At 72.4% G+C, this 43,729-nt stretch carries 43 protein-coding genes; 14 read left to right on the forward strand and 29 right to left on the reverse strand.

Going from position 1 to position 43,729, the window contains the following annotated elements; genetic code table 11:
- The 8 genes from AC1DQF_RS08445 to AC1DQF_RS08480 form a co-directional block, all read right to left on the reverse strand.
- The coding region (locus tag AC1DQF_RS08445; protein ID WP_477524771.1) for an NADH-quinone oxidoreductase subunit G at positions 1–1,579 on the reverse strand (1,579 nt) is incomplete at its 3' end.
- On the reverse strand, positions 1,576–2,886 hold the full coding sequence (gene nuoF, locus AC1DQF_RS08450; protein ID WP_477524772.1) for an NADH-quinone oxidoreductase subunit NuoF: 1,311 nt from the start codon (positions 2,884–2,886) through the stop codon (positions 1,576–1,578). The genes AC1DQF_RS08445 and nuoF, both read right to left, overlap by 4 nt.
- Positions 2,883–3,785, reverse strand: coding sequence for an NADH-quinone oxidoreductase subunit NuoE (nuoE, locus tag AC1DQF_RS08455; RefSeq protein ID WP_477524773.1), 903 nt, complete (start codon positions 3,783–3,785; stop codon positions 2,883–2,885). Before nuoE ends, nuoF begins: the two co-directional genes overlap by 4 nt.
- Before the next feature lie 67 nt (positions 3,786–3,852).
- Entirely contained in the window at positions 3,853–5,193 is a 1,341-nt protein-coding gene (locus AC1DQF_RS08460; protein ID WP_477524774.1) for an NADH-quinone oxidoreductase subunit D, read from the reverse strand.
- Positions 5,193–5,960 (reverse strand): NADH-quinone oxidoreductase subunit C, encoded by a 768-nt coding sequence (locus AC1DQF_RS08465; RefSeq protein ID WP_477524775.1) that lies wholly within the window; start codon positions 5,958–5,960, stop codon positions 5,193–5,195. The genes AC1DQF_RS08460 and AC1DQF_RS08465 overlap by 1 nt, the downstream gene beginning before the upstream one ends.
- A complete protein-coding gene (locus AC1DQF_RS08470) occupies positions 5,957–6,511 on the reverse strand; it encodes a NuoB/complex I 20 kDa subunit family protein (RefSeq protein WP_477524776.1) in 555 nt (184 codons plus the stop codon). The genes AC1DQF_RS08465 and AC1DQF_RS08470 overlap by 4 nt, the downstream gene beginning before the upstream one ends.
- Positions 6,512–6,515: 4 nt before the next feature.
- Positions 6,516–6,875, reverse strand: a complete 360-nt coding sequence (locus tag AC1DQF_RS08475; RefSeq protein WP_477524777.1) for an NADH-quinone oxidoreductase subunit A — start codon at positions 6,873–6,875, stop codon at positions 6,516–6,518.
- A 189-nt stretch (positions 6,876–7,064) separates the two neighbouring features.
- On the reverse strand, positions 7,065–7,754 hold the full coding sequence (locus AC1DQF_RS08480; protein WP_477524778.1) for a demethylmenaquinone methyltransferase: 690 nt from the start codon (positions 7,752–7,754) through the stop codon (positions 7,065–7,067).
- Positions 7,755–7,836: 82 nt separating this feature from the next.
- Here AC1DQF_RS08480 and AC1DQF_RS08485 point away from each other — a divergent pair, with 82 nt between their 5' ends.
- Positions 7,837–8,880: a L,D-transpeptidase family protein gene (locus tag AC1DQF_RS08485; RefSeq protein WP_477524779.1), complete on the forward strand. Its 1,044-nt coding sequence runs from the start codon at positions 7,837–7,839 to the stop codon at positions 8,878–8,880.
- Between the two features lie 91 nt (positions 8,881–8,971).
- Positions 8,972–10,255, forward strand: coding sequence for an isochorismate synthase (locus tag AC1DQF_RS08490; RefSeq protein ID WP_477524780.1), 1,284 nt, complete (start codon positions 8,972–8,974; stop codon positions 10,253–10,255).
- Positions 10,256–10,280: 25 nt separating this feature from the next.
- Here AC1DQF_RS08490 and AC1DQF_RS08495 read toward each other — a convergent pair whose 3' ends face one another.
- Positions 10,281–10,916 carry an MBL fold metallo-hydrolase gene (locus AC1DQF_RS08495; RefSeq protein WP_477524781.1) on the reverse strand — a complete coding sequence of 212 codons (636 nt, stop codon included), beginning with the start codon at positions 10,914–10,916 and terminating at the stop codon, positions 10,281–10,283.
- 150 nt (positions 10,917–11,066) lie between these two features.
- Here AC1DQF_RS08495 and AC1DQF_RS08500 point away from each other — a divergent pair, with 150 nt between their 5' ends.
- Entirely contained in the window at positions 11,067–12,287 is a 1,221-nt protein-coding gene (locus AC1DQF_RS08500) for a glycoside hydrolase family 16 protein (RefSeq protein ID WP_477524782.1), read from the forward strand.
- A gap of 230 nt (positions 12,288–12,517) precedes the next feature.
- Here the strand turns inward: AC1DQF_RS08500 and AC1DQF_RS08505 are convergent, their stop codons facing one another.
- The gene (locus tag AC1DQF_RS08505) at positions 12,518–14,392 is read right to left on the reverse strand and encodes a Na+/H+ antiporter (RefSeq protein WP_477524783.1); all 1,875 of its coding nucleotides are present in this window, start codon (positions 14,390–14,392) and stop codon (positions 12,518–12,520) included.
- A gap of 42 nt (positions 14,393–14,434) precedes the next feature.
- On the opposite strand from AC1DQF_RS08505, the gene AC1DQF_RS08510 reads away from it, so the two are divergent.
- Positions 14,435–16,018 (forward strand): hypothetical protein, encoded by a 1,584-nt coding sequence (locus AC1DQF_RS08510; protein WP_477524784.1) that lies wholly within the window; start codon positions 14,435–14,437, stop codon positions 16,016–16,018.
- Here AC1DQF_RS08510 and menD read toward each other — a convergent pair.
- The 3 genes from menD to AC1DQF_RS08525 are packed head-to-tail and all read right to left on the reverse strand — an operon-like array spanning position 15,990 to position 19,590.
- Positions 15,990–17,543, reverse strand: coding sequence for a 2-succinyl-5-enolpyruvyl-6-hydroxy-3-cyclohexene-1-carboxylic-acid synthase (gene menD, locus AC1DQF_RS08515; protein WP_477524813.1), 1,554 nt, complete (start codon positions 17,541–17,543; stop codon positions 15,990–15,992). The two genes, AC1DQF_RS08510 and menD, sit on opposite strands and share 29 nt — an antisense overlap.
- A gap of 53 nt (positions 17,544–17,596) precedes the next feature.
- Positions 17,597–18,538 carry an o-succinylbenzoate synthase gene (locus AC1DQF_RS08520; protein WP_477524785.1) on the reverse strand — a complete coding sequence of 314 codons (942 nt, stop codon included), beginning with the start codon at positions 18,536–18,538 and terminating at the stop codon, positions 17,597–17,599.
- A complete protein-coding gene (locus AC1DQF_RS08525; RefSeq protein WP_477524786.1) occupies positions 18,538–19,590 on the reverse strand; it encodes an AMP-binding protein in 1,053 nt (350 codons plus the stop codon). The genes AC1DQF_RS08520 and AC1DQF_RS08525 overlap by 1 nt, the downstream gene beginning before the upstream one ends.
- Positions 19,591–19,761: 171 nt before the next feature.
- Here AC1DQF_RS08525 and AC1DQF_RS08530 point away from each other — a divergent pair, with 171 nt between their 5' ends.
- The 5 genes from AC1DQF_RS08530 to AC1DQF_RS08550 all read left to right on the forward strand — a co-directional run bounded on the left by AC1DQF_RS08530 (position 19,762) and on the right by AC1DQF_RS08550 (position 24,357).
- The gene (locus AC1DQF_RS08530) at positions 19,762–21,156 is read left to right on the forward strand and encodes an MFS transporter (RefSeq protein WP_477524787.1); all 1,395 of its coding nucleotides are present in this window, start codon (positions 19,762–19,764) and stop codon (positions 21,154–21,156) included.
- A gap of 8 nt (positions 21,157–21,164) precedes the next feature.
- A complete protein-coding gene (locus tag AC1DQF_RS08535; protein ID WP_477524788.1) occupies positions 21,165–22,037 on the forward strand; it encodes a 1,4-dihydroxy-2-naphthoate polyprenyltransferase in 873 nt (290 codons plus the stop codon).
- Between the two features lie 62 nt (positions 22,038–22,099).
- Entirely contained in the window at positions 22,100–22,474 is a 375-nt protein-coding gene (locus AC1DQF_RS08540; RefSeq protein WP_477524789.1) for an ArsR/SmtB family transcription factor, read from the forward strand.
- 1 nt (position 22,475) lies between these two features.
- Complete coding sequence (locus AC1DQF_RS08545; RefSeq protein ID WP_477524790.1) at positions 22,476–22,961, forward strand: SRPBCC family protein; 486 nt, start codon at positions 22,476–22,478, stop codon at positions 22,959–22,961.
- A 136-nt stretch (positions 22,962–23,097) separates the two neighbouring features.
- Positions 23,098–24,357, forward strand: coding sequence for a GNAT family N-acetyltransferase (locus tag AC1DQF_RS08550; protein WP_477524791.1), 1,260 nt, complete (start codon positions 23,098–23,100; stop codon positions 24,355–24,357).
- A 1-nt stretch (position 24,358) separates the two neighbouring features.
- On the opposite strand, the gene AC1DQF_RS08555 is transcribed toward AC1DQF_RS08550, so the two are convergent.
- Positions 24,359–24,625, reverse strand: a complete 267-nt coding sequence (locus tag AC1DQF_RS08555; RefSeq protein ID WP_477524792.1) for a DUF4229 domain-containing protein — start codon at positions 24,623–24,625, stop codon at positions 24,359–24,361.
- A gap of 71 nt (positions 24,626–24,696) precedes the next feature.
- Here AC1DQF_RS08555 and AC1DQF_RS08560 point away from each other — a divergent pair, with 71 nt between their 5' ends.
- Positions 24,697–24,924: a hypothetical protein gene (locus tag AC1DQF_RS08560; RefSeq protein WP_477524793.1), complete on the forward strand. Its 228-nt coding sequence runs from the start codon at positions 24,697–24,699 to the stop codon at positions 24,922–24,924.
- Here the strand turns inward: AC1DQF_RS08560 and ccsB are convergent.
- Genes ccsB through hemL form a run of 6 tightly spaced genes read right to left on the reverse strand, consistent with a single transcriptional unit; the run spans position 24,870 to position 30,833 of the window.
- Complete coding sequence (gene ccsB, locus AC1DQF_RS08565; protein WP_477524794.1) at positions 24,870–25,856, reverse strand: c-type cytochrome biogenesis protein CcsB; 987 nt, start codon at positions 25,854–25,856, stop codon at positions 24,870–24,872. The two genes, AC1DQF_RS08560 and ccsB, sit on opposite strands and share 55 nt — an antisense overlap.
- Positions 25,853–27,445, reverse strand: a complete 1,593-nt coding sequence (gene resB / locus AC1DQF_RS08570) for a cytochrome c biogenesis protein ResB (RefSeq protein ID WP_477524795.1) — start codon at positions 27,443–27,445, stop codon at positions 25,853–25,855. The genes ccsB and resB overlap by 4 nt, the downstream gene beginning before the upstream one ends.
- 1 nt (position 27,446) lies before the next feature.
- Entirely contained in the window at positions 27,447–28,196 is a 750-nt protein-coding gene (locus AC1DQF_RS08575) for a cytochrome c biogenesis CcdA family protein (protein WP_477524796.1), read from the reverse strand.
- Positions 28,193–28,792, reverse strand: a complete 600-nt coding sequence (locus AC1DQF_RS08580) for a TlpA disulfide reductase family protein (protein ID WP_477524797.1) — start codon at positions 28,790–28,792, stop codon at positions 28,193–28,195. The genes AC1DQF_RS08575 and AC1DQF_RS08580 overlap by 4 nt, the downstream gene beginning before the upstream one ends.
- 2 nt (positions 28,793–28,794) lie before the next feature.
- Positions 28,795–29,466 (reverse strand): histidine phosphatase family protein, encoded by a 672-nt coding sequence (locus AC1DQF_RS08585; RefSeq protein ID WP_477524798.1) that lies wholly within the window; start codon positions 29,464–29,466, stop codon positions 28,795–28,797.
- Positions 29,466–30,833, reverse strand: a complete 1,368-nt coding sequence (gene hemL / locus AC1DQF_RS08590; RefSeq protein ID WP_477524799.1) for a glutamate-1-semialdehyde 2,1-aminomutase — start codon at positions 30,831–30,833, stop codon at positions 29,466–29,468. Before hemL ends, AC1DQF_RS08585 begins: the two co-directional genes overlap by 1 nt.
- Before the next feature lie 203 nt (positions 30,834–31,036).
- Between hemL and AC1DQF_RS08595 the strand changes: the two genes are divergently transcribed.
- A complete protein-coding gene (locus AC1DQF_RS08595; protein WP_477524800.1) occupies positions 31,037–32,242 on the forward strand; it encodes a lytic transglycosylase domain-containing protein in 1,206 nt (401 codons plus the stop codon).
- A 4-nt stretch (positions 32,243–32,246) separates the two neighbouring features.
- On the opposite strand, the gene AC1DQF_RS08600 is transcribed toward AC1DQF_RS08595, so the two are convergent.
- Entirely contained in the window at positions 32,247–33,065 is an 819-nt protein-coding gene (locus AC1DQF_RS08600; RefSeq protein ID WP_477524801.1) for an aminoglycoside phosphotransferase family protein, read from the reverse strand.
- A 48-nt stretch (positions 33,066–33,113) separates the two neighbouring features.
- Between AC1DQF_RS08600 and AC1DQF_RS08605 the strand changes: the two genes are divergently transcribed.
- Both AC1DQF_RS08605 and AC1DQF_RS08610 read left to right on the forward strand, forming a co-directional pair.
- A complete protein-coding gene (locus AC1DQF_RS08605; RefSeq protein ID WP_477524802.1) occupies positions 33,114–33,704 on the forward strand; it encodes a GNAT family N-acetyltransferase in 591 nt (196 codons plus the stop codon).
- Between the two features lie 76 nt (positions 33,705–33,780).
- Positions 33,781–34,176 (forward strand): hypothetical protein, encoded by a 396-nt coding sequence (locus AC1DQF_RS08610; protein ID WP_477524803.1) that lies wholly within the window; start codon positions 33,781–33,783, stop codon positions 34,174–34,176.
- A 26-nt stretch (positions 34,177–34,202) separates the two neighbouring features.
- Here the strand turns inward: AC1DQF_RS08610 and AC1DQF_RS08615 are convergent, their stop codons facing one another.
- The 8 genes from AC1DQF_RS08615 to AC1DQF_RS08650 form a co-directional block, all read right to left on the reverse strand.
- A complete protein-coding gene (locus tag AC1DQF_RS08615) occupies positions 34,203–35,042 on the reverse strand; it encodes an alpha/beta fold hydrolase (RefSeq protein ID WP_477524804.1) in 840 nt (279 codons plus the stop codon).
- A gap of 52 nt (positions 35,043–35,094) precedes the next feature.
- Positions 35,095–36,102 (reverse strand): porphobilinogen synthase, encoded by a 1,008-nt coding sequence (gene hemB / locus AC1DQF_RS08620; RefSeq protein ID WP_477524805.1) that lies wholly within the window; start codon positions 36,100–36,102, stop codon positions 35,095–35,097.
- Complete coding sequence (locus AC1DQF_RS08625; RefSeq protein WP_477524806.1) at positions 36,099–37,757, reverse strand: bifunctional uroporphyrinogen-III C-methyltransferase/uroporphyrinogen-III synthase; 1,659 nt, start codon at positions 37,755–37,757, stop codon at positions 36,099–36,101. The genes hemB and AC1DQF_RS08625 overlap by 4 nt, the downstream gene beginning before the upstream one ends.
- Entirely contained in the window at positions 37,754–38,779 is a 1,026-nt protein-coding gene (gene hemC / locus AC1DQF_RS08630; protein ID WP_477524807.1) for a hydroxymethylbilane synthase, read from the reverse strand. The genes AC1DQF_RS08625 and hemC overlap by 4 nt, the downstream gene beginning before the upstream one ends.
- Positions 38,776–40,077: a glutamyl-tRNA reductase gene (locus AC1DQF_RS08635; RefSeq protein ID WP_477524808.1), complete on the reverse strand. Its 1,302-nt coding sequence runs from the start codon at positions 40,075–40,077 to the stop codon at positions 38,776–38,778. The genes hemC and AC1DQF_RS08635 overlap by 4 nt, the downstream gene beginning before the upstream one ends.
- Positions 40,074–40,790, reverse strand: coding sequence for a redox-sensing transcriptional repressor Rex (locus tag AC1DQF_RS08640; RefSeq protein ID WP_477524809.1), 717 nt, complete (start codon positions 40,788–40,790; stop codon positions 40,074–40,076). Before AC1DQF_RS08640 ends, AC1DQF_RS08635 begins: the two co-directional genes overlap by 4 nt.
- 160 nt (positions 40,791–40,950) lie before the next feature.
- A complete protein-coding gene (locus tag AC1DQF_RS08645) occupies positions 40,951–41,220 on the reverse strand; it encodes a glutaredoxin family protein (RefSeq protein ID WP_477524810.1) in 270 nt (89 codons plus the stop codon).
- Positions 41,217–42,815: a class I adenylate-forming enzyme family protein gene (locus AC1DQF_RS08650; protein ID WP_477524811.1), complete on the reverse strand. Its 1,599-nt coding sequence runs from the start codon at positions 42,813–42,815 to the stop codon at positions 41,217–41,219. Before AC1DQF_RS08650 ends, AC1DQF_RS08645 begins: the two co-directional genes overlap by 4 nt.
- Positions 42,816–42,895: 80 nt before the next feature.
- On the opposite strand from AC1DQF_RS08650, the gene AC1DQF_RS08655 reads away from it, so the two are divergent.
- A partial coding sequence (locus tag AC1DQF_RS08655; RefSeq protein WP_477524812.1) for an HAD family hydrolase occupies positions 42,896–43,729 on the forward strand: 834 nt, incomplete at its 3' end.

Genomic DNA, 43,729 nt, shown 5'->3' on the forward strand with positions numbered 1-43,729 from the left:
CGACACGGGCCGAGGGGTCACCGGCGGGGCGACCGCCGGGGAGCAGGGTGGGCAGGCAGCCGGCCTCGACCGCACCGCGGTCCCCGGCACGACGCGGCACCCAGGCGAGACGCGCCCCGGTCGTGCGGGCCAGCTCGACGGCGGCGGTCAGGGCTCCGTGGTGCTGGGCGAGCCGCTCGCCGACCAGGATGACGCCGCCGGAGTCGAGGGCGGTGGTGCCGTCCTCGGCCAGCGCGCGCAGCGCCTCGGCCTCCCCACCCGGGGCGGTCGGGATCAGCCGGCCCTTCATCTTGCCGAGGCCGCGGGTCGCGAACGGCGCGAGGGCGACGACCTTGGTCGACCCCTTCGACGCCTTGCGCAGCCGCAGGAAGATCGTGGCGGCCTCGTCCTCGGGCTCCAGGCCCGCCAGCACGACGACCGAGGCGCGCTCGAGGTCGTCGTACGTGACGTCCATGGAGAGGGCGACACGGGAGGCCAGGAAGTCGGCCTCCTCGGCGGTGTGCGGCCGGGCCCGGAAGTCGATGTCGTTGGTGCCGAGGGAGACGCGGGCGAACTTGGCGTAGGCGTATGCGTCCTCGGCGGTCAGGCGACCGCCGGGGAGGACGGCCGCGCTGCCGGCGGCGTGCAGGCCGCGGGCCGCGACCGCGAAGGCCTCGGGCCAGGACGCGGGGCGCAGCTCCCCGTCCTCGCGCACCATCGGGTGGGTGAGGCGGTCGTCCTGCCGGGCGTAGTGGAAGGCGAAGCGGTCCTTGTCGCTGATCCACTCCTCGTTGACCTCGGGGTCGTTGCCGGCCAGCCGGCGCATGACCTTGCCACGACGGTGGTCGACCCGGATGGCCGCACCGCAGGCGTCGTGCTCGGCCACACCGGGAGTCGAGACGAGGTCGAAGGGGCGCGAGCGGAAGCGGTACTCCGCACTGGTGAGCGCCCCCACCGGGCAGATCTGGATGGTGTTGCCGGAGAAGTAGGACAGGAAGGGCGCGTCGTCGGCGATGCCGATCTGCTGCTGCGCGCCACGCTCGACCAGGGCGATGAACGGGTCGCCGGCGATCTCGTCGGAGAACCGGGTGCAGCGCTGGCACACGATGCAGCGCTCCCGGTCGAGCAGCACCTGCGCCGAGAGGTTGATCGGCTTGGGGAAGGTCCGCTTGACCCCCTCGAAGCGGGTCTCGCCGCGGCCGTTGGACATCGCCTGGTTCTGGAGGGGGCACTCGCCGCCCTTGTCGCAGACGGGGCAGTCCAGCGGGTGGTTGACGAGCAGGAACTCCATGATCCCCTGCTGCGCCTTGTCGGCCACCGGGCTGGTGGCCTGGGTGCTGACGACCATGCCCTCGGCGACCGTGATCGTGCACGATGCCTGCGGCTTGGGGATCGGCTTGCCGTTGCCGGCGTCCGGGATGTCGACGAGGCACTGGCGGCAGGCACCCACGGGCGCGAGCAGCGGGTGGTCGCAGAACCGCGGGATCTGCACGCCGACCTGCTCGGCGGCGCGGATGACCAGCGTTCCCTTGGGGACGCTGACCTCGACGCCGTCGATGGTCAGCGTGACCTGGTCAACCTTGGCCGGGGTGGTCGTCATGCGGTGGCTCCGGTGTGGGCGAACGCCGTCGATGCGTTCGGGTCGAACGGGCACCCACCGTGGGAGAGGTGGGCGAGGTACTCGTCTCGGAAGTACTTGATCGAGCTGGAGATCGGGCTGGTCGCGCCGTCACCGAGGGCGCAGAACGAGCGGCCCAGGATGTTCTCGCACTGGTCGAGCAGCAGGTCGAGGTCGGACTCCGCCCCCTCCCCCTTCTCGAGGCGGGCCAGGGTCTGCACCAGCCACCACGTGCCCTCGCGGCACGGGGTGCACTTGCCGCACGACTCGTGCTTGTAGAACTCGGTCCAGCGCAGCACGGCGCGCACGACGCAGGTGGTCTCGTCGAAGAGCTGGAGCGCGCGGGTGCCCAGCATCGAGCCGGCCGCGCCCACCCCCTCGAAGTCGAGGGGCACGTCGAGGTGGTCGGTGGTGAGCAGCGGTGTGCTGGAGCCGCCGGGGGTCCAGAACTTGAGCTCGTGACCCTCGCGGATGCCGCCGGCGAGGTCGATCAGCTCGCGCAGCGTGATGCCCAGCGGGGCCTCGTACTGGCCGGGGCGGGTGACGTGGCCCGAGAGGCTGAAGATGCCGAAGCCCTTGGACTTCTCGGTGCCCATCGAGGCGAACCACTCGGCGCCGCGGCCGATGATGCTCGGCACGGACGCGATGGACTCGACGTTGTTGATGACGGTCGGGCTGGCGTAGAGGCCGGCGACCGCGGGGAACGGCGGGCGCAGGCGCGGCTGGCCGCGGCGACCCTCGAGCCCCTCGAGGAGCGCCGTCTCCTCGCCACAGATGTAGGCACCGGCACCGGCGTGCACGACGACGTCGAGGTCGTAGCCCGAGCCGTGGATGTCCTTGCCGAGGTGGCCGGCCAGGTAGGCCTCCTGCACGGCACGCTGGAGGCGGCGTACGACGTGCAGCACCTCGCCCCGCACGTAGATGAAGGCGTGGTTGGCGCGGATGGCGAACGAGCTGATGATGACGCCCTCGACCAGGGTGTGCGGGCTGGCCATCATGAGCGGGATGTCCTTGCAGGTCCCCGGCTCGGACTCGTCGGCGTTGACCACGAGGTACTTCGGCTTGGGGTTGTCCTGCGGGATGAAGCCCCACTTCATCCCGGTGGGGAAGCCTGCGCCGCCGCGGCCGCGCAGGCCGGAGTCCTTGACCGCGGTGATGATCGCGTCGGGGTCCATCGCCAGCGCCGTGCGCATGGCCTCGTAGCCGCCGCGCTGCTCGTACGACGCCAGCGTCCAGGAGCGCTCGGCGTCCCAGTTGTCGGTGAGGACGGGGGTCAGGGTGCTCGTCACGTGGCCTCCTCGGTTCCCTGGGCGTCGTCCTCGTGCTTGAGGTCGGCGTCGGAGCGCTGGACGGCGCCCTCGGAGTCCTGGCGGTCGGCCTCGTGGCTGCCGTCAGCACCCGTGGCGGACTCGGCCGGCTCGGCGGCGGTCCGGCCGGCGGCCTCGCCGCCCGGGGCGGTCCAGCCGTTGTCGCGCGCGATGCCCAGGCCCACCAGGGACGCGGGGCCGGCGGACGGCCCCTCGTCGGCGAGGTCGTCGGGGAAGCCGGCGAGCACCCGCTCGGCCTGCTTCCAGGAGCACAGCCGCGGGCCGCGGGTGGAGCGGACCTCGGCGCCGGCGCGCAGGTCGTCGACGACCCGGACGGCGGAGTCCGGGGTCTGGTTGTCCATGAACTCCCAGTTGACCATCATCACCGGGGCGTAGTCGCAGGCCGCGTTGCACTCGATGTGCTCGAGGGTGACCTTGCCGTCGGCGCTCGTCTCGTCGTTGCCGACGTCGAGGTGCTCCTTGAGCCGCTCGAAGATCAGGTCGCCGCCCATCACCGCGCACAGCGTGTTGGTGCAGACGCCGACGAGGTAGTCGCCCACCGGCTTGCGCTTGTACATCGTGTAGAACGTCGCGACCCCGCTCACCTCGGCCGCGGAGATGCCGAGGATCTCGGCGCACGCCTCGATGCCCTCGGGCGTCACCCGACCCTCCACCGACTGCACGAGGTGCAGCATCGGCAGCAGGCCGGACCGGGCCTCGGGGTAGCGGCCCGCGATCTGGCGCAGCTCGACCAGTGTCTCGGCCCCCAGCACGCCGTCGTCGGCGCCGAAGCGCTCGGGGCTGGGCGCCGCGTAGGAGGCGGTGCTGACCGCCAGGCCGGGATCCACGGCCGGGGCGGTCGTGGGGTCGTTCGAGGTCATCGGGGTCCCCTCGGAGTAGTCGAGCGGAGGAGCGAAGCGGAGGAGATCGAGAACTCCGTGGGGTGATTCATCGGTCGACCCCTCCCATCACGGGGTCGATCGAGGCGATGGCGACGATGACGTCGGCGACCATCCCGCCCTCGCTCATCACGCTGGTGGCCTGCAGGTTGGTGAAGGACGGGTCCCGGAAGTGGGTCCGGAAGGGCCGGGTGCCGCCGTCGGAGACGACGTGGGCCCCGAGCTCGCCGCGCGGCGACTCGATCGGGACGTAGGCCTGCCCGGCCGGCACGCGGAAGCCCTCGGTCACCAGCTTGAAGTGATGGATCAGCGCCTCCATCGACTCGCCCATGATGTGGCGGATGTGGTCGAGGGAGTTGCCCATGCCGTCGGAGCCGATCGAGAGCTGGCTGGGCCAGGCGATCTTCTTGTCGGCGATCATCACCGGTGCGCCCTCGAGGTCGGCGAGGCGGCGGGCCGCCTGCTCGACGAGCTTCAGGGACTCGTCCATCTCGGCGAGGCGCACCCGGAAGCGGCCGTAGGCGTCGGCGGTGTCCCAGGTCTGGACGTCGAAGTCGTAGTCCTCGTAGCCGGAGTAGGGCTGCGTCTTGCGCAGGTCCCAGGCGTAGCCGGCGGAGCGGAGCGGGGGGCCGGAGAGACCCAGCGCCAGGCAGCCGGCGAGGTCGAGGTGGCCGACGCCCTCGAGGCGGGCCTTGAAGATGGGGTTGGCGTTGCACAGGGCGGCGTACTCGGGAAGGCGCTTCTTCATCAGGGAGACGAAGTCGCGGATCTCGTCGAGGGCACCGGGCGGGAGGTCCTGGGCCACGCCGCCGGGGCGGATGAACGCGTGGTTCATGCGCAGGCCGGTGATCAGCTCGAAGAGGTCGAGCACCAGCTCGCGCTCACGGAAGCCGATCGTCATGACGGTGAGGGCACCGATCTCCATGCCGCCGGTCGCGATGCAGACCAGGTGGGAGGAGATGCGGTTGAGCTCCATGAGGAGGACCCGCATGACCTGCGCCTTCTCGGGGATGTCGTCCTCGATGTCGAGCAGGCGCTCCACGCCCAGGACGTACGTCGCCTCGTTGAAGAACGGCGAGAGGTAGTCCATCCGCGTGACGAACGTCGTGCCCTGCACCCAGGAGCGGTACTCCATGTTCTTCTCGATGCCGGTGTGGAGGTAGCCGATGCCGCAGCGGGCCTCGGTGACCGTCTCGCCCTCGAGCTCGAGGATCAGGCGGAGCACGCCGTGGGTCGACGGGTGCTGGGGTCCCATGTTGACGACGACCCGCTCGTCGGCGGCGTCGCCGAGGCCCTGGGTGATCGAGTCCCAGTCCTGGCCGGTGACGGTGAAGACCTTGCCCTGGCTGGTGTCGCTGGGGTCGGCGTACAGATCCTGGTCGGTGGACATCAGTTGTAGCTCCTCCGCTGGTCGGGCGGCGGGATGGACCCACCCTTGTACTCCACGGGGATGCCGCCCAAGGGGTAGTCCTTGCGCTGCGGGTGGCCCGGCCAGTCGTCGGGCATCAGGATCCGGGTCATGGCGGGGTGGCCGTCGAAGACGATCCCGAACATGTCCCAGGTCTCACGCTCGTGCCAGTCGTTGGTGGGGTAGATGCTCACCAGGCTGGGCACGTGGGGGTCCGCGTCGGGGCACGAGACCTCGAGGCGGATGCGACGGTTGTGGGTCATCGAGAGCAGGTGGTAGACCGCGTGCAGCTCGCGTCCGGTGTCGTCGGGGTAGTGCACGCCACTGACGCCCGAGCAGAACTCGAAGCGCAGCGCGTCGTCGTCGCGCAGCATCTGCGCCACGAAGGGCAGGTCCTCACGGCGCACGTGGAAGGTGATCTCGCCGCGGTGGACGACGACCGACTCGATCGCCGCGGTCAGGTCGGTGGCGCCGAGCCTGGCCTCGAGCGCGTCGGCGACCTCGTCGAACCACCCGCCGTACGGACGCTGCGAGGGGGCGGGGAAGACGATGGGCGCGACCATGCCGCCGTAGCCGGACGTGTCGCCGGTGCCGGAGACACCGAACATGCCGCGGCGCTCGCCGCTCGAGCGCACCTCGGTGCCCTCGCCGCGGGGGGCGGGGAGGTTCTCCGGGGACTGCTCGACGGCCGGCTGGTCGACGTGCGCCGACTCCGGCTTGTCCGAGGGGTTGTCCAGCGGGTTGCTCATCGCAGCAGGCCTCGCATCTGGCTGGTCGGCAGCGCCCGGAGGGCCTGCGTCTCGAGCTCCTCGATCTCGGCGAGCCGGTTGGCGCCGAGCTTGGTGGCCTGCACCTGGTCGTGGAGCTTGAGGATCGCGTCGATGAGCATCTCGGGGCGCGGCGGGCAGCCGGGGAGGTACATGTCGACGGGGACGACGTGGTCGACGCCCTGCACGATCGCGTAGTTGTTGAACATGCCGCCCGAGCTGGCGCAGACGCCCATCGCGAGGACGTACTTGGGCTCGGCCATCTGGTCGTAGATCTGGCGCAGGACGGGCGCCATCTTCTGGCTGACCCGGCCGGCGACGATCATCAGGTCGGCCTGGCGCGGGCTGGCGCGGAAGACCTCCATGCCGAAGCGGGCCAGGTCGTACTTCGGGCCGCCCGACGTCATCATCTCGATGGCGCAGCAGGCCAGGCCGAAGGTCGCCGGCCAGAAGGACGCCTTGCGCATGTAGCCGGCGACGCCCTCGACGGTGGTCAGCAGCACGCCGCTCGGAAGCTTCTCTTCGATACCCATCAGGTCAGTCCCACTCCAGTCCGCCGCGACGCCAGACGTACGCGTAGGCCACGAACACCGTGGCGATGAAGATGACCATCTCGATGAGCCCGAAGAGCTTCATGGCGTCGAAGTGCACGGCCCACGGGTAGAGGAAGATGATCTCGATGTCGAAGACGATGAAGAGCATCGCGGTGATGTAGTACTTCACCGGGAACCGCCCACCGCCGACCGGCTGCGGCGTGGGCTCGATGCCGCACTCGTAGGAGTCGAGCTTGGCGCGGTTGTAGCGCTTGGGTCCGACGAGAGAGCTCATCACGACCGAGCCCACCGCGAAGGCCGCGGCGAGTGCCGCGAGCACGAGTACCGGCGTGTAGAGCTCCATCGAACCTGCCCCTCCCATGTCCCCTAAGCAAGCAACAGTCGCCTGAGCAGTCACGCCCGAGCCACCACGACGAGGTCGCATGTGACTTTGTGAACTAGTTCACTAGTGGCGCAGACCACAGTGTAGGACGCGGTGTGCGCCGCGTCACGCAGGGGTCGTGCAGGGGTGGCGCGGGGGTCGCGACGGGCGTCAGGCGGTCGCGCGGTGCAGGGCGACGATGCCGCCCGAGAGGTTGCGCCACTGCGGGGTCTGCCACCCGGCGGCGCCGATCATCGCAGCCAGCCCCTGCTGGTCGGGCCACGCCCGGATGGACTCGGCGAGGTAGACGTAGGCGTCCGGGGAGGACGAGACGGCCCGCGAGATCGCCGGCAGCGCCTTCATCAGGTACTCCATGTAGACGGTGCGGAACGGCCGCAGGGTCGGGCTGCTGAACTCGCACACCACCAGGCGCCCGCCCGGGCGCGTCACCCGGCGCATCTCGCGCAGCCCGGCCTCGGGGTCGACGATGTTGCGCAGCCCGAAGGAGATGGTGACCGCATCGAAGGTGCCGTCCGCGAACGGCAGGCGGGTGCCGTCGCCGGCCGTGAAGGGCAGGTGCGGCCGCGCCCGCTTGCCGACCCGGAGCATCCCGAGCGAGAAGTCGCAGGGCACGACGTGGGCGCCGGCGTCCGCGAACGGCTGGCTGGACGTGCCGGTGCCGGCCGCGAGGTCGAGCACCCGGTCGCCGTACGACGGGGCGACGGCGTCGATGACCTCGCGCCGCCAGCGCCGGTCCTGGCCCAGCGAGAGCACGTCGTTGGTGACGTCGTAGCGCTGGGCGACCGCGTCGAACATGCGTCGGACGTCGGTCGGCTGCTTGTCGAGCTCTGCACGGGCCACGCCGCGAGCGTAGTGCGGACGCAACCGCACGCCGTCGGTGGGCGTCTCTACGATGACGACACTCGCCTACCTCGGAGACCCCATGCCTCTCACCCCGACGCCCGTTCGCCGGACGCCCCTCACCACCGCCGCCGGCCTCCTGCTGGCGATGGTGCTCGCCGTCGGCCTCGCGGTGGTCGGCGCGACCTCTCTCACCGCTCCGGCCGGTGCCACGGACGCAGGCACGCCGGCCGCCAGGGCGGCCTTCACCCCCCTGCGCCTCGGCGACACGGGCTGGCGGGTGYGCGAGCTGCAGAGCCGCCTCCACCAGCTCGGCCTGCACTCCGAGGTCGTGACGAGCCGCTTCGACGCCCAGACCCGGGACGGGGTGCGCACCTTCCAGGCCCGTCGGCACCGCGAGACCACCGGCCGCGTCGACGAGCGGACCTGGTCGACCCTGGTCGCCGTCACCACCGACCCCACCCGCGAGGCCCTGCACAACATCTACACGCCGGGCCCCGCCCTGCTCGCCGCCGGCGACCGCGGCCTGGCCGTGCGCCGCCTCCAGGCCCGGCTCGAGCAGCTGCGCTGGTGGACCGGCGACGTCACCGGCGTCTACGACGCCCGCACCACCGAGGCCGTGCGCGGGTTCCAGGACAAGCGACGGATCCCGGTGACCGGCGAGGTCGACCGACGGACCCTCGACCGGCTGGCTTCGATGACGCGGCAGCCCACCAAGGCCGAGCTCTTCAACATCGTGCCCCAGGGCCCGACGCTCGACCCGCGCTGCATGACCGGGCGCGCCATGTGTGTCGACAAGACGTCGCGGTCGTTGCGCTGGGTCGTCGACGGCGTGGTCAAGACCCGCTTCGACGTGCGCTTCGGCTCCGACGAGCTGCCGACGCGCGAGGGGGCGTTCTCGGTGTTCCGCAAGAGCCGCGACCACGTCTCCAGCCTCTACAACACCTCGATGCCGTTCGCCATGTTCTTCTCCGGCGGGCAGGCGGTGCACTACTCCCCCGACTTCGCGGCCACCGGCTACAACGGCGCCTCGCACGGGTGCGTCAACGTGCGCGACTACGACGGGGTCCGCTGGCTCTTCGACCAGGTGCGCCTCGGCGACAAGGTGATCGTCTACCGCTCCTGACCGACCTACGGGCGTGACCCCCGCCACGACCCCCGTCACCGCCCGGATCCTGCATCCTGGCGGCGAGGGGTTCCCGCGTAGGCTCCGGGTCGTGACGAGTGCGGCGACCACCCCCACGGCGACCCCGTCCAGCCCCCTGGTGGTGCGGACGACCGCGGTCGACCTCGGGGACCCCGACTCGACCCGGCTCCTCGACCTGCTGCCCGCCGACGCACCGGTCACCTGGCTGCGCAACGGCGAGGGCCTGGTCGGATGGGGCGTGGCCGCCCAGGTGCGCACCCGCGGCACGGCGCGCTTCCGCGACGCGGACAAGTGGTGGGCCGAGACGACGGCGCGCGCCGTCGTCACCGACGAGGTGGTCGAGCCGGGCACCGGACTGGTCGCCTTCGGCTCCTTCGGCTTCGCCGACGACCCGGGCGACTCGGTGCTCGTCGTGCCCCGGGTAGTGCTCGGCCGCCGCGGCGACCGTGCCTGGGTGACCACGATCGGGGACGAGCCGCTCGCCGCCGCGCCCGTCCTGGCGCGGGCCGAGGTGCCGTGCGCCCCCGTGGGCCTGAGCTTCGCCGACGGGGCACTCAACGGCGAGGAGTGGATGTCCGTCGTGGCCGACGCCGTCGCCCGGATCAACGCCGGGGACCTCGAGAAGGTCGTCCTCGCCCGGGACCTCATCGCCACCTGCGACGAGCCCCTCGACGTCCGGTGGGCGCTGCACCGGCTGGCCACCGACTACGCGATGTGCTGGACCTTCCACGTCGACGGCCTCTTCGGCGCGACCCCCGAGATGCTGGTGCGTCGCGAGCGCGGCCTGGTCACCTCGCGGGTGCTCGCCGGCACCATCCGGCGTACCGGAGACGACGAGCGCGACCTGGCGCTCGCCGCGACGCTGGCCCGGTCCTCCAAGGACCTCGAGGAGCACGAGTACGCCGTCCGCTCCGTTGCCGACGCCCTCGAGCCGCACTGCTCGTCGATGAACGTGCCCGAGGCGCCGTTCGTCCTGCACCTGCCCAACGTGATGCACCTGGCCACCGACGTGGCCGGGGTCGTGCACGACGCCGCCACCGTCTCCTCCCTCCAGCTGGCCGAGGCGTTGCACCCCTCGGCCGCGGTCGGCGGGACCCCCACCCAGGAGGCCGTCGCCCTGATCGACGAGATCGAGGGAATGGCCCGTGACCGCTACGCGGGTCCGGTGGGCTGGATCGACGCCACCGGCGACGGCGAGTGGGGCATCGCCCTGCGTTCGGCGCTGGTCCAGGGGGCGACGGTGCGGCTGTTCGCCGGGTGCGGCGTGGTCGGCAGCTCCGACCCGGAGGCGGAGCTCGCCGAGGCCCAGGCCAAGTTCGTCCCGGTCCGCGACGCGCTCTCGGGCCGGATCTGACCCGGACTGTCGGGCCGGATCTGGATCAGAGGTCCTCGCCGGGCTGACGGCGCAGGTACTCCTGGCCCTCGGGCAGCAGGTTGGCCATGTGCGAGGCGACCATGTCGAGCCCGATGTCGCTGTAGACGCGGTCGTGGATGCCCAGGGAGCGTGGCGCCCCGACCTCGCGGACGAAGTCGATCGCCTCCCCGACCTTGAGCCACGGCGCGCTCACCGGGGCGAGCAGCAGGTCGACCGGGCGTCCGGGGGCGGTCAGCGCGTCGCCGGGATGGTAGACCGACTCCCCACCCACGGTCAGCAGGTAGCCGGAGTTGTCGAACCGGTCGTAGTCGGGGTGGATGACCGCGTGCTTCTCCCCCACCACCTCGACGGCGAGCCCGGACACCTCGAGGTGCTCCCCGGGTCGTACGACGCGCACCCGCTCGGCGACGTCGGGTGCCTGCTCCCGCAGCAGCCGGGCCACCGCCTCGATCGTCCAGATCGGCGCGTCGGAGCGGCGCAGCAGGTCGGGGTGCACGTGGTCGGCGTGCTCGTGCGTGATGAGCACGCCGGTGGCGCCGTCGAGCGCCTCGGGCTCGCTGAACACTCCCGGATCGAGGACCACGACGGCCCCGTCGTGCTCGATGCGGACGCAGGCGTGACCGAACTTCGTGAGGCGCATCCCCCCACAGTAGGCACGGATCCCGCATTCCGACCGTCTGTGTCCGGTCGCGGCGTTCGATGCAGGTCTTCAGGGGATCAAAGTTAGGGTGTGGTCGCCCTCGAGTGCTGTGGGGGAATGACAAACGCACCCGACCGATTGAGAGAACCCATGTCTGGACGCCGCGCCCTGGCAGGATCCCTGCTCGCGCTGCTGATGCCCGCCTCGATGATCCTGGTCACGCAGACCAGCTCGTCGAGTGCCGACACCAACGACTCCATCTCGACCTCCGTCAGCGAGCGTCGGGCCAAGGGCAAGACCCGCGTGAGCCTGGTGGCGCTGCCCCAGATCGTCGCGCAGGGCAAGTCCCCCGCCTCCGCCAACTCGGCCAAGGCCGGCCTGACCGCCACCGTCCGTCCCGCCAAGGTGGGCCGCCCCGTCGCCCTGGAGGTGAAGAAGGGCAGCAAGTGGAAGACGGTCAAGAAGTCCAAGCTCACGAAGAAGGGCGTCGCCAACTTCGGTGCCCCCATCTCCAAGGGCGGCCTCGCGCTGACCTACCGCGCCACCGCGCTGCCCTTCAAGGGCTCCAAGGGCGGCACCAGCAAGTCGGTCAGCACCGGCCGCTGGCTCACCCCGACCTGGACCGACGAGTTCTCGGGCAGCAGCCTGAACCCGGTCTGGAACCAGCGCGGCAGCGGCTACGAGCCCGAGAGCCTGCGCGCCTGCTCCAAGGGTGACGCGCGCGCCGTCTCCGTCGGTGGCGGCACCGCCCGCCTGAGCGTCATCAAGGACCCGGCCCGTTCCGACAAGTGCGTCGCCAAGAAGGACGGCAAGTCGACCGGCAAGTTCGCCTACCGCCTCAACGGCCACATCGGCACCCAGGGCGGCTTCTCCTTCAAGTACGGCTTCGCCGCTGCGCGCATCAAGTTCCAGAAGATGCGTGGCCAGCACGGCGCGTTCTGGATGCAGCCCGCCGCCAGCGTCAACGGTGCCAACGACCCGCGCCTGACCGGCGCCGAGATCGACGTCATCGAGTACTTCGGCGACAAGCACCCCGAGGGTGGCCTGACGTCGTTCGTCTACTCGAAGAACAGCAAGGGCCAGGGCGTCAAGACCGGCTCCTGGCTCAAGGACCCCACGTCCTTCCTGGCCAACAAGCGTGACGGCTGGTCGAAGAACTACCACGTGTTCTCGGTCGAGTGGACGCCCAGCGTCTACATCTTCCGCATCGACGGCCAGGAGACCTACCGCACCAAGGTGGGCGTCTCGGGTCAGCCGCAGTACCCGATCCTGAGCATGCTCGCGTCGGACTACGAGATCTCCAAGATCGGTAAGGACAGCAAGCTCCCCCAGTCGATGAACGTCGACTGGGTCCGGGTCTGGCAGGCCTGAGCCCCAGGCCTTCGGGCCACTGCTCCTCCGCACCACGTACGACGCGTCGTCCCGCTCCGGCGGGGCGGCGCGTCGTCGCATTTCGGGCGGCGGGACCCGGTGTCGAAGTCCCCGCCTGAGCGGGGAGTCTGTTGCTTTGTGACGGTTGCAACCGTCACAAAGCGCGAGAGTCCCCGCCTGAGCGGGGACTTCGACACAGCCTCACGGCCACGATCCGTACGCCGTGCCGCTCAGCCGGTGAGGTGGTGCACGTAGCACCAGCGCCAGTCCTCGCCGGGCTGGGCCGACTGCATGACCGGGTGCGTGGTCTCGTGGAAGTGCTCGGTGGCGTGCCGGAAGGGCGAGGAGTCGCAGCAGGCCACGAGACCGCAGGTCAGGCAGCGGCGCAGGGACACCCAGTGGACCCCGGCCTCGACGCACTGCGCGCAGACCAGGTCGTCGCCGACCGACGTCGGCGGCTGGGCCGGGGTCTCGTCGAGGTGGGGGCAGGTGTCGCCCCGCACGAGCCGGGCGTTGCGGCCCTCCTCGCGCTCCTCCTCGTCGGCAGTGGCCACGTCGAGCATCGACTCCTCGACGTCGAGCACCGCGAGCACCTCGCGGATGACGTCGCTGGCCACCGCGCCGGTGCTGCGGATCTCCAGCACCCGGCCCCGCTCGGCGTTGATCATGGCCAGCCGGACGCGGGCGTAGAGGTCGCTGGGCGATTCCTGGCCCGCCGTGGTCGACAGCCGCTCCCAGGCCGCGAAGTTGCGCTGCTCCACCCGCTGGCGGATCTGGTCGAGCACGCCGTGCGGGTCCTCGGTCTCCAGCTTGTCCAGCTCCTTGAAGCCGGCCTTGGAGGCCTGCTGCAGCACCGAGGCGCGGGCCAGGGCGTCGTCGAGCGGATCGGGTGAGGGGACCTGGAGGGTGCGGGCCACCCACGGCAGGGAGAGGCCCTGGATGAACAGGGTCCCGGCCACCACGGTGAAGGCGATGAGCAGCAGCACCTCGCGGTGCTCGGTGTCCTCGGGGATCACGAAGGCGGCCGCCAGGGTGACCACCCCGCGCATCCCGGCCCAGCCCAGGACGAAGGTGTACTGCCACGGCGGCAGCTGGCCGCTGTCGGGGTCCGGGCCCGGTCGGACGAGCAGGTAGCGGGTGGCGAAGACCCACACCATGCGCAGCACCACCGTGGTGAGGAGCGCCGCCCCGCACACGAGCGCGATCAGCTCGCCCGAGAGCTCGCTCTCGGCGACGCCCTCGAGGATCCAGCGGGCCTGGAGGCCGATGAGCAGGAAGACGGTGTTCTCCAGCAGGAAGGCGATGGTGCGCCAGTTGATGCGCTCCGCGATCCGGGACTGGGCGGTCTGGATGACGGGCGCCTTGTGCCCGAGAAGCAGGCCGGTGACCACGACCGCGATGACCCCCGAGGAGTGCAGCTCCTCGGCGAGGAGGTACGCCGCGAACGGCGTGACCAGCGAGATGGCGGTGTCCATGAGCGGGTCGGTGACAAGGCGCCGCATCTTGGCGACCACGAAGAAGACCCCGAAGCCGAGCAGTGCGCCGCCCAGCGAGGCCCACAGGAAGTCGAGGCCGACGTCGAGCGCCGCCACGCCCACGGAGCTGGCGGCCAGGGCGGTGCGCAGCGAGACCAGGGCGGTCGCGTCGTTGAGCAGCGACTCGCCCTCCAGGATGGTCACGATCCTCCGCGGCAGCCCGATCCGCCGCCCGATGGCGGTGGCGGCGACCGCGTCGGGCGGGGCCACGACCGCGCCGATGGCGATGCACAGTGGCCAGGAGATCGCCGGGACCAACCAGTGGACCACGGCACCGACGCCGAACGCGGTGAAGAGCACCAGCCCGACCGACAGCAGCAGGATCGACCGTCGGTTGGCGTTGAAGTCGACCAGCGACGTCTGCAGCGCGGCGGCGTACAGCAGGGGCGGCAGGAAGCCGAGGAGCACCACCTCGGCGTCGAGGCGCACCTCGGGCACGAACGACAGGTAGGTGCCGATGACACCGACGACGATCAGGAGCAGGGGGGCCGGCAGGTCGAACCGTTCGGCGAGCGCCGTCCCCGCGAGGACCACGATCACGAGGGCGACGAGGAACAGGGCGATCTCCACCCGCAGAGTCTGCCAGCACCACGTGTCAGGGATGATTCCGGCGTGCGTCGACTCGGGAGGATCGTGGTGGCCCTGATCGGGCTCGCTCTCCTGCTCGCCGGGGCGGGAGCCGCGGCGTACGTCGGCTCCGACGACACCGTCTTCACCCGGCCTGCTGCCCTCGGTGCGGACGGCCGCCCCGTCCTCACGGCGCCGGACCTGCTGGCCTGGGACGGCGTCACGGTGACCCTGCGGGCCCAGGCCCCGGACGGGGTCTTCATCGGGACCGCGCACCCGGTCGACGTGGCGGACTTCGTCGGCCACTCCCCCCGCGTGCGCCTCGAGGGCGTCACCCGCGAGGGCGTCGTGTCGGACGAGGTCGGCTCCGGCCGACGCGAGCACCCCGAGGACGCCGACTTCTGGACCCGGTCGATGCGCGGCGCCGGTGCCCAGGAGCTCGCCCTCGACCGGACCGCCTCCGCCGCGCAGTGGGTCATCGCCCCGCTCGGCGGCGTGGGCCCCACGTCGGTCTCCTTCGGGATCACCGTCGAGGGGGCGTACGTCGCCGCGCTGGGTGTCGCGGGCGTCGGGCTGCTGCTCCTGGTGGTGGCCGTGGAGCTGCTGCGTCCCCGTCGGTCCCGCCGGTCCCGACCGTCGGGCACCCCCCGTCCCGCGGCCGCACCCGCCCGCCACGCCGGGGCGCGCAGGGCCGGACGCCGCAGCCGCGCCACCGCCCTCTCGGTCGTCGTCGTCCTCCTGGCCGGGGGCTGCCAGCTCCCCGAGCGGTCCACCGAGGCGACCGCCACCCTGTCCCGCACCAAGGTGTCGCTCACCGCGGCCGAGCTGCCGGCGCTCTACGCGTCGTACGACGGGCGGCGGGCGCGGGCGCTGCGGGCCGCCGGTCCGCCCGGCTACCGCTACGGCCCGTGGCGCGCCGCCGACCGGGGGCTGGCGCTGGCGGTCGACCGCTACGAGACGGCGGCACGCCGGGTGATGCGGCTGGGGCCGGGGCGCCCGGCGGACCACACCGGCCTGCGGGTCTACGCCGCCCGGTTCGACGCCTACCCGATGTGGGCCATGGTCGCGGCCCGGACGCCCGGCGGTGACCCGGAGGTGCACGTGCTGGTCCGTGAGTCGGTGACCTCCCCGTGGCTGGTGGAGGCACGGGCCGACGTCACCGGCGACCTCCCGGAGCCCGGCCGTCCCACCACGCTGCCGACCGGGCGCGCACGCGACGCCGCGACCGACGCGCGCGACGCCTGGCGCGCCTTCCTCACCGACGGCGACGAGGACGGGCTGGTGGTCGACGAGGCCTCTCGCGCCTGGCGGCGGGCCATGGCCGACCTGGGCTCGCGGGCGATCTTCCGGGACTGGGAGGTCCGGGCGAGCGCCGTGGACGCGCCGGTCCGGGTGGTCTCGGCCGCGGACGGCAGCCTGGCGGTGGTGGCGCTGCGCGTCGTCACCCGGCTGCGCGGACGCCCCGACCTCGCGGTGCGGTGGAACCCGCCGTACGGCCGGCTGCGTGCCGGACGGGGCGGCGTCCTGGTCGTCGACGAGCTCGCCGTCGGGCTCGTGCACCTGCCCGACCGGGGCCGGCCCACCCTGGTGGGGACGACCTTCAGCGAGGTTCCGGCCGGAGCGTCCTGATCCTGGCGTCGAGGGCGCGTCGGTTGTCGCGCCGGACGACGGCCTCGACCACCTCGACGCCCCCGTTGGGCGAGGCGAGTGCCTGCTCGAGCTCCGGGAGGCTGGCGACCCGCAGGTGCGGGGTGCGGGACGCGGCGCACAGGCTGGCCAGGTCGACGCCGTGCGGCGTGCCGAAGAGCGTCTCGAACGCCTCGGAGTGCTCGTCGGCCCCCTGCTCGAGCATGCTGAAGATGGAGCCGCCGTTGTCGTTGACGACCACGATCGTGAGGTCGGGCCGCTCCTCGCGGGGCCCGAGGACCAGGCCGGTGGCGTCGTGCAGGAAGGTCACGTCGCCCATCAGGGCCAGCGCGCGGGTGCTGCGCGGACGGCCCAGGGCGGCGCCGATCGCCGTCGACACGGTCCCGTCGATGCCGGCCAGGCCGCGGTTGGCGATGACCTTGCGGCGATCGCCCACCGCGTAGCGCGCGACCATCAGGTCCAGGTCCCGGATCGGGCTCGAGGCGCCCACGTGGAGCAGCCCGCCGGCCGGCAGTGCCCGGCTGACGGCCCCGGCCACCTCGTACGGCGTGAGRTCGGGCTCGGTGGCCAGCAGCCGGTCCAGCTGGCGTCCCACCGACCGGTCCGCCTCGCGCCACTCCTCCAGCCAGGACGGGTCGCCCGGGTCCGCCCGGAACCGGTCGGCCTCCAGGCGGACCGGGAACGGGCGCTGCGACCAGAGGCCGCGTGAGCGCAGGGACACGACCTCGACGTCCTCGCGACCGAGCAGCCGGGTGACCGGCCGGGACAGCGTGGGGTGGCCCGCGACCACCACCCGCTCGATGCGGTCGCCCAGCTCGCTGCCCAGCAGCAGGCGGTAGGTCCGGATGGCGTGGTCACCCGTGCGCGCGCCGCTGGTCGGCTCGGCCAGCAGCGGCCACCCCGCGGCCTCGGCCAGCACCCGGGCCGGTGGGCCCGCGTCGTCGCCGGCCACCACGACGGTGCGGGGGCCCGCAGGGAGCTCGACTGCCTCCACGTGCTCGTCGCGCCACGTCCTCTCCCACGCATCGGCGGCGGCGTCGGCCCAGGGCTCCTCGGGCAGGAGCGGCTCGTCGAGGTGGACGTTGAGGTGCACCGGCCCTCCGGGGGCCGGGACCTCGACGGCTGCGACGGCGGCGCCCTCGCCCGGCTGGAGGACGGTCGTGGGGGCGAAGGTGCCGAAGACCCCGACCTGGTCGGTGGACTGGTTGGCGCTGGTGCCGCGCATCCGCGCAGGCCGGTCGGCGGTCACCACGACGAGGTCGATCCCGGCGTGCGCGGCCTCCATCACGGCGGGCACCAGGTTGCCGACCGCCGTACCGCTCGTGCACACGACCGCGGCCCGGGAGCCGACCTTGCTCAGCCCCAGGGCCAGGAAGGCGGCGGCCCGCTCGTCGATGCGGGTGTGCAGCCGCAGCAGCCCGGCGCGGGCGGCGTCGTGGACGGCGAAGGACAGCGGCGCGTTGCGCGACCCCGGGCAGAGCACGACCTCCCGCACACCGGCCGTCATCAGCGCGGAGACGACCTCTCGAGCCAGGCGGGTCGACGGGCCGGTGGAGGGGTTCACGAGGACCGATCCTGCCGCACCGTCGCCAGCCGCCGCTCCCACCAGGCGGTCCGATCGGGGTCCGCGGCCAGCCTGTCCAGGGCGTCCGGGTCCACCACCGGGGTGCGCACGGGCAGCATCCCGCCGACAGGCAGCAACGGCTCGGTCGCCACGTCGTCGGTGAGCAGCTGCACGGTGGCGAGCCCGCAGGCGTGCGGCAGCTCCGGCAGGGAGGCCGCCAGCGCCACCCCGGCGGCGATGCCGACGCTCGACTCGACCGCGCTGGAGACCACGACGGGCAGCCCGATGTCCTCGGCGATGCGCAGGCAGGCGTGCACCCCGCCCAGCGGCTGCACCTTGAGCACCGCGATGTCGGCGGCCTCCAGGTCCCGCACCCGGTAGGGGTCCTCGGCCCGGCGGATGGACTCGTCGGCGGCGATGGCCACGTCGACCGCTCGGCGTACGGCGGCCAGCTCCTCGACGCTCGCGCAGGGCTGCTCGACGTACTCCAGGCCGCCGGCGGCGCGCTCCAGGAGCCGGATGGCGCCCACGGCCCCGTCGACGTCCCAGCCGCCGTTGGCATCGATGCGGATGATCCCGCCGGGGCCGAGCGCGTCGCGCACCGCCTCCAGCCGGGCCTCGTCGTCGCCGAGGGTCTGCCCGACCTCGGCGACCTTGACCTTGGCGGTGGTGCACCCACCGGCGGTCACGATCCGGTGCGCCCGCTCGGGGCTGCAGGCGGGCACCGTGACGTTGACGGGCACGGCGTCGCGCAACGGGGCGGGCCAGTCGCCGGCCGCGGCCTCCTCGGCGGCACGCAGCCACGGCCGCGAGGTCGGGGCGTCGTACTCCGTGAACGGGCTCCACTCCCCCCACCCGGCCGGACCCTCGAGCAGCACGCCCTCGCGGACCGTGATCCCGCGGAAGCGCGTCCGCAGCGGGATGCTGAAGACCCTCATCACTGACCCTCGCCCGCCCGGGTGACGAGCGCCCGGCGGTCGACCTTGCCGTTGTCGAGCAGCGGCAGCGCCTCGAGCGCGACCACCTGCCGCGGCGCCCAGGAGCGCGGGTGGGCCTCGCCGACCCAGTCGCGGACCTCCTCGAGCTCGACGGCGCCGACGTCGTCACCGACCAGGAAGGCGACCACCCGGTGTCCCCACTCCGCGTCCTCGACGCCCAGCACCTCGGCGACCTCGACCGCGGGGTGCTCGCGCAGCCGCCGGGCGACGGCGGGCAGGGGCACGTTGACCCCGCCGCTGACGACGACGTCGTCGAGGCGCCCGAGCACCTGAAGCCGGCCGTCCTCACCGAGGCGCCCGGCGTCGGCGGTGAGGTACCACCCGTCGACGAGGGTGCTCGCGGTGAGCTCCGGGTCGCCCACGTAGCCCTCGAAGAGCGTCGGGCCCCCGATCCGGATCCGCCCGTCGGTGCCGATCGCGACCGCGACCCCGTCGAGCGGGTGGCCGTCGTAGACGCAGCCGCCGGCGGTCTCGCTGGCGCCGTACGTCGCGACGAGGTGCAGACCGGCCTCCTCGGCCCGCCGGCGCAGGGACGGGTCGATGGGGCCGCCGCCGAGCAGGATCGTGTGCAGGGCGCGCAGCGCTTCGACCTCGCGCTCGTCGTCGAGCAGCCGGTGGAGCTGGGTGGGGACGAGCGAGGTGAAGACAGGCACGTCGCGGTGGTGCGGCATCGCGACCAGGGCGTCCGCGAAGGAGCCATCGACGAGGACGGGCTCGTGGCCGGCGACCAGGGACCGGCAGATGACCTGCACGCCGGCGACGTACGCCGCCGGCAGCGCCAGCAGCCACTGGCCGCTCGCGCCCAGCCGTCGGGCGGACGCATGCACCGAGGCGAGGACCGCGTGGCGGGCGATCTCCACCCGCTTGGGGGCGCCGGTGGAGCCCGAGGTCTCCACCACGAGCGGCGTCGGCTCGGCCATCACGGCCAGCCAGTCGCGCAGCGCGGCGACCACCTCTGAGGGCTCTCCCCGCACCGGCCTCAAGAAATTCACGAGACGCACGCTAGTCCCGGGGTGAGAATGAACGCCAAGGGCCACCCAGCGCGCCGAGTACCACCCAGCCACCGGTATCGGTCACACTGCCGGGTCGCCGCTCGCGACCACCACCACGTGCAGCACGTCCCCCTCCGATCGAGGGGTCTCGGAGAGGACCACAGCCACCCGATGAACATCCTGACGACGGTCAAGCACCAGGCGACGCCTCCGTCGCCGCTGGCCGGTCGGCTGGCGACCCAGTCGCTGCTCTTCGCCCTCGGCGAGGGCACGTTCATGGCTGGGTCGGCCGTCTTCTTCACCCAGATCGTCGGCCTGACGGCCGCCCAGGTCGGCCTCGGCCTCACCATCGCCGGCGTCGCCGGCTTCATCGCCGCCTACCCGATGGGCCTGCTCGTCGACCGCATCGGTCCGAAGCGCTGCTGGGCGATCAGCTCGGTGGGACAGGCCTCGATGTTCGCCGTGTGGCCCTTCATCGACAACTTCGCGCAGTACATCGCCATGGCCGTCGTGATGGACGTCATCGGCGCCCTCGGCGGCACCGCGCACGGGGCCTACACGATCGACGTCCTGCCCCCGGGCGAGCGGGTCAAGTCACGCGCCTACATGTACTCGGCGCTCAACGCCGGCTTCACCCTGGGCTCGCTCGTGGGCGGCATCGCGCTGGCCTTCGAGTCGATCACCCTGCTGACCGCGGTCCCGTGGTTCACCGCCGCCGTCTTCATGTTCAACGCCTACAACATCGCCACGCGCCTGCCGAAGGCCCCGCACGACCTCAAGACCGCCGACGAGCGCAAGGTCAAGATCCCCGGCCCCGGACCGATGCGCAACGTGGGCTGGCTGGCCGTCACGGTCTTCACGGGGGTCCTGTGGACCAACCAGGTGATCCTCAACCTCGTCATCCCGCTGTGGCTCGTGGAGAAGACCGACGCCCCGTGGGTGGTGCTGGCGTTCCTGTTCGGCACCAACACGGTGATGTGCATCTTCTTGCCGATGGCCGCGGCCCGCGGGATCAAGGACACCCGTACGGCGCTGCGGGCCATCCGCATCTCGACCGTCTTCTTCGTGATCTCGTGCGTCATCACGCTGTCGACCCACGAGTCGATCGGCTGGGTGACCATCACCTTGTTCTTCATGGGGCACATCACCCTGACCGGTGCCGAGCTCTTCCTCTCGGCGGCGAGCTGGACCTTCGAGGCCGAGCTGATGGACCCCCGCCGCCGCGGTGAGTACCAGGGCGCCGCCGAGCTCGGCGGCACGCTGGGCCGGGTCTGGGCACCCGCCCTCTTCACGTTCCTCGCGATGAACTGGGGCGCCACCGGCTGGATGATCATCGGCGGCATCATCACGGCCGCTGCCGCAGCGCTGCACCCGTCCACGACCATGGCCCGGCGGTTCCTGGAGAAGAACGTCCCGGCCGACGTGCTGGCCGACGCCGCCGCGAGCGAGGACGAGCACGACCAGGACGGCGACGGCGCGCCGCCCGTGGGCCCCCCGACGCTCGAGCAGCCCGCCAGCCCCGGGCTGCCGGGCTCGCCCTCCGGGGCCGTCAGCCCGGGTGCTTGAATCCTCCGGTGGCATCACCGTCTGACTGGCTCGCCGGAGCCCGCCCCCGCACCCTGCCCGCTGCCGTCGCCCCCGTGCTCTCAGGCACCGGGGTCGCGGCGTACGTCGACGGCGCGGTCTGGTGGAAGGCCCTGCTGGCCCTCGTGGTCTCACTTGCGCTGCAGGTGGGCGTCAACTACGCCAACGACTACTCCGACGGCATCCGCGGCACCGACGCCGACCGGGTCGGCCCGATGCGCCTCGTCGGCTCCGGCGTGGCCTCCCCCGGCTCGGTCAAGGCGGCCGCCTTCGCGGCGTTCGGGGTCGCCGCCGTGGCCGGTCTCGTCCTGGCCGCGACCACCGCGTGGTGGCTCGTCGCCGTCGGCCTCGTCTGCGTGCTCGCCGCGTGGTTCTACACCGGCGGCTCGCGGCCCTACGGCTACCTCGGGCTCGGCGAGGTGATGGTCTTCGTGTTCTTCGGGCTGGTGGCGGTGATCGGGACGACGTACGTCCAGACCGAGACCTTCGAGTGGGCCGCCCTGTACGCCGCCGTCGGTGTCGGCGCGCTGGCCTGCGCGATCCTGGTGGCCAACAACCTGCGCGACATCCCCACCGACGTCGAGGCCGGCAAGCGCACCCTCGCGGTCAAGCTCGGCGCCGAGCGCACCCGCGGGCTCTACGCCCTGCTCGTGCTGGCCGCCGCGCTGGCGGTCGTCGCGGTGGCCGCCGCCACCACCTGGTGGGCCCTGGTCGGCCTCGGGTTCCTGCTGCGGATGGCCCCGCCCGTGCGCACCGTCCTCGGCGGCGCCGTCGGGCCCGCGCTCGTCCCGGTGCTCCAGCAGACCGGGGTCGGACAGCTGCTGTGGTCGGTGCTGGTCGCCGTCCCCCTCCTTCTCACCTGACCGGGCGCTTCCTGGCACTTCACCCTTGACAACGTACAACTAGATGGTTGTACGTTGGTTCCGTGACCAGTGACGCGGAGGACCGGGCGGACGCCTTCTTCCATGCCCTGGCCGACCGCACCCGGCGCGACATCCTGCGTCGTGTCCTGGCCGGCGAGCACTCCGTCTCGGCGCTGGCCCAGCACTACCCGATGAGCTTCGCGGCCGTGCAGAAGCACGTCGCGGTGCTCGAGCGCGCCGGCCTCGTCTCCAAGCGACGCAGCGGACGCGAGCAGCTCGCGAGCGGCGAGGTGGAGGCCGTCAGGTCCGTCACCGCACTGCTCGCCGAGTTCGAGGAGGTCTGGCGCGGACGCATCGGCCGGATCGACGACCTGCTGGACGGCTCCGGCACCGACACCACACCAACCCCAACCCCAACCCCACCGAAGGAGAGCTGACATGCCCGTGCTCGACGTAGCCAAGGACCTCGACCACCGCACCCTCACCGTGACCTCCGAGTTCGCCGCCCCGGTGGACCGGGTCTGGCAGATCTGGGAGGACCCGCGCCAGCTCGAGCGCTGGTGGGGCCCGCCCTCGCACCCGGCCACCTTCACCGAGCACGAGCTCACGCCGGGAGCCCGGGTGAAGTACCACATGACGGGTCCCGACGGCGAGGTCTACCCGGGCTACTGGGACATCACCGAGGTCGACAAGCCCACCCGCCTCGCGTACGACGACGGCTTCGCGGACGCCGACGGCGAGCCGCAGGAGTCCGCCCCGGTCGGGAGCAGCACGGTCGACCTCGTCGCGACCGGGACCGGTACGCGGATGGTGATGGTGGCGACGTACCCCTCCGTCGAGGACCTCCAGAAGGTGCTCGACATGGGGATGGAGGAGGGCATCACCTCGGCCGTCAACCAGGTCGACGCCCTGCTCGCGGCCTGACCCCGGCACCGCCCCCGCCGCCCCCGCTGGGGGTAGTTGGGGACGATCTGGTCGCTCCGGGCACGTCCCGACCGACCAGTTCGTCCCCGACCACCCCGAGAGAAATCGGGTTGCCGCGCTGACTAGCGTGAGGACCGTGGAGTACGAGCACCGGACCCTGGATCCGCACGACGACAGCGACGAGGCGAAGGCCGCGGTCGACGCGTGGATGGGCGCGGTGTCCCGGGGGTTCCACGACAGCCGCCCCTCCGACAGCACCCGCGAGATCTGGCGGGAGACCGCCCGCGCGGACTCGATGCGGATTGTCGGCGCCTGGCTCCCGGAGGGCGCCTTCGGGGCCGGGCCCCTCCCGGTGGCGACCTTCAGCTCGTGGGACATGACCCTGAACGCCGGGGCCGCGATGGTGCCGGTCCACATGATCAGCGACGTGACCGTGAGCCCTGCCCACCGCCGCCGCGGGCTGCTCCGCACGATGATGGTCGAGGACCTCGCCCAGACCTCGGCCCCGGTGGCGGCCCTCACCGTCTCCGAGGCCTCGATCTACGGCCGCTTCGGCTTCGGTCCCGCCTCGTTCCGCCGCCGTATCGAGGTCGACACGACGGCGAGCTTCGCGATGCGCGACTTCGTCGACCCGGGCCGGGCCGAGCTCGTGGAGCCGGCCGACCTGTGGGACATCGCCAGCGACGTCTTCGCCCGCTTCCACGCCTCCTCGCGCGGCTCGGTCGAGCGCCCGCACTTCTACCGCGCCTGGCAGACCGGTCGCTACGACCCGGCCACGGGCGGCACCGATGACAAGCTCCGCGCGGCGGTGCACCTCGACGCCGACGAGCGACCGGACGGCTACGTGCTGTTCAAGCACGCCGAGGGCGAGGGCGACAAGCCCGCCACGGTCACCGCCGAGCTGCTGAGCCTCGACACCTCCGCCCACCTCGGGCTGTGGCGGTTCCTGGCCGACATCGACCTGTCCTCGCGGGTCGCGGTTCGCAACGCGCACCCCGACGACCCGCTCTACTGGGCGCTCGCCAACAGCGACGTCATCGGTGTCCGGAGCGTCTACGACCACCTGTGGGTCCGCGTGCTCGACGTCGCGACCGCCCTCGAGGCCCGACCGTGGTACGCCGACGACTCGTTCGTCCTGGGCGTCACCGACCCCCTCGGTCACGCGGAGGGCGGTTGGCGCATCGACGCCTCGGACGGCCGGGCGACGATCGCCCCGGCCGACCGCGACGCCGACCTCACGGTGAGCGCCGAGACGCTGGCGTCGCTCTACCTCGGCGGCGTCCGGGTCGACTCGCTGGCCGCGGCCGGGCGGCTGTCCGGCGATCCCGCGCAGGTCACGCGGCTGGGCCGGCTCATGGACGGCGGCCCCGCGCCGTACTCGCTGACCAGCTTCTGACTCAGTCGCTGTCCTCGCGGGCGCGGCGCTCGTCGAAGGCCGCTGTGGCGCGGGCGGCCCGCTCCTCCACCTTGCGGGCGAACGCGTCGCGCTGGCGGTTGAGCACGAAGTACGACGCGATGCCGGAGAGGGCGAACGCGATCACGACCGGCCACAGCAGGTTGACCTCACCGTCCCCGTCGAGCAGCGTCCAGACGCCGAGGACGAGGCCGACCATGCCGATGAACAGCAGGATGCGCAGAGCGGTGTAGACGATGAACTCCTTCACGCGACCAGCCTAGGTGCTGTCCGGGAGCCGACTCCCGGAGGGCGGTTGCGGTGGGCGCCTACATTGGGGGGGTGAAGTTCCTGGTCTTCCTCGTGCTGCTGGCACTGGTCGTCTACGCCCTGGTGCGGGTGGCCCAGCAGCGGGGCCTGCGCCCCCCACCGCGACGCCCCTCGGCGCCCCCGCCGCGTCCCCACGGACCCGACGACGACCCGGAATTCCTGCGCGACCTCGACCGCAAGCGCCGTCAGGAGGACGGCGGCACCGGGGGCACCGGCGGCACCGGCGGCAGCGGGACCTGAACCGTCCCGTCGGCAGCGGGTGCCGGCCCCGGCTCGACGAGCGCGGGCGCAGCGTAGGAGTGCTGTGAGCTCGTGCTGAAGAAGTTGATGCCGATGAAGTTGAACCACAGCGTCGCGAGGCCCACCAGCGCGACGTACGCGGCGTTGCGCCCCTTCCAGCCGACCGTGGCCCGCGCGTGCAGGTACGCCGCGTAGACGACCCAGGTGATGAACGCCCAGACCTCCTTGGGGTCCCAGTTCCAGTACGACGACCACGCCTGGTGCGCCCAGATGGGCCCGGTGATGAGCACCGCGAACGTCCACACCGGGAAGCCGAACGAGTGCATCCGGTAGGAGATGCGGTCCAGCGACCTCAGGTCGGGGACCCGGGCGAGGTAGCCGCGCTCCTTGGTCGAGCGCTCCTTCAGCAGGTAGAGCACCGAGCAGATCCCACCCAGCGTGAAGGCGCCGGTGGCGATCACCGCGGAGACGACGTGGATGACCAGCCACGGGCTGTACAGCGCCTCGGTGAGGGGCGCGACCGGCGTGTAGAGCCAGATGACGGCGACCATCATCAGCGTCAGCACGAAGGTCACGACGACCGGCCCCATCCACTCCAGGCCGAAGCGACGTAGCAGCACGAGGTAGAGCAGGGCGACCACGAAGGTGCCCGCCAGCGTGAACTCGTACATGTTGCCCCACGGCACCCGGTTGGGGTCGGCGGCCATGCCGCGGGCGACGAGCGCCACGGCGTGCACCAGCACCGCCACGCCGGTGAGCAGCACCGCGAGACGTCCGGCCATCGCGGTGCGCCCGCGAGTGACCACCTCGTCGGCCGGCAGCTTGCGCAGCGAGGCCCACTGGACCAGGTGCGCCAGCAGGGCGAGGAAGTAGACGACCCCGGCGGCCGCGACCGCCTGGTTGCTGAGGGTCTCCCACGATACGTCGGTCACGAGTTCTCCTTGGTCGTGCCTGCATCGCCGGTTTCGGCACGCAGGGTGTCCATGATCGCCGCGAGCTCGGCGGCGCCCCGCTCGGGGTCCCCCCCGTTCGAGCGGTCGAGGCCGGCGACGTCCACGACGGTGGTGTCGCCGTCCTCACGGGCCCGCACCCACATGCGGCGGGGCCGGATGAAGAGGGAGCCGAGCAGGCCGACCAGGGCCATCACGACGCCCGCGAGGGCGACGAGCTTGCCGGGGGTCTCGCTGACCTGCAGCTTGTTCCAGCGCTGGATGCCGTCGAAGGACACGCTGCCGAGCCCGTCGGGCAGCTGGACGGTGTCCCCGGGGCGCATGTCGAGCCGCAGCGGCTGCCCGTCGTCCTTCATGAGCTGGGTGGCCTTCGCCTTGTCCAGCACGTAGACCGACTGGCTGCCGCCGTCGTCGAGGCCGAGGTCGCCGGTGTAGACGAACAACGACATCAGCGGGTTGACCGCGTCGCCGAACACCGACCGCGGCGCGCCGTCGCCGAGGGCGAAGGTCGGGTAGAACGTCCCCTCGAGGGCGAGCTGGCCGGGCCGCGCGTCCGGCGCCTTGATGACGCCGAAGCTCTCGAACGTGGGGTCCGTCGGCAGGAAGATCGTCGGCCCGCTGTAGGCGACGTCCCCGTTGCCGTCCTTGATGGTGACGACCGGCGCGTAGCCGTGGCCGATGAGGAACACCTCGGTGTGGTCGATGGACAGCGGGTGGTTGACGCGCAGGTCGTAGGTGCCGGTGTCGCCGTCGGCGGTGGTGTAGTCGAGGTGGGAGACGAACTTGCGCGCCTGCCCCTTGGCCGGGCCGTCGGTGAGCCAGGTGATGTCGAAGTCGTCCACGTTGACGGAGAAGCCGTCCAGGTCGTCGGCGCCGAAGAGGCTGCCGGGGACGAACTCGTCGTACTGCGTGGGGTTGTTGGACCAGCCGTTGCCCACGGTCACGATCACGCCGGCCTTGAAGCCGAACAGCCCGCCGACCGCGAACCCGACGAGCACCACCAGCACCGAGAGGTGGAAGAGCAGGTTGCCGGCCTCGCGCAGGTAGCCCTTCTCGGCCGAGACCGCGCCCTCGCGCACCTCGACGCGGTAGCGGCGTCGCTCGAGCTCCGTGGCCGCTGCGGCCAGGACCTCCTCGACGCCGTCGTCCGTGGTGTACGACGCGTGCTCCGGCAGGCGGGACAGGTTGCGGGGGGCCTTGGGCGGGCGGGCCCGCAGCGCGCGCCAGTAGACCGCCGAGCGGGGCAGGATGCAGCCGACCAGCGAGATCATCAGCAGGATGTAGATCGCGGAGAACCACGGCGAGTCGTAGACCGAGAACAGCCCGAGCTTCGCGTAGATCGGCGCCAGGCCGGGGTGCGCGTCCTTCCAGCGTCCGACGGCGAGGGCGTCCACGTCGTCCTGCGGGATGACCGAGCCGGGGATGGCGGCGAGCGCGAGCAGGAGCAGCAGCACCAGCGCGGTGCGCATCGAGGTGAGCTGGCGCCACGACCAGCGCACGAGCTCGCGCGCGTTCATGTCCGTGGGCATGGGCTGGGCCTGCCGGTCGTCGCCGGACGAGTGGGTGCTCACCTCAGACCGCCGTCTCGAAGGAGGTGACCATGCGCAGCTGCAGCCACTGGATCATCTGGTCCCACAGGCCGGTCACGAGCAGCACGCCGACCATCACGAGCATGAGCCCGCCGGCGCGCATCACCCAGACCTGGTGGCGACGGATCACCCCGAAGACGGCGAGCGCCCGACGGTAGGCCAGGGCCGCGAGGATGAAGGGCAGCCCGAGGCCCAGCGCATAGATCGCCGACAGCAGCGCCCCGCGCGACGCGGTGCCCTCGTTGAGCGACAGCTGGGTGATCACCGCCAGCGTCGGCCCCATGCAGGGGCTCCAGCCGAGACCGAAGAGGAAGCCCAGCAGGGGCGCGGCGGCGAGCCCGACGGCCGGCACCTGGTGGATCCGCCAGTCCCGCTGGAGGCCCGGCAGCCACCCGGCGAACATCAGGCCCAGCACGATGGTGACGAGGCCGAGCACGACGGTGATCTCACGCTTGTAGTCGACGAGCCAGCCGCCGAGCGAGCCGGCCGYCGTGCCGATGGCCACGAACACCACCGTGAACCCGAGGACGAAGAGCAGCGCCCCGGCGAGCATCCGGCCGCGACGGGCGTTCTCCAGGTCGGCACCGGACAGCCCGGTGGCGTAGGAGAGGTAGCCCGGCAGGAGCGGGATCACGCACGGGGAGAAGAAGGACACCAGCCCGGCGAGCAGCGCCACGGGGATCGCGAGCGCGAGCGACCCGGAGGCGGCCTGGTCGGTGAACCAGCCGGTCACGACGTCCCCTCGGCGGCCGTGTCGGCGACCACGTCGAGCAGGGTCTGCTCGGACGGCAGGCGACCGAGGATCGAGGCGGCGATGCGACCCTCGGCGTCGAGGACGACGGTCGCGGGGACGGTGTAGGCCGTCAGCGTGCCGTAGAAGGGCACCAACGCCTTGCCGTCCGCGGAGAAGACCGAGGGGTAGGGCACCTCGAAGGACCGGACGTAGGCCCGGGCCTGGTCGACCGAGGAGTCGCGGATGTTGACCCCGACGAAGGCGGCCTGGCCGTCGAGCTCGGCGGCGGCGTCGTTGAGCTCGGGCTGCTCGACGCGGCACGGCGGGCAGGCCGACCACCAGACGTTGACCACGACCGGCCTGCCGCGGAGGTCGGCGAGGGAGACGGGCTTCCCGTCGAGGTCCTCACCCTGCAGCTCGATCGGCTCGCCACGGTCGGCGGCCGCCACGACCTCGAGCTGGCCGTCGCTGGTCACGTAGCCCTTGTCCCCCGCGCCCTCCAGCGACGAGCAGCCACTGAGGGCCACCGTGCCGAGCAGCAGGCAGACGAGCAGGCAGACGAGGGCGCCCCTGGGGCGCGAGGTGGGAGGGCGCACGATCAGGGCCGGTCCTCCGCGGGCGCCCCACCGGCCGAGAACGGGGCCGACCGGTCGGCGACCGGGATCAGGTCCCCCGCGGGCTCGGAGTAGGACACCCGCACCAGCCGGTCGTCGTCGAAGTGCAGCGACGTGAGCGAGCACAGGGTGCACTGCCGCTTCTTGGGGTGGTGGAGGTAGGACTTGCGCTCCGCGTGCAGGCGGGTGGTCCAGATCGGCAGCTGGTGGGAGACCACGACGGCCTCGTGACCGCGCGCCGCGTCACGCGCGTCGTGGACGGCGGCCATCATCCGCGCCGCGATCTCGTCGTACGGCTCGCCCCACGACGGCGTGAGGGGGTTGTACATGTGGCGCAGCAGCGCCGGGTGCTTGACGAAGGTCATGCCGCCGTCGCGGAAGCTGATCCCCTCGAACTTGTTGGCCGACTCGATGACGCGGGGGTCGAGGACCGGCTCGAGGCCGCGCACGGCAGCCAGCGGCGCGCTGGTCTCCCGGGCCCGCTCGAGCGGCGAGGAGACCATGTGCACGATGTCGCGCTCGCCGATGGTCTCGGCGATGCGCTGGGCCATCCGGTTGCCGAGCTCGGAGAGGTGGAACCCGTCGCGACGGCCGTAGAGCACGCCCTGCGGGTTGTGCACCTCGCCGTGGCGGAGCAGGTGGACGATCGTCTCCATCAGGAGCGGTTCCCTTCGGGGTCGATGGGGGTGGCGGCGGCAGCAGCCGCACGGGCGGCGGCGGGCAGGGCGTCCAGGACGGCCTGCACGGCGCGGTCGTCGTGGGCGGTGGACACGAACCACGCCTCGTACGCCGACGGCGGCAGGTAGACACCACCGTCGAGCATGGCATGGAAGAACGCGGCGTACGCCGCGGTGTCCTGGCGGCCGGCGTCGGCGAAGTCCCGGACCTCGCCGTCGGCGAAGAAGATCGAGAACATGGTGCCGGCCGACTGCAGGCGGTGGGGCACCCCGGCGCCGACCAGCGCGTCGACGGCGGCCGACCCGATGGTCGCGGCGGTCTCGCCGAGCTGCGTGTAGACCTCGTCGGTGGCGAGCCGCAGGGTGGCGAGGCCGGCCGTGGTGGCGACGGGGTTCCCCGAGAGGGTGCCGGCCTGGTAGACGGGACCGTCGGGCGCGAGGCGGCCCATCACGTCGGCCCGGCCGCCGAAGGCCGCGGCCGGGAAGCCGCCGCCCATCACCTTGCCGAAGGTCATCAGGTCGGGGGTCCAGCCCTCGACGGCGCCGTCGAGGCCCCAGCCGCCCTGGCGGGTGGCCCGGAAGCCGGTCATCACCTCGTCGCTGACGAACAGCGCCCCGTGCCGGCGGCAGATCTGCGCCAGGAAGCCGTTGAAGCCGGGCTCGGGCGGGACGACGCCCATGTTGCCGGGGGTGGCCTCGGTGATGAGGCACGCGATCTCCTTGCCGTGCGCGGCGAAGACCTGCTCGACCGCGGCCCGGTCGTTGTAGGGCAGCACGATGGTCTCGCCCGCCGCGGAGGCCGGCACCCCGGGCGTGCCGGGGACCGCGAGGGTGGCCAGGCCGGAGCCGGCGGAGGCGAGCAGCGCGTCGACGTGGCCGTGGTAGCAGCCGGCGAACTTCACGACGAGGTCACGGCCGGTGAAGCCGCGCGCCAGCCGGAGGGCGGACATGGTGGCCTCGGTGCCGCTGGAGACGAACCGCACCGCCTCGACGGGCGTGCGCGACACGATCTCCTCGGCCAGCTCGACCTCGGGCTCGGTGGGCGTGCCGTACGACGTCCCGCGCGCGACCGCGGCGGCGACGGCCGCCTGCACCTCGGGGTGGGCGTGCCCGAGCAGCATCGGCCCCCACGAGCAGATGAGGTCGACGTACTCGTTGCCGTCGACGTCGGTGAGCCACGCGCCGGACGCCGAGCGGATGAAGCGGGGCGTGCCGCCGACCGCGTTGAACGCGCGCACCGGGGAGTTGACGCCACCGGGGGTCACGGCACGGGCCCGCTCGAAGAGCGCGCTGCTGCGGGCGGTCGGGGCTGTGGCCGGGGAGTCAGCATGCAAGGGCTGGGTCACCCCGTCATTGTCGCCCAGCACCCAAGCCGACACTCATTCGCCGGGGCCCCCCGGGAGGGGGACTCCGCGCAGGGACACCGAACATCGGGGGTGTTGCGACGTAACTCACTGTGACAACATTCGTTGGGAACACACGCGGCCGCAGCGGCCGCCACGTTCCGGCTCATCCACGGGGAGATCAGCAGATGTCAGCATTCGGCCGCATGCACAAGGCGACGGCGCTCCTGCCGCTCGCCGTGCTGTCCGCTGCCTGGACGGTCAGCATGGCCGGGGCCGGCCTCGGCACCGCGGTCGCCGGCGACGACGGGTCGGGCGCACTGCCGGACGGCACCACGGTCCCCGCCCGCGCCATCGAGGCCCCGGCCAGCGTCTCGGTCCCCGGCGTCGTCGCCCCGGGGGTCCCCCGCGGACGGTCGGCGCAGGTCGTCGACGCCGCCTCCACCAGCGGCATCCCGTCCGCGGCCCTGGCCGCCTACCAGCGCGCCGAGGCCGTCATCAACTCCGCGGACAGGTCCTGCAACCTGCCCTGGCAGCTGATCGCGGCCATCGGTCGCGTCGAGTCCGACCACGGCCGCTTCGGTGGCAACGTCCTCGGTGACGACGGAGTGGCCCAGCCCGGCATCTACGGCATCGCGCTCAACGGCCGCAACAAGACCCAGCGGATCACCGACACCGACGCCGGGCAGTACGACGCGGACACGAGGTACGACCGCGCCGTCGGCCCCATGCAGTTCATCCCGTCCACCTGGTCGGTCGTGGGTGTGGACGGCGACAACGACGGCCGCCGCAACCCCCAGGACATCGACGACGCCTCGCTGGCGACCGCGGTCTACCTGTGCTCGGGCGACGACGACCTCTCCGCCGAGCAGGGCCAGCGCGCCAGCGTCTACCGCTACAACCACTCCAACGACTACGTCGACCTGGTGCTGTCGATCATGCAGGCCTACATGGACGGCGACTTCCTCTCGGTGCCCACCCGCACCACCTCGTCGGGCGTCTTCGCCCCCGCCCCGACCCGTCCCTCGGGCTCGACGCGGGGCAACGGCCAGGGCGGGAAGGGCGGCCAGAAGGGCACCCCGGTGGTGAAGTCGGGCACGCCCGCCAGCACGCCGACCAAGCAACCCACCCAGACGCCGACCAAGCAGCCCACCCAGACGCCGACCCAGACGCCGACCCAGCAGCCGACGCAGCAGCCCACCAAGGACCCGACGAAGACGCCGTCCACCTCGCTGCCGGTGCCGGTCCCCACGCCCCTGCCGCCCCTCCCGACGACCAGCGTCCCGCCGCTGGACCAGACGCTCACCTACGTCCAGGCCGTGGCCCAGTGCACCACCCAGGGCGTGGTCGACAACCCGCTCACCGCCACGAACGAGCTCGCGAACTGCGCGAACGCCCTGCTGACGCCCTGACGAGTCAGCGGTCCAGCAACCCCAGCAGGTGGCGCGCCTGCGCCTCGGTGCTGCCCGGCGGGTTGCGCCGCCAGCCGCCGTTGCCGGGCAGCAGCATGGCGAGCCAGAAGGCCGCCCACAGCGGGCGGTAGGCCGTCATCCGGGTGCGCGCCGTCGCGTCCAGGCCGACGGCGGCGACGAGGGCCCCGGCGTCGTACACCCCGGTCAGCCGGCTCCCGAGGTGCTCGACGTGGTCCGCGAGCTCGTACGCCGCGTCGCTGAGACCGCCGTCCTCGAAGTCCACGAGCCGGCACCGCTCGCCGTCCCAGAGCACGTTGGCCGGGTTGAGGTCGGCGATGCCGAGCACCCGCACGTCGGGCCTCGGCAGGGCGTCCGGCATCGGCAGCCACGCCAGGGCACGGTCGATCCCCTCGCGGACCAGGACGGCGTCCTGACAGGCCTCCAGGTCGTAGGTGTCGCCCAGCCACTCCACCACGGTGGCCGCATGCGTGGAGATGCCGTAGGACCGCTCCTCGATCCCGGCCGCACGGATCGCCGCGAGCGGGACGTCGTACAGGCGGCGCAGCACCTCGCCCAGGGAGGCGGTCTGGGCGGAGGTCAGCGGCGCGCCGCCCAGCGGGACGCCGGGGAGCCGCTCCATGACGACCACTGGGGCGCCGTCGACGGTCTCGCGACGCAGCGGGCGCGGTGCGACACCCGGCGCGTGCTCGGCGAGCAGCCGTAGGCAGGCCCACTCGCGCTCGGCCTCGCCGCGGTCCCAGGACACGAACCGCTTGCGGACCTCGGAGTCGGTGAAGGTCAGGTCGTGGGTCTGCGTCTGCACCACCAGCACCCTAGGTGCGGGAGGCGCCGTTGCTCTACCGTGCACGGCATGGCCACCGAGTCGTCGTACAGCATCGCGCCGCTCAGCCCCGAGACCTGGCCCGCCTTCGATGCGATGGTCCAGCGGCACAACGGCATCTTCGGAGGTTGCTGGTGCATCTGGTTCCACCCCGACGGGCCCGAGCGCGGCCAGGGGGCTGAGGCCAACCGGGCGCTGAAGAAGGCCTACGTCGAGGAGGGCAAGGCGCACGCCGCTCTGGTGATGGACGGCGACGAGGCCATCGCGTGGGCCGAGTACGGCACCCCGGTCGAGCTGCCCACCCTCCACCACCGCAAGGAGTACGACGCCACCAAGACCGCGGATCCCGACTACCGGATCACGTGCGTCTTCGTCGACAAGCGTCACCGGCGACTGGGCGTGACCGAGCTGGCCATCACCGGTGCGCTCGATCTGATCGCGCAGGCCGGGGGCGGGCGGGTCGAGAGCTATCCCCACGACCTGACCGACCAGACCAAGAAGATGTCGTCGTCGTTCCTCTACAACGGCACCCGTCGCCTCTACGAGCGGCTCGGCTTCACCTACGACCGGCCGAAGGGTCTGAAGAACTGCGTCATGGTGAAGACGGTCGATCCTGCCTGAGGTCAGTCACCGAGGATCACCATCATGAGCGGACGCCCAGGGGGGTGGCGCAGCATCGTCCTGCCATTCAGCGATCATGAACCTCATGGAGGACCAGCAGGCGCCGCAGTCGGCCGAGCGTGAGGCGACGGTCATCACGCTCTGTGGCTCGACCACGTTCGAGGCCGAGTTCGCGGAGGTCAACCAGCGGCTCACGATGGAGGGTTGCGTCGTCATCAGCCTCGGAATGTTCGCCCTCCCCGAGCTGCCGGACTACGACTGGACGGCCGACGGCTCGGACCTCAAGGGGCGGCTCGGCGGCGTGCACCTCCAGAAGATTCGCATGGCCGACGAGGTGTACGTCGTGGATCCGGGTGGCTACGTGGGTGAGTCGACCCGACGGGAGATCGCCTACGCGGAGTCGCTCGGCAAGCCGGTTCGGTATCTGAGTCGCGAGCGCTCGGCTCGAAGGGGACACGGCACCGACGAGTGAGTCCGGCCGCCGCCCCAGGGGGAGACCTACGTGAGGAACTCCCGGACGGCAGCCAGGACGTCGTCACGGCGGTCGAGGAACACGTAGTGGCTGGCGCGCATCTCGATGACGCGACCGTGCGCTGTCTCCGCGACAAAGCGGTCGCGACAGGCGACCCGCCACGCCGCCTCGGCCGGATGCCACTGATCGCCCACGGCGTACACGGCCAGCGCCGGTGCGGTGATGTCGGAGTAGGGGTGTCGGAACGAGTTCAAGGCCTCGACGAACGGCGCGAAGGCCTCCTCGGGCAGCTTGTCCACCACCGACCCGTCCGCGTGGATGTCGACGGAGGTGCGCAGCATCGCCTCCAGGGCGGGACCCCAGACCTCGTCCGGGAGCAAGGAGTGGACGAAGTCGACATAGTCCTCGTAGGAGGCGAACCGGTCCGGGCTCGCTGCCTCGTCCGACCCCGCTGGTCCGGGTCTGTCGACCCAGTCGTAGGCCCCGTCGAGGTAGACGACCTTGCCGACGCGTCCGGGATGACGAGCGGCCAGGGCTGAGGCCTCACCCCCACCCATCGAGTGCCCCGCCACGTGGGCGCGCTGGATCCCCAGGGCGTCGAGGAACCGTCGCGCGTCCTCGGCGGCGTCGGCCAGCGCGTGGCCGCTGTGGGCCTGGTCGCTCAGCCCGTGCCCGCGCCGAGTGAGCGCGACCACCCGGAACCGGTCGCTCAAGTGCGGGGCCAGCTCCGCATACACGTGGCCGGTGCAGCCCAGTCCTGCCAGCAGCAGCAAGGCATCTCCGTCGCCGCCCCAGTCCAGGTAGTGGAAGCGGACGCCGTCGAGGGTGACGAACTGGTCAGGGGGTATGTCGATGGGAGTCGGCACCCGGTGACCGTAGCGCGTCGATCCAGGTCGCAGCCCCGCCGGCCGGCGACGGTCAGTGACGCAGCAGCCGCGCGGCCTCGGCCGCCCAGTAGGTGAGGATGACGTCGGCACCGGCGCGCCGGATCGAGGTGAGCGTCTCGAGGATCGCCGCCTCCCGGTCGATCCAGCCGTGGGCGGCGGCCGCCTCGACCATGGAGTACTCCCCCGAGATGTTGTAGGCCGCGACCGGCACGTCGACGGCGTCGCGGACACGTCGGATGACGTCGAGGTAGGCCAGGGCAGGCTTGACCATCACGATGTCGGCACCCTCGGCCACGTCGAGGAGGGCCTCCCGGACGCCCTCGAGGGCGTTGGGTGAGTCCTGCTGGTAGGTGCGCCGGTCGCCCTCGAGCGAGGAGTCGACGGCTTCGCGGAAGGGGCCGTAGAAGGCCGACGCGTACTTGGCGGAGTAGGCCAGGATCGAGACGCCCTGGTGCTCGGCGGCGTCCAGCGCCTCGCGGATCACCCGCACCTGGCCGTCCATCATCCCGCTCGGGCCGACCATGTCGACGCCGGCCTCGGCCTGGGCGCGCGCCATGTCGGCGTACGCCGCGAGGGTCTTGTCGTTGTCGACCTCACCGTCGGTGGTCAGCAGGCCGCAGTGTCCGTGGTCGGTGAACTCGTCGAGGCACAGGTCGCTCATGACCGTGAGCCCCTCGCCCACCTCGGCGACGACGTCGTTGATCGCGAGGTTGAGGATGCCGGCGGGGTCGATCGCTCCCGACCCGGTCGCGTCCTTCTCGGCCGGGATGCCGAAGAGCATCACCCCGCCGAGCCCGAGCTCGGCGGCCTCGACGGCGGCCCGGCGCAGGGAGTCGCGGGTGTGCTGGACGACGCCCGGCATCGAGCCGATGGCCTGCGGCTCGTCGATCCCCTCGCGCACGAACATCGGCAGCACGAGCTGCCGCGGCTCGACGGAGGTCTCGGCGACCATCCGGCGCAGCGCGGGGGTGCGGCGCAGACGTCGTGGCCGGACGACCGGTCCGACGACGTCGGGCTGCTCCCCCGCGCCGGTGGTCACTTGGCCTGGGCCTTGCGACGCGCGGCGGGCTTGCGCTCGCTCGGGCGGGTGACGGGGTCACCGGCCTCGAGCATCGCGAGCCGGCGGGCCGAGCCGAAGTCGGCCAGCGCGTCGACGAGCACCTCGACGTCGGGTCGCGGCGACAGCACGTCGACCCGCAGGCCGTGCTCCTCGGCCGTCTTGGCCGTGGCGGGGCCGATGACCGCGATGATCGTCGACGGGTGCGGCTTGCCGGCGATGCCGACGAGGTTGCGCACCGTCGAGGACGAGGTGAAGACGACCGCGTCGAACTTGCCGGTCTTGATCGCGTCACGTGTCGGCGCCGGCGGCGGGGTGGCCCGCACGGTCCGGTAGGCCGTCACGTCGTCGCACTCCCAGCCCAGGTCGACGAGGCCGGCGACGAGGTTTTCGGTGGCGATGTCGGCGCGGGGCAGGAAGACCCGGTTGATGGGGTCCAGCACCTCGTCGTACGGCGGCCAGTCCTCGAGCAGGCCGGCCGCGGACTGCTCGCCCGACGGCACCAGGTCGGCGCGCAGGCCCCAGGCGGCGATGGCCTGGGCGGTCTTGTCGCCGACCGCGGCGATCTTGAGGCCCGAGAAGGCGCGGGCGTCGAGGCCGTACTCCTCGAACTTCTCCCGGACGGCCTTGACCGCGTTGACCGAGGTGAAGGCGATCCACTCGTAGCGGCCCTCGACGAGACCGCGGACGGCCTTGTCCATCTGGAGCGGGTTGCGGGGCGGCTCCACCGAGATGGTGGGCACCTCCTCGGGCACGGCGCCGTACTCACGCACGCGACGCGAGAGCGACCCGGCCTGCTCCTTGGTGCGCGGGACGAGCACGCGCCAGCCGAAGAGCGGCTTGGTCTCGAACCACGACAGGGTGTCGCGCAGGTCGACGACGTCGCCGATGACGATGATCGCCGGCGGGGCGACCCGGGCGGCCCGGACGTCGGCCGCCACGTCACCCAGGGTCGAGATGAGCGTGGCCTGCTCGGTGGTGGTGCCGACGCGGGTCACCGCGACCGGGGTCGTGGCCGAGCGGCCGGCCTCGAGGAGGGCGGCCGAGGTCTCGCCGATGGAGCCGACGCCGGACAGCAGCACCAGGGTGCGGTCGTCGGCGTACTGGCTCCAGTCGACCCTGTCGCCACAGGTGACGACGGCCATCTCCTTGTGGTTCTTGGTGGTCAGCGGGATGCCGGCGTAGGCGGGCACCGCGGAGACCGAGGAGACGCCGGGCACGATCTCGAAGCCGACACCGGCCTTGACGCAGGCCTGTGCCTCCTCGGGACCCGACGCGTAGAGGAACGGGTCACCGGTCATGAGGCGTACGACGCGCTGCTTCTTGCCGTGCTTGACCACGACCTTGGCGCGGGCGGCGTGCGTCAGCGGCTGGCCGTCCTCGCCGAAGCCGCCGTCGACGAGGAGCGGACCGGCCGGCTCCTCACCCTCGACGGGCTCCGGCAGGCCGAGCAGGGTGCGGACCATCCCCACGTGCTCGGGTGACTCGGTCACCACCACGTCGGCGTCGCGGAGGAGCTCCACCGCGCGCACGGTCAACAGGCCGGGGTCGCCGGGACCACTGCCGACGAAGGACACCCATCCACGGGGCGCGGCGCCCGACGTGCTGGACGGGGACTGGCTCTGGCTACGAGTCATGCCTGCTGCTTCCTCACTGGTGCTTCCATCATCAAATCAGGGGCGATCACATCGGGGGGAGTCGAATCGGGGGGAATCGGATCTGCGGCCATCAGGTCTGCGGCGCCGTCGGCGAGCATCTCGCTCGCGAGGCGGTGGCCGACCCCGGCGGCGTCGGTGACCGGGCCGGTGGCGCTCCTCCGGACCGAGAGGCCACCGTCGTGGGAGAGCGCGACCGCGCGCACCCACAGCTCGTCGCCGTCCTCCCCCTCCACGACCTCGGCGAGGGCGCCGAGGGGTGCGGAGCAGCCGGCCTCGAGCGTGGCCAGCACGGCCCGCTCGGCGGTGACCGCCGCGCGGGTGGCGGGGTCCTCGAGCGCGGCGAGGCCGGTCACGAGGTCGGTGTCGTCGGTCCGGCACTCGATCGCGAGCGCTCCCTGCCCGGGGGCGGGAAGCATCTGCAGCGGGTCGAGCACCTCGGTGGCGTCGTCCAGCCGGCCGAGGCGGGCGAGCCCGGCGCGGGCCAGCAGGACGGCGTCGTACTCGCCGCTGGCGACCTTGCCGATGCGGGTGTCCACGTTGCCGCGGACGCCCGAGACGTCCAGGCCCAGGCCCAGGGCCTCCAGCTGTGCGGCGCGGCGCGGCGAGCCCGTCCCGACGCGGCTGCCGTGCGGGAGCTCGCCGAGGGTCAGTCCGTCGCGGGCGACCACCACGTCGCGCGGGTCCTCTCGGGTGGGTACGGCAGCCAGCGCGATGCCGTCGGCGGGGGCGGTGGGCAGGTCCTTGAGCGAGTGCACCGCCACGTCGACCTCGCCGCGCAGGAGCGCGTCACGCAGGGCGCTCACGAACACCCCGGTGCCCCCGAGGGCCGCCAGGGGGGCGGTGTTGACGTCGCCCTCGGTCGTGATGGTCACGAGCTCCACTTCACGCCCCAGCCGCTGACGAATCAAATCGGCGACGAGTCCCGACTGGGTGGTGGCCAGCGCGGACGCCCGGGTGCCCAGGCGCAGGGTGGTCGAGGGAGCGGTCACGGTGCCGGTCATGGGGTCCCCTCCCGGGAGATGGGCTCGGCGCGGGTGACCGCGTCGACGGCCTCGGGGTCCAGGGCGAAGAGCTCGGCCAGGGCTGCGGCGTAGGACACCGCACCGTCCTCGTTGGCGAGCTCCTTGACCCGGACGGTCGGCTCGTGGAGCAGCTTGTCGGCGACGCGACGCACGGTGTGCAGGACCTCGGCGCGGGTGGCCTCGTCGAGGCCGGGGAGCCGGGCGGACAGGCGCTCCATCTCGCTGTCGACGACGGAGGTGGCCATCGAGCGGAGCGCGACCACGGTGGGGGTCACGCTGGCCTTGCGCCGTGCGGCGAGGAACGCGGCGATCTCCTGGGCGACGATGGTGCGCACGTCATCGACGCCGCGGGCGGAGTCGGAGCCCTTGAGCTCCTCGGCCAGCTCGGCCAGCCCCAGCACGGTCACCCCGGGGAGCTCGGCGGCGGCGGGGTCCACGTCGTGGGGCAGGGCCAGGTCGATGACGGCCAGCGGGGCCGAGGTGTGCGCGCGGGCCGCCTCGACCGCCTCGCGGCTGATCAGGACGCCGGTCGCGCCGGTGCAGGAGATGAGCACGTCGGCACGGCCGATCTCCACGTCGAGGTCGACCAGCGACACCGGGCGGGCGTCGTACTCGGTGGCGAGGCGGTGGGCGCGGTCGGGCGTGCGGTTGACGACGGCCAGGTCGCTGGCGCCCATCCGGTGGACGGTCGCGGCCGCCAGGGAGGCCATCGAGCCGGCGCCCACGACGACGACGCGACGCCCGGTCACCTGGCCGGGGATCCGGTCGAGCGCGGCGGTCACCAGGGAGGGCGCGGCGCGGTCGATGTCGGTCTCGGCGCGGGAGCGCTTGCCGACGCGCAGCGCCTGCTGGAAGAGCACGTTGAGCGCGGGACCGACGGTGCCGAGCTCCTGGCCCACCCGCAGCGCGTCGCGGGTCTGGCCGAGGATCTGGCCCTCGCCGACGACCATGGAGTCGAGTCCGGCGGCGACGTTGAAGAGGTGGGAGACGGCACCGTCGTCGTAGTGGACGTAGAGGTGCGGCACGAGTGCCTCGGGCGCCTCGCCGGCCCGGTCGACGAGCAGCCTCGAGACCTCCTCGATGCTGCCGTGGAAGCGGTCGACGTCGGCGTAGATCTCGAGCCGGTTGCACGTGGAGATGACGGTCGCCTCGGTGACGTGCTCGCTCGAGGCGACGTCGCTGATCAGCTTGGTCACCCCGTTCGCGTCGAGCGCGAGGCGCTCCAGCAGCGGCACGGGGGCGGAGCGGTGGGACACGCCCACGACCAGGACGCTCATGCGATCTCCTCCGTCTCGTGGAGCCGGTCATCGAGCCCGTCGAGGTCGTCGGCCACGGTCGCTCCGGCCTTGCGCTGCACGTGGTAGGCGAGGATCTGGAGCTCGATCGACAGGTCGACCTTGCGCACGTCGACGCCGTCCGGCACCGACAGCACGGTCGGTGCGAAGTTCAGGATGCTGGTGACGCCGGCGGCGACCATCCGGTCCGCGACGTCCTGCGCGGCGATGGCCGGCGTGGCGATGACGCCGATGGCGACGCCCTGGTCCTCGACGATCTCCTCGAGGTCGTCGAACGGGCGCACGTCGATGCCGGCGACGAGCTCGTCGTGGCGGTCGGGGTCGGCGTCGAGCAGCGCCACGACCCGGAAGCCGCGGCTGCGGAAGCCGGAGTAGTTGGCCAGGGCGTGGCCCAGATTTCCGATGCCGACGATGACGACCGGCCAGTCGTGCGTCACGCCGATCTCGCGGGCTATCTGGTAGCGCAGGTACTCCACGTCGTAGCCGACGCCGCGGGTGCCGTAGCTGCCGAGGTGGGAGAGGTCCTTGCGCAGCTTGGCGGAGTTGACGCCCGTCGCCGCGGCGAGCTCCTCGCTGGAGCACGTCGCCGTGCCCGCCTCGGCCAGACCGATGAGGGCCCGGAGGTAGACGGGCAGCCGCGCGACGGTGGCCTCGGGGATGTCCCGGGCGCTGTCGGTGGAAGTCCGTGCCGTCACTGCTCTTCTCTCCAGCCGGCTCGATCCCGGGTACTGGCAGACCCGGTCAAGGTCGAGCGGCGTGGTCACTGTAGGAGTTTGTGAACCGGAGAACAAACTCGGCGGAGACCGCGGCTAGCACATGTGAGTATCCCCACCTCGACCGGGGTGTGTCGAGGTGTCAGCCGCGGCGCAGCGCGGCCCGGAGACGGTCGGGGTCGACCCTCCAGAAGTCGTGCTGGCGCCCGTCGACCAGGGTCACCGGGATCTCCTCGGCATAGCGGGCCAGCAGCGCCGGCTCGTCGTCGACGTCCACCTCGACGTAGGACTCCCCCAGCTCGGCGCAGACGGCCTCGATGACGGCGCGGGCGTCGTCGCACAGGTGACAGCCCGGGCGGCCGTAGAGGGTGACCCGCGGGGCGAGCGGTGGTAGCGATCCGGGCTCGGTCACTCCAGGAGCCCCAGGGCGCGACGGCGCTCCAGGCCGCGCAGGCGGCCCTTCTGCACCTTGCCGGTGACGGTCAGGGGGAGCTCGTCGACGACCTGGATGCGCGAGGGCTGCTTGAAGCGGGCCAGCCGTACGGCGGCGTGCTCGGCCACGGCGGCCCCGGTGGCTTCCGGGTCGGCACCAGGCGCCACGACGTAGGCGACCACGGCCTCGCCGGTCTGCTCGTCCTCGACCCCGATGACGGCGGCGTCCCGGACGCCCGGCACCTCGCGCAGCACCTCCTCGACCTCGGTCGGGTAGACGTTGAAGCCGCTGACGATCACCAGCTCCTTGACCCGGTCGACGAGGAACAGGTCGCCCGTCGGGTCGAGGAAGCCCACGTCGCCGGTGGCCCACCAGCCGTCGGCGTCGACGCCGCCGGCGCCGTCGGGCCAGTAGCCGCTGAAGAGGTTGGCGCCGCGCAGCTGGATCTCGCCGGGGTCCTCCCCGCCGAGCACCCGGCCCGTCTCGTCGACGACCCGGATCTCGATGCYGGGCAGGGCCGCGCCGACCGAGCCGGACTGGTGCGACCGGCTGCACAGGGTGCTGGTGACCACGGGCGCGGCCTYGGTCAGGCCGTAGCCCTGGTGGACGGGGATGCCCGTGGCGCCGGTGAAGGCGTCGACCACCTCGGGGGCCAGCGGCGCCGAGCCGGACAGCACCAGCCGCACCGACCCGAGGTGCTCGGTGAGGTCGGTGAGCCGCAACCAGTGCGCGAAGACGGGCGGCGCGACCGGCAGCACGCTGCACGCCTCGTCCTCGATCAGGTCGAGCACCGCGACGGGGTCCCACCTCTCGACGAGCACCAGCTTGGCGCGCTCGCGCAGCACGACGCCCAGCACCGCGTTGAGGCCGTAGACGTGGAAGAGCGGGAGCACGCCCAGCACGACGTCTTCGCCGTTGATCATCGCCGGCTCGACCCCGGCGACCTGCTCGATGTTCGCGATGAAGGCCCGGTGGGTGAGCATCGCGGCGCGCGGGCGGCCCGACGTACCGCTCGTGTAGAGCAGGGCGGCGAGCTTGTCGGGGTCCTGGAGGGGCGGGACCGGCCGCGCCTCGCCGGAGACGAGGTCGTCGTAGCCGATCTCCCCGGGGCCGCGCTCCTCCCCCACGGCGACGACCCGCGGGTGCACGGCGCGCGAGACCAGGTCGGGGTCGAGGAGGGCGGGGTCGCCGTCGAGCGCCGCCTGGACCGTCGCCACGGCGGCACGTACGGCGGGCAGCGCCTCGACGTCCGCGATCACCAGCCGCGAGCCGGAGTCGGCGATCATCCGCGCCAGCTCGTCGGCGGTGGAGCGGGGGTTGACCGGGACGGAGACGACCTGGGCCCGGAGCACCCCGAGGTGGCTGGTGACGAACTCCAGGCGGTTGCCCACCGCGATCATCACCCGGTGCCCGGCCAGGATGCCGAGACGACCCAGTCCGCTGGCGCAGCGGGACACGTCCGTCTCCAGCTGGCCCCAGGTCACCGCACGCCCACCGGACTCGACCACGGCGAGCCGGTCGGGAGAGTCCTCGGCGGCCTCGGCGACCAGGTCCGCAAGGTCCGTCAACGACATGGATCGATCCTTCCACATCCCGCGGGACACCCGGCTCGTTCGGCCCGACCGCCGCCCTCGTCGGGACTACCCTGAGCGACGTGACGTCCGACCGCCCCCGCCGCCTCAACCTGCAGCAGCGCTCGACCATGGCGGGCGAGGCCGCGGCCGCGGCGGCCGAGGTGGAGACGGCCCTCGACACCCCCGTGGACCCGGTGGCCGCGGCGTTCTTCGACGTGGACAACACGATCATGCAGGGCGCCAGCATCTTCCACCTCGCCCGCGGCCTGCACCGCCGCGAGTTCTTCACGACCCGCGAGATCGTCGGCGCCGCCTGGAAGCAGGCGTACTTCCGCCTCGTGGGCGTCGAGGACCCCGAGCACGTGGCCGACGCACGCAGCTCCGCCCTCGGCTTCATCGCCGGCCACACCGTGACCGAGCTCGAGTCGCTGGTCGAGGACATCTTCGACGAGGGCATGGCACACCGGATCTGGCCGGGCACCCGGGCCCTGGCCCAGATGCACCTCGATCAGGGGCAGCGGGTGTGGCTGGTCACCGCCGCACCGATCGAGATCGCCCGGATCATCGCCCGCCGACTCGGCCTCACCGGGGCCATGGGAACGATCGCCGAGCACGAGGACGGCGTCTACACCGGACGACTGGTCGGCGACATGCTTCACGGCCCGGCGAAGGCCGAGGCGATCAAGGCGCTCGCGGCCCGCGAGGGACTGGACCTGAGCCGCTGCTCGGCGTACTCCGACTCGGCCAACGACCTGCCGATGCTCTCGCTGGTGGGCGACGCCTGCGCCATCAACCCCGACGCCCGGCTGCGCGCCCACGCCCGGCAGCAGGGGTGGCGGGTCCGCGACTACCGCACCGGTCGCAAGGCTGCGCGGGCCGGGCTCGTCGTCGCCGCCACCGCGGGCGCGGTGAGC

It is taken from the genome of Nocardioides sp. P4_G4 (assembly GCF_056401085.1).

Coding starts and splice junctions, on each gene's coding strand:
- AC1DQF_RS08500 (WP_477524782.1), top strand. CDS start 11,067: ATGTCTGGACGCCGCGCCCTGGCAGGATCCCTGCTCGCGCTGCTGATG.
- AC1DQF_RS08595 (WP_477524800.1), top strand. CDS start 31,037: ATGCACAAGGCGACGGCGCTCCTGCCGCTCGCCGTGCTGTCCGCTGCC.
- AC1DQF_RS08545 (WP_477524790.1), top strand. CDS start 22,476: ATGCCCGTGCTCGACGTAGCCAAGGACCTCGACCACCGCACCCTCACC.
- AC1DQF_RS08495 (WP_477524781.1), bottom strand. CDS start 10,916: ATGCGCCTCACGAAGTTCGGTCACGCCTGCGTCCGCATCGAGCACGAC.
- AC1DQF_RS08465 (WP_477524775.1), bottom strand. CDS start 5,960: ATGAGCAACCCGCTGGACAACCCCTCGGACAAGCCGGAGTCGGCGCAC.
- AC1DQF_RS08635 (WP_477524808.1), bottom strand. CDS start 40,077: ATGAGCGTCCTGGTCGTGGGCGTGTCCCACCGCTCCGCCCCCGTGCCG.
- AC1DQF_RS08460 (WP_477524774.1), bottom strand. CDS start 5,193: ATGTCCACCGACCAGGATCTGTACGCCGACCCCAGCGACACCAGCCAG.
- AC1DQF_RS08475 (WP_477524777.1), bottom strand. CDS start 6,875: ATGGAGCTCTACACGCCGGTACTCGTGCTCGCGGCACTCGCCGCGGCC.
- AC1DQF_RS08520 (WP_477524785.1), bottom strand. CDS start 18,538: ATGAGGGTCTTCAGCATCCCGCTGCGGACGCGCTTCCGCGGGATCACG.
- AC1DQF_RS08585 (WP_477524798.1), bottom strand. CDS start 29,466: ATGGAGACGATCGTCCACCTGCTCCGCCACGGCGAGGTGCACAACCCG.
- nuoE (WP_477524773.1), bottom strand. CDS start 3,785: ATGACCTCGAACGACCCCACGACCGCCCCGGCCGTGGATCCCGGCCTG.
- AC1DQF_RS08605 (WP_477524802.1), top strand. CDS start 33,114: ATGGCCACCGAGTCGTCGTACAGCATCGCGCCGCTCAGCCCCGAGACC.
- AC1DQF_RS08530 (WP_477524787.1), top strand. CDS start 19,762: ATGAACATCCTGACGACGGTCAAGCACCAGGCGACGCCTCCGTCGCCG.
- AC1DQF_RS08625 (WP_477524806.1), bottom strand. CDS start 37,757: ATGACTCGTAGCCAGAGCCAGTCCCCGTCCAGCACGTCGGGCGCCGCG.
- AC1DQF_RS08610 (WP_477524803.1), top strand. CDS start 33,781: ATGAACCTCATGGAGGACCAGCAGGCGCCGCAGTCGGCCGAGCGTGAG.
- hemC (WP_477524807.1), bottom strand. CDS start 38,779: ATGACCGGCACCGTGACCGCTCCCTCGACCACCCTGCGCCTGGGCACC.
- AC1DQF_RS08470 (WP_477524776.1), bottom strand. CDS start 6,511: ATGGGTATCGAAGAGAAGCTTCCGAGCGGCGTGCTGCTGACCACCGTC.